This is a genomic window from Streptomyces sp. NPDC088706 (genome assembly GCF_044752765.1).
GTDB lineage: Bacteria > Actinomycetota > Actinomycetes > Streptomycetales > Streptomycetaceae > Streptomyces.
In genome coordinates this window covers 1-56,567 of sequence record NZ_JBIVLW010000004.1, presented here as the reverse complement: position 1 = coordinate 56,567, position 56,567 = coordinate 1, and the positions used below count along the sequence as shown (strand labels likewise).

The following is a 56,567-nucleotide window of genomic DNA, read 5'->3' as shown; positions in this document are numbered from 1 at the left end:
CTCGTCAGCTCCTCGCCCAGCTCCGGCCGTTCCGGGTTGCCCATGATGACCGGGGCCATCGCACCCGACCAGCCCAGGTAGTTGGCGTCGAGCGATTCGAGCAGCTCCTCGATGTCCTCGGCACTGAACCCGCCCCGGTAACCGGTCCGCGGGTCGTCGACGAAGCACGGCGAGGGCGCCAGCAGAACCAGCCCGGCGAACGCCTCGGGCTCCCGCACGGCGGCCAGCACCCCCATCATCGCGCTCACCGAGTGCCCCACGAACGTCACCGGGCCGAGCTCCAGCTCCCGGCAGAGCTCCAGCACATCCTCGACGTACCCGTCCAGGGTCGAGTACCGCTCCCGGTTCCACGCCGACAGGTCCGAGTTCCCCGCGCCCACGTGATCGAAGACGACGACGGTGAAGTGGCGCTCCAGCGCCGGCATCACCAGACGCCACATGTTCTGGTCGCACCCGAAGCCGTGCGCCAGCATCACCACCGGCCCACCGGACCGACCGCTCACCCTCACCTGATTCCTACGGCGCACGTCCATGCCGCCCATCGTCGCAGACCGCGCCGCCGGCGTCCGGGCAGCTCCCGGCCTTCTCCTACCCGTCCCGCCCCACAGCGCTCCCGTCAGGGCCTCCACCACCGTGTCCATCGTCACGTCGCAGGCCGCAGGCATGATCGGCCATGATGACGCCATGCGTTTTCTCCCGGTCGGCGATTCCATGACCATCGGCGCCACCGGCGACTTCACCTGGCGCTACCGGATGTGGCAGCACCTCAAGGCGGTCTGCCCGACCCCGTACGAGATCGTCGGGCCACGCACGACGCTGTACGACCCCGAGGCCGGCGCCCCGCTCTCCCACGCGTACGCCGATCCGTCCTTCCCGCCCGACGCCCGCCGGCATCTCGCGGGCTGGGGCGAGGGCTGGCTGCACATGGCCCCGGTGATCGCGGACGCGGTGCGCGAGGCGGAGGCGGACGTGCTGCTGGTCTCGCTCGGCCTGATAGACCTCGGGTTCTACACGGACAGCGAGCAGACGGCCGCCAACGCCCGCGCGTTCATCGAGGCGGCCCGCACGGCCAACCCGCACATCCGGATGGTGCTGCTCCCGGTGATACCCAACATCCGGGCCGAGACGGACGCCCCCTTCGCCGCCTCCTGCGCCCGCTTCAACGAACTCCTCGCCAAGGCCGTCGCCGACCTCGACACCGCGTCCTCCCCGCTCCTGCTGGCCTCGCGCCCCCCGGACTACGCCATCGGCACGGACACCTACGACGGCACCCACCCCGGCCCGACCGGCGAACACCTGCTGGCCGCCGCCTACGCCGACGCGATGCACCAGGCATGGGGCCTGGGCGGCCCGTACGCCCACCGGCCCGTACGGCCGCAGCCGGCCTGAGAGGGCGGCGACCGGTGAACGCCTGAGAGGGCGGCGACCGCTGAACGCCTGCGTGGGCGGCGACCGGTGAACGGGCGCGGCGCGCCCGCCCCCGGACGGACCGCGCCGGGGCGAGGCCCCTCATCCCACCGGCTGCGACCCCAGCATCGTCAGCGCCAGTTGCGTCAGTTCGCCGGAGACCTCCTCCGGGCGGGCCCGGCGGCAGCGGCGGGTGTGGTGGGCCATCAGTTCGTGGACCGTGCCGACCATCACCATGACGTCGACCCGGTGGTCCCGGTCCTCCGCCTCGCCCCGCTCCACCGCCCGCTCGGCCTCACCGGTCAGGAACTCCGTCCACAGCGCGCGCCAGAGCTTGCAGTGCTCGTCCACCACCGCGCTGACGCCCAGCACCTCCACGAAGGTCACCCGGGCCTCGCGCGGATCGCGGGTGACGGCCTCCACGTAGGCGTCGAAGAGGCGCCGGACCCTCTCCGCGATCGAGCACGCGTCGATCCCCTCGGAGAGCAGGGCGGCCTCCGCGGCCCGCAGGCCGATGGTGGTGACCCGGTTGTGCAGGGCGATGAGGAGCCCTTCGCGCGTCCCGTACTCCTGGCGGAACACCTCGGGCGTGACCCCGGCCGCCTCGCACAGGTCCGCCTCGGAGGTCTCCCGGTAGCCGACGACCCCGTACAGCTCCCGTGCGGCGTCCAGCAGTTGCTCCCTCGCCTGGGTACGGGCCTGGTCACCGGGCCCCGTCCGTTGAACCGCCCAGCCATCAGCCACCGGTCCTCCTTCAGCGCAAGGTGCGGGAGAGGGCCTCGGCACCTCTGCACGAACCGCCGCCCCATTGTGCTCGCCCAGCGGGCCGCCGGAGTGCCACGCCACACCCGTACGGGCGAATGCCCGCACGCGGAAACGCTTCTTCTCGGCGGGTCCCGGAGTCGGATCGAAACGGCGATCGATGCCGGGCCCGGTGAGGCGGTCGACGCGTAGGGCACAGCGGAGGCCGAGGGGCAGCGGTGAGCCGCCCCGGGCGCCGGCTCTCAGCGCTGCTGGTCCGCGTACGAGAACGCCTCGCGGTGCTCGTCCACGCTCTCCACGCCGTCGCGCGCCCGCAGGGTCAGGTCACTGGCCAGGCGCCGGGCCAGCTCACGCAGGCCGTCGTCCGGCGCGTCCCCCTGGACGTACTCCAGCAGCCCTGCCAGGGCCTCCAGTTCGCCGGTGTGGAGCGCTACGTCGACGATCTCCTGGCCCTCCGCGGTGAGCGCCTCCACGGCACGCCGCCGACAGGCGGTGCTCCGCAAGCGGGCGACGGCGTGGTGGTCCCCGGCCCACGGCTCCCCGCCCTCGCCCGCCGCGCCGAAGGCCTCCAGCCGCCGCAGCAGTGCGTCCGGCCCACTGTGCGGCGCGCGGTAGAAGGGCCTCTCCCCGCTTCCCGCCTCGCGGGCGTCCAGCCGCACCTCGGAGAGGAACGCGGCGACACGTACCGGCTCGGGCGTCAGCCCGCTCCCCATCCAGCGGGCGGAGTCCAGGAGCGAGCGACCGGAACCCTCAGGGATGTGGAAGAAGCACCATCCGGAGACCCCGCACCACAGCAGCCCTGTCTCCCCGCCGTCCCCGAGGAGCCTCCGGCCGAACGCTGGCGTGAACTCCACGCTCCCCTCGACATCCCCCTCGAAGTCGTCCTGGCTCGGGTCGTGCACATCCCCGTACGCCGAGACGGAGACCACCGGAATCTCCTCGGCCAGCAGAACCTCCGCCACGGCCGCCATGTAACCGCCTATGGCCGATTCGAGGGCGCCCAGCAGCTGAGGTGAGTGGTCTGCGGCATCGGTGTACGTCACGGCGGTTCTCCCACGTCGGTCCCGGCGGCGGGTCCGCCCCCTTACCGCCGTTGCCCGCATAACTCCTGTTCACACGGGGTCGGCTCGACCCCGACGCGAGACGCATCGATCAAAACCGCCGCCCCGGGCAAGCGGCTTTCGGTCATGCCTCGCCGTTCGGTGGCTCCACCCGCGCCAGCCACCCCGCCAACAGCCGCTCCAACTGCTCCGCCTCCCGTGGCTCCAGCACATCCAGCAGGCTCCGCTCGTTGCGCATGTGCTCGGTGAACGCCCGGTCGATCAGGGACCGGCCCGCCGGGGTCAGCGCGACCACCCGGCCCCGGCCGTCCACCGCCGAGCGGCGCCGGGTCACCAGGCCGGCGCGCTGGAGGCGGTCGATCCGCTTGGTCATCGCCCCGGTGGTGACCATCGTGTGCGCGGCCAGCTCGCCCGGCGCCCGCTCGAAGGGCGCACCGGCCCGGCGCAACGCGGCCAGCACGTCGAACTCGCCCTCCGACAGGCCGTGGGCCCGGTAGACGACATCGAGGCGGGCGGTCAGGAGGTGGCCCAGGCGGTGCAGCCGGCCGATGACCGCCTGCGGGGACACGTCCACGTCCGGGCGCTCGCGCGCCCATGCGGCCTGGATGCGGGCCACATGGTCGAGACCCGCGCGCTCCGGCACCTCATCCGGGTCATTCGGGTCAGTCGGGTCAGTCGGGTCAGTCGGGTCAGTCGGGTCAGTCGGATCATCCAGACCGTCCGAGAAACTATCTTCCATGGAAGGCATAATAGCTTCCATGGAAGGCAACCTGAGATGGTCGATGGTCACGGCGGTGGCCCCCGTGGCCTGGGGCACGACCTACTTCGTCACGCGGGAGTACCTGCCGGCGAGTCATCCCCTGTACGGCGCCGCCTTCCGGGCGCTCCCCGCCGGGCTGCTCCTCCTGGCTCTCTGCCGGAAGCTGCCGCAGGGGGGCTGGTGGTGGAAGTCCCTGGTGCTCGGCGCCCTGAACATGAGCGGCTTCTTCGCGCTCGTCTACGTGGCGGCGCAGCGCCTCCCCACCAGCCTGGCGTCGATCGTCATGGCCCTCGCACCCCTGTTCATGATGATGCTCGCCTGGCCGCTGATCGGTGAGCGGCCCGGCCGGCAGCACCTCGCCGGGGCCATGACCGGCGTCGGCGGCGTCTGCCTGATGGTGTTCACCGCGAGCGGGTCGGTGGACGCGATCGGCGTGCTCGCCTCCGTCGGGGCCATGGCGATGTCCTCGTACGGGTACGTCCTGGCCAAACGGTGGAGCGGCGAGGTGGATGTACTCGCCGCCACCAGCTGGCAGTTGCTCGGCGGCGGGCTGCTGCTCCTGCCGTGCGCCGCCCTCGTGGAGGGCGCGCCGCCCGCGCTCGACCGCCCCGCGCTCCTCGGTTTCGGCTACCTCACGGTGGTGGCCACGGGTATCGCCTTCGCCGCGTGGTTCCTGGGGCTGAAGCACCTGCCGGCGGGGACGGTCGGCCTGCTGGGACTGCTCAACCCCGTGACGGGCGTGCTGCTGGGGCTCCTGCTCGCCGGCGAGACCCTCTCGGGGCGGCAGGTCCTCGGTCTCGTGCTCACGCTGTGCGGAGTGGTGCTGGGCCAGCGCGCCGCGCGGCCGGCCGCTCCGCCCCCGTCCACCGCGCTCACCCCTTCACCGTGAACTCCGCCCGCAGCAGGGCCTCGTCCCGTGACGACGGCCCCACCAACAGCTCGAAGCGGCCCGGCTCCACCACCCGCCGCCCCCGCGCGTCCACCAATGTGCAGGCGGCCACGGGGAGTTCGATCACCACCTGCCGCGACTCCCCCGGGGCCAGCGCGACCTGCTCGTACGCCTTCAGCTCCTTCTCCGCCCAGGTCACCGACGTCACCGTGTCGCTCACGTACACCTGAAGGGTCTCCAGCGCGGGCCGGGCACCGGCGTTGCTCAGCGTCACCCGGGCCCGTACCGTCTCCGTCGGTTCGACGACCGCCGTCAGCAGCTCCAGGTCCGTGTACTCCACCGTGGTGTAGCTCAGGCCCTCCCCGAACGCGAACGCCGGGCTCTGCGTGAGGTCCGCGTACCGCGAACCGTGCTGGCCGCGCACCTGGTTGTAGTACGTCGGCTGCTGCCCGGCGTGCCGGGCGAAGGAGAGCGGGAGCCGGCCGGTCGGCTCGATCAGGCCGAGGAGCAGCTCCGCCACCGCCGTACCACCGAGCATCCCCGGGTTGGCCGCGTACACGATCGCCGCCGCACCGAGCGCGGACGGCGGCAGCACCAGCGGCTTGGAGCTGATGACCACGACGACCAGCGGCGTGCCCGTCGCCGCCAGTGCGTCGAGCAACGCCACCTGGTCGCCGACGAGTTCGAGGGTGGCCGTCGACTTGCCCTCGCCGATCAGCTCGATCCGGTCACCGACGACGGCGACCACGTGGTCGGCGGCCTCGGCGGCGGCGACCGCCTCGCCGATCAGCGCCGGGTCGGGCGCGGCCGGGACGACGACCTCGGGACGCGGCTGCCCGTCCGGGAGGAACTCCCCCTCCGGGTCGGGCCCGACGTCCAGGATGCGGGCGCCGGGCGCGTACGCCACGGTCCAGTCGGCGGGCACCCGGTCGCGGAACCCGTCGAGGACGGTACGGATCATGGCGCGCGGCTGCCCGTCCGGGAGCCAGTCCGCCTGCCCGGAGGAGCCCGCCCAGTCACCCAACTGGGTCTGCGGATCGTCGGCGTTGGGGCCGACGACGGCGACCGTACGGGGGCCGGAGGCCGTGGCCCGGGCCCGGCCGCCGCCGAACGCGGCGGTGCCGTCCGCCCCGGAACCGTCCGGCCCGCCCGGCTCCTCCGCCTCCAGGCCGCCCGCCAGCGGCAGCGTGCCGTCGTTGGTCAGCAGCACCAGCGAGCGCCGGGCCGCCTCCAGGTTGAGCTCCGCGTGCTCGGCGCTGCCGATGAACTCGGCCTGCCGGGCGGCGTCGGGGTGGCGGGGGTTCTCGAAGAGGCCGAGTTCGAACTTGAGCGTCAGGATGCGTCGTACGGCGGCGTCGATCTCCGCCTCCGTGAGCATGCCCTGCGCCACCGCCTCCTGGGCGCCCGCGAAGAACTTCGACGTCGTCATCACCATGTCGTTGCCCGCGCGGACCGCCGCCGCCGACGCCTGCGCGTAGTCGGCGTAGATCTTCTGCTCCCACACCATGCGGCCGACGTTGTCCCAGTCGGTGACCAGCGTGCCGGTGTAACCCCACTCGCCGCGCAGCACCTCGCCCAGCAGCCAGTCGTTGACGGTGATCGGCACGCCGTCCATGGACTGGTAGCCGAGCATGAACGTCCGGCAGCCCTCCTCGGCGACCCGCTCGAACGGCGGCAGGAACCACGAGCGCAGCTTGCGCCGGGAGATGTCCGCCTCGCTGGCGTCCCGGCCGCCCTGGGTCTCGGAGTACCCGGCGAAGTGCTTGGCGCAGGCCAGGATCGCGGTCGGGTCGGCGAGCCCCTCGCCCTGGTAGCCGCGCACCATCGCGGAGGCCAGCTCCCCGATGAGGTACGGGTCTTCGCCGAAGGTCTCGCTCACCCGCCCCCAGCGCAGGTCCCGGGTGATGCACAGGACCGGTGAGAACGTCCAGTGCACCCCGGTCGCCGCCACCTCCACCGCCGTGGCCCGCGCGATCCGCTCCACCAGGCCGGTGTCCCAGGTGGCCGCCATGCCGAGCTGCGTCGGGTAGATCGTCGCGCCCTCCCAGAAGGAGTGGCCGTGGACGCAGTCCTCCGCGACGAGCAGCGGGATGCGCAGCCGGGTCCGCCCGGTGAGGGCGGCGGCCTCCCGTACCCGCTCGGGCGAGGCGTGCAGGATCGACCCCGCGTGCAGGTCCTCCACGAGGTGCCGCACGCCCTCCTTGGCGTTGAGCTGGAGCATCTGGCCGACCTTCTCGGGCAGCGTCATACGGCTCAGCAGATCGGTGACCCGGTCCGCGACGGGAAGCGCGGGGTCGAGGTACGGCGGCAGGAGGCCCACGGGAGTTCCTTTCACGACGGCACTCCGCAGTACCGTACGCTCAATACCGACCACTTGGTAAGTATTGGAAGGGCAAGGATGCGCCCCTGTGAGAATCTGGGGCGGAGTGTGGGGGCGGAACGAGAAAGGCGTCCGATGACAGCGGGTGAATGCGCGTGACCTCGGGAACCGGGCGCGGCTACGCCAAGGGCCGGGCCAAGCGGATCGAGATCCTCGACCAGGCGATGGCCCTGTTCGGCGAGGCCGGATACCGGGGCGCGTCCCTCCGCGTCATCGCCACCCGGTGCGGGATCTCCCACCCGGGCCTCCTGCACCACTTCCCGACCAAGGAGGCGCTGCTCCTCGCGGTGCTCCAGCGCCGTGACGACGTGGACGACGAGTGGCTGGCGCTCGGCGTCACCCGGGGCGTGGACCACCTGCGCCGGCTGGTGGACCTCGCGGAGCTGAACGCCAAGCGGCGCGGGATCGTCGAGCTGTTCTCGGTGGTCGCGGCGGAGGCCACCTCCCCCGACCACCCGGCCCACGCCTACTTCGAGGCCCGCTACCGCACGTCCGTCGCCAACACCGAACGCGCCTACCGCCAGGCCCGGGAGGCGGGAGAACTGCGGGAGGACGTCGAACCGCCGTCCGCCGCGCAGCAGTTGATCGCCCTGATGGACGGTCTGCAGATCCAGTGGCTGATCAGCGACTGCGCGACGGACATGGCGGGCGTCCTGCGGGCCCACGTCCAAGCGCAGTTGACCGTGGAGTTCTGAGACCGGGCCCGCGTGGGGCTCTGAGACCAGGCCCGCGCTGAGTTCTGAGACCGGGCCCGTGTGGGGTTCTGAGACCAGGCCCGCGTTGAGTTCTGAGACCGGGCCCGCGTAGGGTTCAGGAACTCATCCGCTGCACCCCACGCCGGTCCGCGATCCGTGCCATCACCAGGCAGTACAGCGGCGCGAAGACGAACTCGACGACCATCGCCTGCCACGGCGCGTCGGCCGCGGTCTCGGTGGAAGCGAGTTCACCGAAGCCCGCCGCGAGGCCGAAGGCCAGCAGGTTGTTGGCGACGTGCAGGGTGATCACCGCCTCCAGCCCTCCGGTGCGGATCACCAGCCAGCCCCACCACAGCGCCGAGTAGAACAGCAGGATGAACCCGGAGAGTTCACCGAACCCGTGGGCCAGGGCGAACAGGAGCGACGCGAGCACGACGGCGGGCCAGGGCGACCGGACGGCCCGCCCGATCACCTGGACCAGCCAGCCCCGGAAGACGTACTCCTCCGCCGCCGCCTGGAACGGCACCAGCACCGCCAGCACGGCCAGGCTCACCAGAAAGGCGGTCCAGCCGGGCCAGCCGCCCCCGGAGGGTTCGGCCGACTCCTCCCCCCAGGTCCACGCCAGCAGCACGCCGAACTGGACGATGGTCAGCGGGAAGGCGACGGCGGCGCACAGCCCGAGCCACTTCCACCGCAGCCGGCCGACGACCGAGGAGACCGTGCCGACCGGGCGCCTGTTCAGGTAGCGGGCACCCCACAGGACGATCGGTGTCCCGATCGCGATACCGACGAGCAGGACGGCCGTTTCGGCGACCGGGTCCTCGAAGATCAACTCGCTGTCCGCCGACGCGGGCGCCGCGCCCAGCACCTCGGCGAGGAAGGCCCCGACCACGGTGACGGCCAGCACGCCCATCACGACCAGGAACAGGACGAGCGTCAGCTCCCCGAGCCACGCGAACCTGCCGCCCTGCCCGTTGCGCCCCTGCTGGTCGTAGCGGGCCCCGGACTCCGCCCGTACGGGACCGAGCGGCGGAACAGCGCCGGGCGCGGGCGCCTGCCGGCCCTGCTGCCAGGCGGGGGCAGGGCCCTGCTGCCAGGCGGGTCCGCCGGTCTCCGGCCAGGCGGGTCCGGCGGAGGGGGGCGGGGGCGTGGTCGAGGGCGGGTCCCAGGGCGAAGGAGGTATGTCGGGTTTCACACCAGGATCTTGCTGGCCCCCGGCGCCCGAGGTCAATGCGGCGCCCGGGCGGCCACGCCCGGTACCGTACGCATGCCGACGCGCCGGACGACCAAAGCCCCTGCTCTGCACGCCAGTTGCTGTGGCAGACTCCTGCGACGGAAAGGTCCGCACCACCTGCCCAGGGAGCCCGGCATGACGGCAGAGCTGCCCCACCCCCCGATCGACACCGGCAAGCCCCACTCGGCACGGGTCTACGACTGGCTGCTCGGCGGCAAGGACAACTACCCCGTGGACCAGGTGGTGGCCGAGCACCTGCCCGTCGAGGCCAAGGTCGGCGCCCGTCAGAACCGGGCCTTCATGAACCGGGCGACGGCCTGGCTGGCGGGTGAGGGCGTGACGCAGTTCCTGGACATCGGGACGGGCATCCCCACCGCGCCGAACCTGCACCAGGTCGCTCAGGAGATCCGCCCCTCGTCCCGGGTCGTCTACTGCGACAACGACCCCATCGTCCTGCGGCACGCGGAAGCTCTGCTGATCAGCCGGCCGGAGGGCGCCACCGACTACGTCCACGCCGACGTACGCGAGCCCGCCGCCATCATCGAGGCCGCACGCAAGGTGCTGGACTTCGGCCGTCCGGTGGCCCTCTCCCTCCTCGGCCTCCTCCACTTCCTGCCCGACGACGAGGACCCGCGCGCCATCCTCCGTACGCTCACGAGTGCCCTGGTCCCCGGCAGTTACGTCGTCCTCTCGCAGGGCGCCTCCGATGTGAACCCCGAGGGCGGGCAGCGGGGGACCGACGAGTACAAGAAGGGCGGCATCCGCCTGGCGCTGCGGACGCGTGAGGAGTTCGCGCGGTTCTTCGAGGCCCTGGACCTGGTGGAGCCCGGCCTGGTGACGGCCCCCGAGTGGTTCCACGGCCCGTCGGCGCCCGCGCCGGAGGAGAGCGGACTGTACGTCGCGGTGGCGCGGGTTCCGTAGCCGGACCGGGGCCCTCTCATCAGGGGCTTTCCGGTCAGGGACGCAGGAGGGGAAAGTCGGCCTCGGCCCACAGAGCGCGGGCGGGCGTGGGCCTGTCCTCGGCGGTGGCGTCCTCCGTGGTCCAGCGTTCGGCATGCGCGGTGGAGCCGTCGACCGACGGCCAGCCCGGGTTCCCGGTGGCGGCGAAGTCGGCCCACGCGCGCACCATGCGGCGCTCCAGTGCGCGGTCCGCAGGCGTGGGTGCTCCGCCGATCAGGAACGCCAGGCACTCGGTGTCGAGGTTGCCGAAGGCGAAGGGGATGTCCGCACAGTGCCAGGCCCGCACGACCCCGTCCGCACCGGTACGCCGACGGTCGAAGCGTGCCAGGAAGGCCCGGCCGCCGGCTCGGGCGTGCAGCTCGGCGAGTCGGGCGCTGTACTCGCCGAACAGCAGATCTCCGAAGACGGCGAGGTAGACGTCGAGGACCGGGGCGTCGGGCATCGCGGCGCGATAGCCGGCCACCAGGCCCTCGGGGAGGCGGAAGTCCCGGGCGAAGAGAGCCAGCTGTTCCTCGGTGGTGACCTTCGCGCTGCTGCCGACCGCGTCGAACAGCCAGTACTCCTCCGTGGTGTGGCAGACCAGCAGGTCCACCTCCCGGGTCGCACCGGACGCCATCCCGGTGAGGGGATCGGTGGGCAGGACGTCCCCGTCGAGGACGGGAGCGTAGAGCGAGGGGTCGTAGTGGCGGGACCCGGAGGCGGGGTCGTGCCGGTAGTCGTCGACGACCCGGTCGGAGGCGATGACCAGGGCATGCGGAGTCGCGGAGGTCAGGCCCTCTGCCGTGGCGGGGCAGTTCGCCGCCGCGGCGATCTCGCGGGTGGTCGCCGAAGCCATGTCGAGCGTGTAGCAGGGGCTGGCGACGCTGTGGGCGATGGCGCGGCGGAACAGGCCGCGGGCACGGTCCATCACCATCAGGCAGGCGATCGAAGCGGCCCCGGAGGACTGCCCGGCGACCGTGACGTTTCCCGGATCGCCACCGAAGGCGGCGATGTTCTCACGGACCCAGCGCAGGGCCGCGACCTGGTCGAGCAGACCGCGGTTGTCCGGGTAGGCGGTCGACCCCGTTGCCGGGACATGGCCGAACCCTTCGAAGCCCAGCCGGTAGTTGAGCGTGACCACGACCAGACCGGCACGGGCCAGCGAGGTACCGTCGAAGTCGGGTTGGGCTGACGACCCGATGGTGTAGGCGCCGCCGTGGATCCAGACCAGAACGGGCACACCGCCCCCCTCAGGGGCGGGGGTCCATATGTTCACGGTGAGGATGTCCTCGTCGCCGGGCGACCACGCGGGTGCGCCGGGCAGCTCCGCCGACTGCGGGGCGACGGGGCCGAAGGCCGTGCAGTCCCGCACCCCGGTCCATGCCGGTGCCGGCCGGGGCTCGCGGAAGCGGTGGGGGCCGAACGGCGGGGCCGCGTACGGGATGCCGAGAACGGCGACGACGTCGTCAGCGACTCGAAACCCCTGCACCACACCGTTGTTCGTCCTGAAGGTCTCCATCGGAAAGCTGTTCTCTCCTCACATGCCGGGCGATGTCAAGGGCGTGTTCCCTGAGGAACGCCCCGCGTGGGTTGCCGCGTCCTCCGCGGTCGCGTACCGCGTCCCGTCGGCGACCGTACCGGACACCCCGTCGGCGCCCTCGGCTGTCCAGCCCCGGCCCCGGAAGCGACTGCGAGAGCTCAGCCGTCCCCCCGAGGAGCACGAGCGTGCTTCCGCCCGCGAATCCGCTCCCCACATGCGGTCCGCGGGCAGCCCGGTCTCCCCGGCGCGAATGGCGGAAGCCAGAGGATTCAGGGCGTCGTACAGGGCCTTGGCGAGTTCGACCCGCTCCAGTCACCGAGCCGTGGTCGACTCCTTCCCGGGGGGACAGGTCTCCCCCAGCCACCCGATGGTCTTCGACGGCCTGCGCCTGCGTACGGCGGACTTCCCGCAGTCTCGCCTCCCGAAGTGGCCGCAGGACCCGGCAGTTCACCTTCGCGGTGACCTTCGGGGCCACCGGGCCCATCGCCCTCACCGAGCACGACTCCCCCGTCTGGGCCGACCGGGGTGACCTGTGGCCGTCAGCGACGAGACACGCGCCCTCCTCGTGGGCTGGCTAGGCTTGGCGGCGAGGGGCTCTCGGCAGCCCTGCCGCCGCGCCCCGCTGGAGGCCTTCCGATGATCACCTGGCGCCGCCTCACCGAGGACGACTTCCCGTTGCTGATCACCTGGCTGGAGCAGCCGCACGTGGCCCGGTGGTGGAACCACGACACCTCGATCGAGGCCGTGCGGCGGGACTTCGGGCCCGCGGTCAGGGGCGAGGAGCCCTCGGAAGAGCTGCTCGCCCACCTCGACGGTGCCCCGTTCGGCCTGCTTCAGCGTTGCGGTCTGGCCGACTACCCCGAGTATCTGGTGGAGGTCGCCACGCTGATCGAGGTCCCCTCCGGGGCCATGACCATCGACTATCTGATCGGTGAGCCGCAGCTGGTCGGCCATGGGCTCGGCCCGCGGATGATCCGGTCGGCCGTCCAGGCGATCTGGGAGGACCGTCCCGATGCCCCCTGTGTGATGGTGCCCGTGTCGGCGGCCAACCGGGCGTCCTGGCGGGCGCTGGAGAAGGCCGGGATGCGGCGGGTGGCCGAGGGCGAACTGGAGCCGGACAACCCCATCGACGACCGGGCCCACTACCTCTACCGGATCGATCGCCCCTCAGGCGGGACCCGCGCGGTCAGGCCGGCGCCTGGCCCGTCTCGAAGCGGCTGATGCGGTCGCCGGTGACCGTGAAGATCCAGCGCGTCCGCATCGTGCCCCAGGTGTCGTTCGTGTAGTCGACGACGAGGGCGCGGCCGTCGTCGGAGGCTTCCACGACCTTCATACGGCCGTTCGCCTTCGGGGAGAAGATCTCCTTCTCCGTCCAGGCGGGCAGGTCCCGTTCGCTGCCGTCGTCGGACATCGTGGCGTCCTCGGTGAGGACGGCGGCGAAGGCGGCCTCGTCACCCGCGTTGACGGCGGCGACGAACTTCTCCACCACCGGGTCGCTGATCGATGCGGTCATGGTGCTCCTCCTCGGCCCGGCCGGGAACGGGCGTCCCCGGAGATCCGTACCGAGTCTCTGTCGGCCGGCCCGCCGCCGCATGTCGAGCGGGCGGTACGACCGCGAGGCCGGACCCCGGTGGGGTCCGGCCTCGCGGCGGGCGCTGACCGTTTCGGGCCGGGGCCCCTGTCGGCTCCTAGCCGGCGAGGACGTCACCGAAGTACGACAGGCCCTTGGGGCCGCCCACCGAGGTGGCGCCGAAGGTCGTCGAACCGGTGGCGGTGATGCCGCTCCCGCTCGTGGTCTTGAACAGCCAGACCGCACCGGCGCCGTCGTTCTCGGCGAAGGCGCCGGCCACCAGCTCGGCGCGGCCGTCCTTGTTGCTGTCCGTCAGCCGGACGGAGCCGCCGAACTGGTCCCGCGCCTCCGCGGTGTCGGGCACGCCCGCCGTGTTCTGGGTGAAGCTCTTGGAACCGGTGCCGGTCAGCCCCTTCGCGGAGCCGCGCAGCACGACGACCGCGCCCGCGTCGGTCCGGCCCCCGACGTCCTTGCCCGGGACGCCGACCGCGATGTCCGCGTACTTGTCACCGTTGGTGTCCCCGGCGGACAGGCTCCAGCCGAAGCGGTCGTTCTTCGTCGCGGTGCCCGGGACGCCGGCGGTCGCCTGGGTGATGCGGGCCGGGGTGCGGGTGGAGAGACCGGCGGCGCTGCCGTAGGTGACGGTGACCGCGCCGCCGGGGCCGCCGTTGGGCTCGTCGCCGGCCTTCTCCATGAAGTTGCCGGTGACGATGTCGCCGTAGCCGTCCTTGTCGACGTCGGCGATCACCGCGTCGTAGCCCCCGGCGACCTTGCCGGCCGGCTTGAGGCCGGTCGTTGCGCCCTTGTAGAGGACGCTACGGGTCGCGTACCCCTTGCCCTTCTCCTGCTGGCCCATGACCAGGAGGTCGGTGGCGCCGTCACCGTTGACGTTGCCGGCGAAGATCCGGTCGGCGTTGATGCCGGTCTGGTCGTGGGTGTCGATGCCGACGAGGGCCGCCGCCTTGCCGCCGCGGGAGATCGGCCCCTTGAAGATGTTCAGCTCGGGTGCGGCGATGTTCACGGCGGCCAGGTCGGTGCGCCCGTCGCCGTCGAAGTCGCCGGTGGCGAGGCCCCAGCCCAGCTCGTTGCGGTACTTCGGCAGCGGCGTGGTGAGGTCGACGGCCTTCGTCAGACCCTTCGGACTGCCCCAGACGACGGTGATGACGCCGAACGAGTCGGTCTTGCCGATCCGCTCGGCGTGCACGCCGACCACCAGGTCGGTGTAGCCGTCGCCGTCGAGGTCCCCGGTGGTGAGGCGGTCGCCGAAGTAGTCGCTGCCCTCCGGCGTGCCCGGGATGGCGGCGTCGGCCTGGCTGATGATGGTGCGCTTGGACTTGTCGAGACCGCTCTTGGTGCCGTAGACGACGGCCACGTATCCGGCCCCCGACTTGTTGCCCGCCTTGCCGATGGGCGCGGCGATGGCGAGGTCACGGTAGCCGTCGCCGTTGAAGTCGCCGGACATCCCGGACGGCGCGGCGGCGGCGCTGCCTCCGCCGGCGAGGAGCAGCCCGCTGACGAGGGCGGCCGAGGCGGTGGTCACAAGGGTGGTGCGCAGGTGCTGCTGCATGCGTGTCTTCTTCTCCTACGGCACGCGGGACGCCGGTTACGGCCATCCGGTTCGGTGTTCCGGCCCGACTGCGCACGGGACCCGGCCCCCGGCTCCCGCCAGGGTTTCGGCCCAGCGTACGTAGCGCCCGGTGCAGGTGAGACCACTTATGGGGCCCGAGGGTTGTACGGGGACGAGGGGGCGTTCACTCACCTCGGCGCAACCTCGTTGACGTACGCGTACGGGTCACGAAGGATCGGCCCGTGACGATCGACGAACAGCCCTCGTCCGCCCCGGAGCCGGGCGGGGAGCCGAGCTCACGGTCCTCCGCCCCGGAGCCGGGCGGGGAGCCGAGCGCACGGTCCTCCGCCCCGGAGCCGGGCAAGGGGCACGCCCGCCGGCCGGCCCCGGCTCCCACCCGCCCCGTCGCCCTCAGCACGGGCGTCGGACGCAGCATCGGGATCGGCGCGGGTATCGCCCGCCGGCTCGCGGCCTCCGGCTGGGACGTCGCCTTCACCTACTGGACGCCCTACGACCGGCGCATGGAGTGGGGCGCCGAGGACGGGGCCGCCGCGTCCATCGCGCGGGAGCTGGAGAGCGCCGGAGCCCGTACGGCGGCGATCGAGGCGGATCTGACCGACCCCGACGCCGCCACCCGCATCTTCGACGCGGCGGAGCAGGGTCTCGGCCCGGTCACCGCGCTCGTCCTCTCCCACGCGGAGTCGGTGGACTCGGGGCTGCTGGACACCACCGTGGAGGCGTTCGACCGGCACTTCGCCGTGAACGCGCGGGCCAGTTGGCTGCTGATCCGCGAGTACGGGCTCCGCTTCCGCAGCGGTGTGCCCGGTACGGCGACGGGCCGCATCGTCGCGCTCACCAGCGACCACACCGTCGGCAACCTGCCCTACGGCGCGAGCAAGGGCGCCCTGGACCGCATCACCCTGGCCGCCGCGCACGAGCTGGCCCACCTCGGGGTGACGGCGAACGTCATCAACCCCGGCCCGGTGGACACGGGGTGGATGAACGACGAACTGCGGGAGGCGGTGGCCCGGGCCACCCCGCTCGGCCGCCTCGGCACCCCGCGGGACACCGCGCATCTGGTGGACTTCCTGTGCTCGCCGCAAGGCCAGTGGGTCAACGGGCAGTTGCTGAAGAGCAACGGCGGCGTGGCCCCCTGAGCCGGCTACGGGACACGTTCCCGTTCCGTCCTGTGCGGTCCTGACGGAACGTCTACTGTTGCCTGGTCCATGTAGTGCACAGGGGGTCGCATGCGAGGCGAAGACAGGGCCGCGGACGGCGGGGCCGCCGGTGGCCCCGAGGACCGCTGGGCGGGCGAGGACCTCCAGCGCGCGGACTCCGGGACCGCGCAGGAATGGCCCCGGACACCGCAGCGCGAGGCCTCCTCGGACCGCCGCCGCCCGAACGTGGTGATCGAGGGCCGCTACGAGCTGCTGGAACCGATCGGCAGCGGCGGTATGGGCGAGGTGTGGAGGGCCCACGACCGGCGGCTGCGCCGCTTCGTCGCCGTGAAGGGCCTGCTCGACCGGAACGCGATGACCGCCGGCACCCAGGCCGCCGCGATGCAGCGGGCGCGCCGGGAGGCGGAGGCGATCGCCAAGATCGAGCACCCGAACGTGGTGACGGTCCACGACCAGGTCGAGACCGACAACCAGGTCTGGATCGTGATGAAGCTCCTCGAAGCCAGATCCCTGGCGGACCTGCTGCGCGGTGAGAAGGTGCTCGCCGTACCGAGGGCGGCGGACATCGGCCTCCAGGTCCTCCAGGGCCTGCGGGCGGTGCACGCGGCCTCGGTCGTCCACCGCGATGTGAAGCCGGGCAATGTGCTGGTCCGGGAGGACGGGCCGGCGATCCTGGTGGACTTCGGGATCGCGACGTTCGAGGGCGCCGCCCAGGTGACCCGGTCCGGCAGCGTCATCGGTACGCCCCCGTACCTGGCGCCCGAACTCTTCGCGCCCGGCTCCCGCGGTCCCACCCCCGCCTCCGACCTGTGGGCGCTGGGGATCACGCTGTACGAGATGGTCGAGGGCCGGGTCCCGTTCGCCGGCGGCGAGGTCTGGGAGGTCCAGGAGAACATCCGGCACTCCCCCGACCCGGTCCTGCGGTACGCCGGTCCGCTCGCCCCGGTGATCCAGGGGCTGCTGTTCACGGACCCCGGCGAGCGCCTGGACGCGGCCACGGCGGAGGCGATGCTGCGGGAGGTGCTGGGCGACCCGTTCGGGCCGGACGTGACGGCCACCGGCGCGACCGCGCACCCGCCGACGGCCGTCTCCGAAGCCGAGCCCGGTCCCGTTCCGGAGCCCCTCGGGCCTCCCGCCGCCGCCCCTCGGGCACCGGACGGGCAGCGGGCGCGGGGCGGCCGTCGGAAGCGGCCGTGGCTGAGGACGGCGACGGCGACCCTGTGCGTGGCCCTGCTGGGCACGGCGGGCTGGCTGGTCGCGCAGGGCGTCGGCGAGGGCGACGGGGCCGAAGGCGGCAGCACCACCACCGGCTCCGGCGGCCGGGGTGGCAGCGCCTTGACGCAGAAGTGGAAGGACACGAACCCCACCCTGAAGATCGGCGTCAAGGACGACCAGCCGGGCCTGAGCAAGTACGACGGGAAGACGAAGACGTACGCCGGTTACGACATCGACCTCGCCTACGCGGTCGCCGGACACATGGGGTACCGCCGGGACGAGGTCGCCTTCACCACGGTCCCGACCGACTACCGGAGCACCGCCCTCAGGACGAAGGGGGTGGACCTGGTCATCGCCTCGTACAGCATCACGCCCGAACGGAAGAGCGCGTCGCCCGGCAAGGACAGTGTCGACTTCGCGGGCCCGTACTACGAGGCGAGCCGGAGCTTCCTGGTCCGTGAGAAGTCCGGCAAGTACACGATCGAGGACTCCAGCGACCTGCGCCGGCTGGGCGTCGAGGTGTGCACGGCACGGGATTCGACGTACGAGACGGAGCTGCCCAAGAGGGGCTTCACCATGACGGAGTCCCAGCCCAACACCTACCAGGACTGCCTGGACCAGCTGCTGGACGTGACGTCGGACGTCTACGCGGTGGCCTCGGACGACATCATCCTCGCGGGCTATGTGAAGGCGAATCCGGGCAAGGTGCGGCGGCTGGAGAACATCCAGGGCGCGGAGGGGTACGGCGTGGCGATGCGTCCCGGTTCCCGGGGGCTGAAGACCGAGGTGTGTTCGGCGCTGCGGGAGATCATGCGCGGCAAGGCCTGGGAGGACATGTACACGAAGAACCTGTCGGCCCTGATGGACAACAAGAACCCACCGGGCCGGCCCGACCTGACGGAGTGCGAGGGTCACTGAGCGGGGCGGTACCGGGAGGGGTTCACCGGAGCGGGCTCACCGCTCCGGAAACCGCTGTCCGCACCGGCTGCAGAAGACCGGCGCGGGGTCCGCGGAGAGCCGCCCGCACTCCGGGCAGACCCGGTCCGGCAGGCAGGGCCCTTCGCCCCCCTCGTACGCCCCGCCCGGCGGCTTGATCGTGAGGCCGGGGCGGCGGCGGTGGACGGTGAGGTACGTGAGCCCGTCCGGGCCCGCGGCGAGGGCCCGGCGGGAGGTGCGGGGCAGCCAGATGACGGCGCCCGGGCCCAGCGCCGGCCCCCCGTCCCCCACACGGACTCGTCCCCCGCCCTCCAGCACGACCAGGAGCACATCGAGCACGTCCTCCTGATGCTCGCCGACCTCCGCACCGGCCGGCAGCCGCACCAGGTTCGCGTCCAGCTCCCGCCCCTGCTCGGCCAGTTGCCACAGCGCCCCGCGTTCGCCGGGTGCGGCGGAGGCGAGGATGTCGTTCAAGGCGGCGAGGACTCGGGGAGTGGCGTTCACGGCGCCCAGGTTACGCCGGAGTGATCCCGAACACGGTGCCGCCGGCCGAGCGGGGCGTCCGGGTGGAGGTGGTCGAGGTGGAGGCGGACGGGGCCCGCCTGGCCGAACTGGCGGCCCTGGTGGACCGGGGCGCGCTGACGACTGGACCGGGGCGCGCTGACGACCCGGGTCGCGGCGACGTACCGGCCGGAGGAGGCGGCCCAGGCGCACGCCCGGCTCGCGAAGGGCGGAGTACGGGGACGTCTCGTCCTGACCCCGTGAGGCGGTGGCTGCCGCAGGGCGCGCGGGGGTACGGGTCCGTCGCTCGCTCTGTTGCCGCAGCCGTGCGGCCGCCACTCCGGAGAGCGGCGGCCGCAGGACCCGCTCCGGCTCACCTCACCAGGCGAAGGCCTCCGGCGACGGGCCCGGGCCGGGGAAGATCTCGTCCAGGCCGGTGAGTACGGCCTCGGGGAGTTCCAGCTCCAGCGCGCGCAGGGCGCTGTCCAGCTGTTCGGCGGTGCGCGGGCCGACGATCGGGCCGGTGACGCCGGGGCGGGTCAGCAGCCAGGCCAGGGCCGCCTCGCCGGGCTCCAGGCCGTGCTTCTCCAGCAGGTCCTCGTACGCCTGGACCTGGGCGCGGACCGTGCTGCTGGCCAGCGATTCGGCCGAGCGGCCCGAGGCGCGGCGGCCGTCCTTGGCCTCCTTCTTGATGACCCCGCCCAGCAGACCGCCGTGCAGCGGCGACCAGGGGATGACTCCGAGGCCGTACTCCTGCGCGGCCGGGATGACCTCCATCTCGGCGCGGCGCTCGGCGAGGTTGTAGATGCACTGCTCGCTGACCAGGCCGAGCGAACCGCGCCGGGCCGCCTGCTCGTTGGCCTGGGCGATCTTGTAGCCGGGGAAGTTCGAGGAACCCGCGTACAGGATCTTGCCCTGTTGGACCAGGACGTCGATCGCCTGCCAGATCTCCTCGAACGGGGTGTCCCGGTCGACGTGGTGGAACTGGTAGACGTCGATGTGGTCCGTCTGGAGCCGCTTGAGCGAGGCGTCGACCGCGCGCCGGATGTTCACGGCGGAGAGCTTGTCGTGGTTGGGCCAGGCATCGCCCTCGGGGGCCATGTTCGCGTACATCTTGGTGGCCAGGACCACCTTGTCGCGGCGGCCGCCGCCCTGGGCGAACCAGGTGCCGAGGATCTCCTCGGTGCGCCCCTTGTTCTCACCCCAGCCGTAGACATTGGCGGTGTCGAAGAAGTTCAGGCCCGCGCCGAGCGCGGAGTCCATGATCGCGTGGCTGTCCGACTCGTTGGTCTGCGGGCCGAAGTTCATCGTCCCGAGGACGAGTCGGCTGACCTTGAGTCCGGTGCGTCCGAGCTGTGTGTACTTCATGACGCCCCAGCCAACTCCTTCGAGTCCACTCCAGGCAAGCGCGCGCCCCGGACACGTCGGCCGAGCGCGTCGGCCGAGGGCGTGGGAAGCCGGCCTTCAGCGGCCGCCCTCCAGCGTGACCACCAGCGTGCGCAGCAGCCGGTTCAGCTCCTCGCAGTCCTCCGCGTCCAGCGCGGCGAGCATCCTGCGCTCGTTGCGCACATGGCCCTCGACGGTGCCGTCGACGAGCGTCCGTCCGGCGTCGGTGAGCGTGACATGCAGGCTGCGCCGGTCACCGGGCACGGCTCCCCGGGCCACCAGGCCACGGGCGGCCAGCCGATCGATCCGGTTGGTCAGCGCGGCGGAGCTGACCATGACGTTCGCGGCGAGCTCCTTGGGGGTGAGCGGGCGGTCGCTGCGGCGGAGGGTGGCGAGGACGTCGAACTCCCAGCGCTCCAGGCCGTGTTCGGCGAAGTAGCTGCTGACCTCCTTGCTCACGAGCCGGGTCAGCCGCAGGAGCCTGCCCACCGCGCCCATGGCCTCCAGATCCAGGTCCGACCGCAGGGCGGCCCACTGGTCCAGGAAGTCGTCCACCGAGTCGCGCATGTACGCCCCACCTCGTCCCATCGCCGTTCACCGCCCGGCCTCATCCCCACCGGAGACTTCCCCACCGGATACTTCCACATCGAACTGTTTGACGTCAGCCTACTCCCTGCCCTACTTTTCTGTTCCACGGGAGATAGTTCGACGTCGAATGATTCCCCGCCAACACCTCCAGGAGCCCGCCATGGCCGACCGGCACCGCTCGGTCAGGATCTCCCTCCTCACCGCCCTCGCCCCCGCCGTCTGGGGCTCCACCTACCTGGTCACCACGGAGTTCCTGCCGCCCGACCGGCCGCTGCTCGCCTCCACCGTGCGCGCCCTGCCCGCCGGGCTGATCCTGCTCCTGGTGACCCGCGTCCTGCCCCAGGGCATCTGGTGGGTGCGGGCGACCGTGCTCGGCGTCCTGAACATCGGCGCCTTCTTCTACTTCCTCTTCCTCGCCGCCTACCACCTGCCGGGCGGGGTGGCGGCCCTCGTCATGACCGTCCAGCCGATGATCGTGCTGCTGCTCGGCCCGCTCCTGCTCGGCGCCCGCATACGCCCCCTGCACATCGGCGCCTGCGCACTCGCCGCCACGGGGGTCGCGCTGCTGGTCCTCCAGCCGCAGGCCGGCCTGGACGGCGTCGGTGTCCTCGCCGGACTGCTGGGAGCCGTGTGCATGGCGTCGGGCATCGTGCTCACCAAGCGCTGGGGACGCCCCGAAGGGGTCCCGCTGCTGGCCTTCACCGGGTGGCAGCTCACCGTCGGCGGCCTGGCACTGCTCCCCGTCACCCTGCTCGGCGAACCCCTCCCGGACCGCCTGACCTGGACCAACGTCGGCGGCTTCGCCTACCTGGGCATCATCGGGGCGCTGCTCGCGTACGTCGTGTGGTTCAACGGCATAGCGCGGCTGCCGGCGCTGGCGGCCTCGTTCCTGTCGTTCGCCTCGCCCCTGTGCGCCACGGTCCTGGGCTACCTCTTCATGGGGCAGACCCTGGGACCGCTCCAGCTGCTGGGCGCGGCGGGGGTCGTCGGCGCGGTGGTGCTGGCTCAGCGCGGCGAGGGGGCGCCGCCCACCACGCCGGACACGCCCACCGCACCGGGTAGGCCGCCCGCCTCAGCCGCCGAAGGCGGCCGCCACGGCGACGACGACGAACATGAGCACGAGCACGGCCGCCATGATGCGGTTTCTGGTCTTCGGGTCCACCCTTCGAGCCTAACCGCACCGCCCACCGGCCCCGCGCCCAGGCCCGTACCACCTCCCGGGCCCGGGTCGGCGTAAGCAAGTCCGGGCGTGTCCTGATGCCCAGGCCTATCGTTGTCCTACGCGGCTGCCCGCACGCCCGTGCGGTAGCGGGGAGGAGCGGCACGATGACCGTCGTAGACACCGACAGGATCGACATGGCCGACATCAGCGACGAGCTGACTCTGGACGAGATGTTCGAGTGGCTTGAGCCCACCCCCGAGGGATTCAAGGTCGAGATCGTCGAGGGGACCGTCCATATGTCGCCGCAGCGGGACACGCACTGGCGCATCATTCTGGCCATCATCAAGCAGCTGCTGCCCCGATTCGCCGAGGACCGGCTGCTTTCGGACGTACGCATCGACTTCGGCGAAGGCAACGGCTTCGCCCCCGACATCGTGAAGCTCTTCGACCAGGCGGCCAAGGACAGCCGCGGACGCTGGCTCCCCGAGCACATCGAGTTCGTCGGCGAGGTCATCTCCAAGGGAACGGCCGCGGCCGACTACGGGCCCAAGAAGGACGCCTACGCGACCGCCGGCGTCCCCGCGTTCCTCATCGTCGACCCGTACGTGGGTCGCTGCCTCCTCCACTCGGAGCCGAAGGACGGCGACTACCACAAGAAGCTCGTCGTCGACTTCGGCCTCGACGTCGATCTCACCGGCACCTCGATGGACCTGGTCCTGAAGACCGACGCCTTCCCCCGCGACTGACCCACAACGACGGAAACCGCCCCCTCCCGGACCGGGAGGGGGCGGTTTCCGGGTGTCCTACGCAGCCGTCGCCAGCTGCTCGCGTGGTACGAAGCGCACGCGCGGGCGGCCCGGGCGGAGGTCCACCTTCAGGCGCAGGCCGCCGACGCGGGCGAGGGCGAAGCCGACGGCCAGGGCGGCGATCACGGAGATCGCACCGCCGGACGCGAAGCCGACGCGGGCGCCGTACGTGTCGCTGATCCAGCCGACGATCGGGGCGCCCACCGGCGTACCCCCGGCGAAGACCATCATGTACAGGCTCATCACCCGGCCCCGCATCCCGGGGTCGGCGGCCATCTGCACGCTGGTGTTCGCGGTGATGTTCGTCGTCAGGCCGAGCATGCCGATCGGGACCAGCAGGATCGAGAACAGCCAGACCGACGGGGACAGCGAGGCGGCGATCTCCAGCAGCCCGAACGCCGTGCCCGCCGCCACCAGCATCCGCAGCCGCGTGGAGCGGCGGCGGGCCGAGAGCAGTGCGCCGGCCAGCGAACCGGCGGCCATCAGGATGTTGAAGAACGAGTACATCCCGGCGCCGCCGTCGAAGACCCCGTCGGCGAAGGCGGTGAGCCAGATCGGGAAGTTGAAGCCGAACGTGCCGACGAAGCCGACCAGGACGATCGGCCAGACCAGCTCGGGGCGCCCGCGGACGTACCGCAGCCCTTCCCGCAGCTGCCCCTTGGCGCGGGGCACCCGCACCGAGGCGTGCAGTTCGCTCGTCCGCATCATCAGCAGGCCGACGAGCGGGGCCAGGAAGGAGAGACCGTTGAGCAGGAACGCCCAGCCGCTGCCGACCGTGGTGATCAGGACACCCGCGACGGCGGGGCCGATGAGCCGGGCGGACTGGAAGTTCGCCGAGTTCAGGCTGACCGCGTTGCGGAGCTGCGCGGGGCCGACCATCTCGGAGACGAACGACTGGCGGGCCGGGTTGTCGACGACGGTCACCATGCCGAGGAGGAAGGCGACCAGATAGACGTGCCAGACCTCGATGGCGCCGGACAGGGTCAGGACGGCCAGCGCGATACCGCACAGGCCGAGCATGGCCTGGCTGACGAGCAGGATCCGCCGCTTCGGGAGGCGGTCGGCGATGACACCGCCGTACAGGCCGAAGAGCAGCATGGGAAGGAACTGGAGGGCCGTGGTGATGCCCACGGCCGTCGCGGAACCCGTCAGGCTCAGCACGAGCCAGTCCTGCGTGATGCGGGACATCCAGGTACCGGTGTTGGAGATCACGGCGCCCGTGGCGAACAGGCGGTAGTTACGGATCTTCAGCGACGAGAAGGTCCCGCCGGTCTTGCTCTCGTGGGTGGAAGTCGGTGCGGGGGCGGAGTCTGCTCCGGATCCCGTACTCAAAAGGGTTCATCTCCTCATACGTCTGCGGCGTGCGGTCCGACGAGGACGTGACGACGGGCGCTCCGGCGGTGATCGTCCGGGGCCGGCGGTGTGCCGGTACCGGCTGATCGTCTTCCCCGTACCGGTGGTCCCATCCGGTACGGGTCAGGCATCACGCCGGTGCGCCTGCGGGGTCACAGGTGGGCGAGCTTCTCCAGCACGGGCGCGGCGGCCCGCAGCGTCTCCCACTCGTCCTCGTCCAGGCCCTCGGCGAGGTGGGCCAGCCAGGCGTTCCGCTTGGTGCGGCTCTCCGCGAGCATGGCCTCGGCCTGCTCGGTCTGGCTGACCATCTTCTGCCGACGGTCATCGGGGTGCGGTTCCAGCCTGACGAGTCCCTTCGCTTCCAGCAGCGCGACGATGCGGGTCATCGACGGGGGCTGCACGTGCTCCTTGCGGGCCAGCTCGCCGGGGGTGGCCGAGCCGCAGCGGGCCAGGGTGCCGAGCACCGACATCTCGGTGGGGCTCAGCGATTCGTCGACGCGTTGGTGCTTCAGGCGCCGGCCCAGCAGCATCACGGCTGAGCGGAGGGAGCTCACGGCGGCGGCACTGGCACCGTCGTGGATCAGGTCAGGCATGTTTGTTAGCGTAACTCATTACCCAACCTAAATACCACCCGGTGGTACGCGCGCGAGAAACCGATCACCCGAACGAGTGAGACCGCGGCGGAAAGTGACGCGAAAAGCGCCCCCGGGCGGCGACCCTGCTTGGCATGGGATCGACAGTGCTCAGCCTGCGGATAGACGGTGAGCTGCTCGACCGGCTCCGGCAGCACGCCGCCAAACGCGGAATGAGCGTCCAGGACTACGTGGTCCGGACGCTCATCCGCGACGACTTCGACGAGCGCTTCAAGGCGGCCGTCGACGAGACGGAGAAGTTCTACGGCGACTCCAGGAGGAGCGTGACGCCACCGGTCACGTGAGGCCGAGGGCCGGCATCGCGTAGGAGAAGACGAAGACCGCCGACACCACGTACATCGCGATCGGGACCTCACGGCCCCGGCCCGCCGCCAGCCGCAGCACGGAGAAGGCGATGAAGCCGATGCCGATGCCGTTGGTGATCGAGTACGTGAACGGCATCATCACCATCGCCAGGAACGCCGGGATCGCGAGCGTGTGGTCGCTCCAGTCGATGTCCCGTACCGAGCCCGCGATGATCAGGAAGCCGACCGCCAGCAGGGCGGGCGTGGCCGCCTGCGACGGGACCATGGTCGCCAGCGGTGTGAGGAACAGCGCCACCGAGAAGAGCAGACCGGTCACCACGCTCGCCAGTCCGGTGCGGGCGCCCTCTCCGACGCCCGCGGTGGACTCCACGAAGCAGGTGGTGGCGGAGGAGGAGCTCGCGCCGCCCGCGGCGACCGCGATGCCGTCCACGAGCAGCACCTTGTTGATGCCGGGGAAGTTCCCCTCCTGGTCCATCAGCTTCGCCTCGTCGCCGACGCCGAGGATCGTGCCCATCGCGTCGAAGAAGCAGGACAGCAGCACGGTGAAGACGAAGAGGACGCCGGTCAGCAGACCGACCTTCCCGAAGCCCCCGAAGAGGCTGACCTCACCGAGCAGCCCGAAGTCCGGCGCGGAGACGGGGTTCCCCGGCCACGCGGGCGCCGTCAGACCCCAGGAACCCTCCGGCAGACCCGCCACCGCGTCGATGATCACGGCGACGACCGTCATGGTGATGATCGAGATGAGGATCGCGCCGGGCACCTTGCGCACGATCAGCGCCAGCGTGAGCAGCGCCCCCAGCACGAAGACGAGGACCGGCCAGCCGGTGAGGTGGCCGTCGCCGCCGAGCTGGAGCGGCACGGTGGTGAGGGCGGCGTCCGGGATGCGCGAGACGAAGCCGGAGTCGACCAGGCCGATCAGGAGGATGAAGAAGCCGATGCCGATGGCGATGCCCTTGCGCAGGGAGCGCGGTACGGCGTTCATCACGCGCTCCCGCAGCCCGGTCGCCACCAGCAGCATGACCACGACGCCCGCGAGGACGACCATGCCCATCGCGTCGGGCCAGCTCATCCGGGGGGCGAGCTGGAGCGCGACGACGGTGTTGACGCCGAGGCCGGCCGCGAGCGCGATCGGCACGTTGCCGATGACACCCATGAGCAGCGTGGAGAAGGCGGCGGAGAGCACGGTGGCGGTGACCAGCTGACCGTTGTCGAGCTGGTGGCCGTACATGTCCTTCGCGCTGCCCAGGATGATCGGGTTGAGCACGATGATGTACGCCATGGCGAAGAACGTGGCGAATCCGCCGCGGAACTCGCGCGCGACCGTCGACCCCCGCTCGGAGATCTTGAAGAACCGGTCCAGGCTGCCCTGGGGCTGCGGAGCCGTGGGCTGCGGGGGGTCGACCGGAGCGGTGGCCGAGGGGGACATGGGTGACCTCAGTCGTACGTAGGGGTAAGGAGGGCGGCGTTACCGACGATCGACATTGGATGTTCGCACGAACAATTCGAGCCAGCCCACAGCAGATTCAGTATGAATACATAAGGCGAAGATCGCTATCTCCGCGCGTAGACCCCCGGGGCCGACCGGCCCCCGGCCCGCCGCACCGGGGCCCCATAGACTGAACGCATGGAGAAGTGGACAGCGAAGCACGAGGCGCCCGAGCCCCTGGAGGGGCCCGTCGTCTCCACCGTCGTCGGCGGCACGATCCTCTGGTTCGTCCTCTTCCTCGCCCAGCTCCCCTTCTACGGCTGGTTCGCCGACCGCGGGCACACCTGGTGGGCGTGGACCCCGCTGGCCGGCGCCGGGCTCGGACTGATCGGCATCTGGTACGTCCGCGGGCGCGACGCCGCCCTCAAGCGGCACGCGGCCCGGGCCGAGGCCAAGGACGCCGCCGGGGCCGAGGCGGCGAACGGCGCGCTGGGCACGGGGACCGGCACCGGGACCGACCGTACGGCCTGAGCCCCAGGGGCGAGGTCACCCGTACGACCACGGGATCGCCCCGTTCATCCCCTGGTCGGATCTTCGGCCCCCCGGCGGGTGATCCGTGCCGCACGCCCGTACCGTCTAATCCATGACGCAGCGGGCACTCGACTCCTCCGGGGAGCAGACCCCCCGACCCTCCCGGCCGGGCATGATCGACGCGGGGGCGGAGCTCGATCCCGTGCACCCCGTGGACCTGCCGCCATCGGATCACCACGCCACCGGCCTGACCACCGCCGAGGTCGCCGAGCGGGTGGCGCGGGGCGAGGTCAACGACGTACCCGTGCGGTCCTCCCGGTCGGTCACCGAGATCGTCCGCGCCAACGTCCTCACCCGGTTCAACCTGATCATCGGCGTGCTCTGGGTGATCATGCTGTTCGTCGCGCCGATCCAGGACAGCCTCTTCGGCTTCGTGATCGTCGCCAACACCGGCATCGGGATCGTCCAGGAGTGGCGGGCCAAGAAGACCCTGGACAGCCTCGCGGTGATCGGCGAGGCGAGGCCGACCGTGCGGCGCGACGGGCGGGCCGCCGAGATCCCCACCCACGAGATCGTCCTCGGCGACGTGGTGGAGCTCGGCCCCGGCGACAAGGTGGTCGTGGACGGCACGGTCGCCGAGGCCGACAGCCTGGAGATCGACGAGTCGCTGCTGACCGGTGAGGCCGACCCGGTCATCAAGCGGGCCGGCGACCCGGTGATGTCCGGCAGCTTCGTCGTCGCGGGCGGCGGCGCCTTCACCGCGACCAAGGTGGGGCGCGAGGCGTACGCCGCCCAGCTCGCCGAGGAGGCGTCGCGCTTCACGCTCGTCCACTCCGAGCTGCGCAGCGGCATCAGCACGATTCTGAAGTACGTCACCTGGATGATGGTCCCGACGGCGATCGGGCTGATCATCAGCCAGCTCGTCGTGAAGGACACCAACTTCAAGGACTCGGTCGCCCGGACCGTCGGCGGCATCGTCCCGATGATCCCCGAGGGGCTGGTCCTGCTGACCTCGGTGGCCTTCGCCATCGGCGTCGTACGCCTGGGCCGCAAGCAGTGCCTGGTGCAGGAGCTGCCCGCCATCGAAGGGCTCGCCCGGGTCGACGTGGTCTGCCTGGACAAGACCGGCACCCTCACCGAGGGCGGCATGGACATCACCGAGGTCCGGCCGCTGGGCGGGAGCGACGAGGCGTACGTGCACCAGGTGCTGCGCTCCCTCGGCTCCTCCGACCCCCGCCCCAACGCCAGCCTCCAGGCCATCATCGACGCGTACCCGGCGGGCGAGGGGGCCGGCTGGACGGTCACCGGCGCGATGCCGTTCTCCTCCGCCCGCAAGTACAGCGGCGCCGCGTTCCAGGAGGGCGACGGGACCCCCTCCGCCTGGCTGCTCGGCGCCCCCGACGTGCTGCTCCCGGACGACGACGAGACGCTCACCGAGATCGAGCACCTCAACGAGCAGGGCCTGCGGGTGCTGCTGCTGGCGCGGGTACAGGGCGAGCTCGACGCGCCCGGTGCGGCCGACGGGGCCGTGCCCACCGCCCTGGTCGTCCTGGAGCAGCGGCTGCGGCCGGACGCCGAGGAGACGCTCGCCTACTTCGCCGACCAGAACGTGGCCGCCAAGGTCATCTCCGGCGACAACGCGGTGTCGGTCGGCGCGGTGGCCGGGAAGCTGGGCCTGGCGGGCGCGGAGAACACCCTCGACGCCCGCCAGATGCCCACCGCCCCGGACGAGATGGCCACGGCCATGGAACGACACGCCGTCTTCGGCCGGGTCACCCCGCAGCAGAAGCGGGACATGGTGGCCGCCCTCCAGTCGCGCGGCCACACGGTGGCGATGACGGGCGACGGCGTCAACGACGTGCTGGCCCTCAAGGACTCCGACATCGGGGTCTCGATGGGCTCCGGCTCCGAGGCGACGCGGGCCGTGGCGCAGATCGTGCTGCTGAACAACAGCTTCGCGACGCTTCCCTCGGTGGTCGCCGAGGGCCGCCGGGTGATCGGCAACATCACCCGGGTCGCCACGCTCTTCCTGACCAAGACCGTGTACTCGGTGCTGCTGGCTATCCTGGTGGTCTGCTTCCAGGTGGAGTACCCGTTCCTGCCCAGGCACCTGACGCTGCTGTCCACGCTGACCATCGGCGTCCCGGCGTTCTTCCTGGCCCTCGCGCCGAACAAGGAGCGCGCCCGGCCCCACTTCGTACGCCGGGTCATGCGGTACGCGATCCCCTCGGGCGCCATCGCGGCGGCGGCCACCTTCACCACGTACCTGGTGGCCCGCCACCACTACGCCGGCGCGGGCGCGCTGGAGGCCGAGACGAGCGCGGCGACGCTGACGCTGTTCCTGGTCTCCATGTGGGTCCTGGCGATCATCGCCCGCCCGTACACCTGGTGGCGCGTCGGCCTGGTGGCGGCGATGGGGCTCGGCTTCCTCATCGTGCTCGTGGTGCCGTGGCTCCAGGACTTCTTCGCCCTGAAGCTGGTCGGGACGACCATGCCGTGGACGGCGGTCGGCATCGCGGTGGCGGCGGCCGCCCTGCTGGAGTTCAGCTGGCGGTGGGTGGGCCGGCGCTTCGGAGCGTAGGACGACGGCAGGCGAAGGGCCCCCGGGAGGCGATCCTCCCGGGGGCCCTTCGATGAACGAGGGCAGCTACCGCGACTGCACGGACTGCTTCCCGTACCGCTTGGCGTGCTACTTCACGTCGAGGAAGTCACCGGCGGCCGAGACGGCCGGGGTGGTCGACGTGCCGGCGAAGTTGTAGCGCCAGTAGCCGTCCGTGGAGGCCTTCACCGTGGTCTTGAGGGTACCGGTGGAGCTGGTCTTGACGGTCTTGACCGTCGTGTAGCTCTTGGCGCCCTTCTTCTTGAACTGGAGCTTCACGGGCTGGGCCGCGTAGCCCTTGTACGTGCCGGTGTCCCAGTTGGCGCGCGTGAGCTTGCCGGTGACCGTGATGGTCTTGCCCTTCTTCACGGGCTCCGGGGAGGCGTTCACCGTCAGCTTGGAGAGGCGCTGGACGCGGGTCTTGGCGGCCTTGTCGTTCCAGATGAAGTCGTCCTCGCTGCCGGTGGCGGCGAGCGCCCCGGCGGCGACGTTCCAGGAGCCCGCCTGGCTGGTGTAGAGCGCCTCGGTCCTGGGGTCGACCGTGATCGAGACCGTGCAGGTGGAGGTGGTCGCGCTGGCCGACACCTTGCAGTCGCCGGTCTCCTGCGTGGGCACGATCATGCCGTCGACCTCGTCGATGTGGCCGTGCCACAGGAAGGCGTACGCGTCGGCGATGCCGGACGGCGACGAGGCGGTGACCGAGATGGTGAACTTCTTCTTGGACGTCGCACCCACCACGACGTCCTTGCCGCCGTTGACGACGACCTTCTTGATGACGGGCCGCTCAGCCGCCCGGGCGGTACGGGCCTTGGCCGCCGGCGCTCCGGCGGCCTCCGCGCCGAACACCTCGGCGCCGGACGGCAGGTTGATACCGGCGCTCGGCTTCTCATCGGCCTGAACGGCCGGCACTGCCAGAGCGGAGAGGGCCAGGGCGCCGGAAACGGCAGCCACGGTGGCACGAATACGCATGTGTTTTCCCCAAGTGGAGAAGGGGTCCCGGGGCATGTCGTCCGCCCGGCGGGACCCATCTGGTCCAGAGCCTGTTGGCTCGCAAGATCAGACGGACGATGCGCGTGAATGGTTGTACGACTTTATGACTTTCCTGTGTGCGGAGTGACCTGGTGCCGACACCAAGTGCCGGTCCAGTCGTTGCGGTACATCGGGTCGCCCCTCCCGGTCCGCTTCCCGTTCAGTCGAACCAGCGGTTCCGCGCCAGCTCCTCCGTGCGCGACGGGTCCTCCAGCAGGGCCGCGACCTCGAAGCGGCGCGGCCACTGGCCCGCCGCCCAGGCCAGGCCGGCCGCGACGCCCTCCAGGGTGGCGGCGTGCACGACGCCGTCCCGGGTCCGGCGCCAGTCCAGCTCGACGCCGCCCGCGCGGAGTTCGGGGTGCTCGACGTACGTGTCCGGGGTGGCGGGGCCGAGCAGGACGCGGACCGCGTCCGGTACGCGGTGCTCCTCGCCCTCACTGGTGACGCCCGCCTCGATCGTCTCGCCGAGCCGCCGCACCTGGAGGAGGTCGGCCAGTTCGGCGGCCCGGGCGGGGGCGACCGGGAGCAGGGGCAGCCCCTCCGTCAGCGGCAGCACGTCCGGGGCGTCCGCGATCACGGCGTCCGCCGCGTCGACCACCGCCACCTCCCCGTCCACCACCGCCCGCAGCTCGTCCGGCAACGTCACCTGGTCCGGGTCGAGTTCGGCGAGGGCCGTGTAGAGGGCGTGCAGCTGTACGGGGGTGACGGGGCGGTCCTCGTCGGCGAGCCGGCCCAGCAGCTCGGCCGCGCCGCCCGGCTCGTCCAGCAGAGCCGCGACCGAGGTGCGCACCCCGAGGGCCCGCAGCACCTGGGCGTCGTCGAACCCGGTGGCGTCCACCGCGTCGTACAGCCCGGCCAGCCGCGGGTCCCCGCCCGCCGCGCGCAGTCCGGCGGGGCGGCGGCCGTCCAGTACCGGGTGGTCGCGCAGCCACCACGCGGTGTACGGGCGCACCGACCGCGTCGTCCCGTCCGGCAGCAGCACCCGCACCGGCTGCGTCAGCGCGTCGCGCAGCGGGGGCCGGGCCAGCATCGCTAGCACCTGCGGCCAGGCGTCGTCGTCCACCAGGTCCAGATCACGTACGGCGACGATCTCGGTGGCGACCGGCGGCACCGGGGTCTCGGGCAGCTGGTCGAGCAGGTCCTCGCACCACACGTCGACGGCGTCCAGCAGCCCGGCGTCGTCCGGTTCGGCGAAGTCGCCGTCGCGGGGCTCCAGTTCGTCCGGGTCCAGGACGACGTCGGTGGCGCGGACCAGGGCGAAGGTGGCGAGCACCCCGCAGGCGGTCAGCGGCGCCTCACCCCAGCGGTCGGCCAGCTCCTCGTCCACGAGCGCCAGTTCCCCCTCACGCATGATCTGGGCGAACGGGCTTCCCGGGAGGACGAGTTCACCGGCCGGAGCCGGTTCGCCGTCCTCGTCGGGGAGGGCCAGCGCCCCGAGCCAGGGTTCGTCGCCGGGGGCCAGTTCGGCGTCCCGGACGAGGGTGAGGACGGTCTCGGCCAGCTCGTCGCCGTCGAGCGCCTCCTCGTCCCAGATCTCCCCCGCGTCCAGCGATCCGGCGACCGCCGCCCGCACTTGAGGGGTCGTCAGCACGGCGCGGGGCGTGGCGGGCAGGGCGCCGAGCTTCTCCAGCAGCGGGTGGGTGGCGTCCGGGTGGGCGACCTTGAGGCCGAGCCGGGAGAGCCGGCCGAGCACCGGTCCGGTGAGGGCGTCCGGGAGGGGCAGCAGCACCTGGCGGGGGCCGATGGTGGTGCGCGGCGGGCGGCCCGCCCGTTCGTCCTCCGGGTCACCGGCGAGCGGGACGGGGAGGCCGGTGAGCCGGTCGGGATCGATGCCGGCGAGGCTGTCGTAGAGCCGGTGCCACCAGGCGGGGTCGCGCTCCAGACCGGCGAGGCGGTCGATGGCCTCGGTCAGGGGGACGCGGGCGACGCCGAGGGTCCGCAGCTCGGGGCGGCGCTCCAGGCCCGCGGGCAGCAGACAGGGCAGCACCTCGGCGAGGACCCGTACGGTCTCGGCCCCCACCCCCTCGACCACCTCGGCCTCCACGGGCCGCAGGGCGGTGGAGGCGGTGTCCGGCGCGCCGGAGTCCCCCGTACGGTCCCGGTCCCAGTCCTGCCAGCGGTCGTCGGCCTCGGCGGAGACGTCCCGGGGCGCGGCGGGCTCCAGGAACGCGACCCGGGGCAGCCGGGCCAGGATCGCACCGCGCAGGGCCCCGTCCAGGCCGCCCTTGCCGAGCGGCCCGGGCACCAGGCCGATGGTGCCGGTTGACACCGGCTGCCAGGCGCCCAGCAGCTCCGCGTACGCCTCGGCCGCCCGCTCCACCAGGAAGTCGGTGAGCGGCCCCGGCGCGGGGTGCCTGCGGGCGGTGTCCAGCGGCAGCGAGGCGATGAGCAGGGCGGGGACGCCGAGGGGTTCGTCGGTGGGCGTCGGGGCGTGGACGACCGGGGCCGTACGGGGGTGGAGCGGGGCGCCCGCCTCGTCGACCGGGACCGCCCAGGTCACCGACCAGTGCGGGCGCAGCCGCTCCTCGACCGGGCGGTCGGCGAGCAGGGCGGGCTCGATGGGCCCCTGGCGGAGAACGGCGCGCCAGCGGCCCAGGCCGTGCGCGGAGTCGTCGATGTGCGTGTACGGGCCGTGCTGCGAGCGGCCCAGGGTGCGCACCCCGTCCGGGGTCTCGATGACGACCTCGTCCAGGCCGGACAGGGTGAGCAGCAGCGCGTCGTCCACGGCGGCCAGCAGCCGGGCCGCCAGGTCCTCGGCGGTGCCGTCGCGCAGGGGCAGCACGACGACGGTGTCGTACCCGTCGGGTGCGGAGCCCTCGGCGGGCAGCGGGAGGCGCAGCAGCGGTACGTGGCCGTCGCGGCGGCGCAGCTCGTCGCCGAGGCCGGGAGAGCCGACGGCCGCGTTGTGGGCCAGCTCGCGCGCTTCCGCCAGGGACCAGCGCACGCCTCCGTGGCGGCCGAGCACGGCGGGCTCATCGCTGACCGCGAGGACGGCGGCGAACCCGACGCCGAACCGGCCCACGGCGGACTCGTGGCCCTCGCGCTTGGCGGAGGCCCGCAGGGTGGAGAGGGACTCGACGCCGGTGGCGTCCAGGGGGGCGCCGGTGTTGGCGGCGGCCAGCACGCAGCGTCCGTCCGGATCACCGGGGGCAGCGGGGTGCAGGGTGAGCCGGAGCTTGCCGGGGACGCCCGCGCGGGCGGCGGCGTCGGCGGCGTTCTGGGCCAGCTCGACGACGAGGCGGTCGCGGTAGCCGCCGAGCGCGAGGTCCTCCTCGGCGTTGGCGTCCTCCCGGAAGCGGGCGGGGCCCGCGCCCCAGGCGTCGAGCACGCCGCGCCGCAGCCGTGCCGTCCCGAACGGGTCGGCCCCCTCGGTCGCATTCATGCTCACGCTGTCGACTCCGTCCGCCGTGGGTGGGTGGCTGTGCCTGTGCCTGTGCCTGTGCCTGCCGCCCAGTGTGCGCCCGAAGGTACCGCGCGTGCGGCGACCGCCCCCACCCAGCCCGTCCGGCGCTTGAGGACGGAACCCTTGCCTGGTGGGCGGCAGAAGAACGGGGCCCTGGGGCGCAGCACCCCCCGCAGAGGCATCCGACACCACACCGACGGTTCCGTCCTCAAACGCCGGACGGGCTGAATGGTGACCGCCCTACGAGTGGCCCAGGTCCTCCGAGTCGCCGTCCGGCTCCGACGGCACGCAGCCGCCGCGCTCGGGGTGCAGCGCGTACTCGTCCACCCGCATCGTGTCCAGCGCATGCGCCGCCGGCTTCGGCGGCTTCGGCATCACCGCCGCCTCCGAGTGCCCCCCGCACCCGTACGCCAGCGACACCACATGCCCGTCCGCCGGGCCGAACTCGTTCGCGCACACCCCGAAGGCCTGCTTCAGCGAGCCCGCCATCGGGATCAGGAACGCGCAGCTGACACACGTCGCCGGCGCCGCCTGCGCCATCGGGGTCTTCGGGCCGAAGGCCTCGTCCCAGCGGTCCGCCGCCTCGTACAGCCCGTACCGCGACAGCACCCGCGCCCGCCGCGTACCCAGCTCCTCGGCGACCGCCGCGATGGAGCCCCGGCTGATCGCCACCGGCCGGTCCGTCAGCTCCGCGTCCTCCGCGTCGACGAGCTCGGCCAGCTCCTCGGAGACGATCGAGTTCGGCGGCGGCTCGTCCTCGCCGGTCCAGCCGGGCTCCAGGCGCAGGTCCTCCGCCTCGGTCGGCAGCAGGTCGCCCGGGCCCATGTCACCGGGGCGCAGCCGCTCGCTCCACGGCACCCACTCCGGCGCCAGGAGCGCGTCGGCCCCCGGCAGCAGCACCGTCTCGTCCAGGGTGACGTTCTTCGCGCGGGAGGCCCGCGCCACGGTCACGGCCCAGCGCCAGCCCCGGTAGCCGGGCTCCTTGGACTCGAAGTAGTGCGTGACGACGCGGTCCCCCTCGGAGACCACACCGACATGCTCACCGACCACGCCGGGCGCGGCGGCTTCCTCCGCCGCCGCGCGCGCGAGGTCTACCGCCTCGGCGCACAGGCGGTCGGGAACGGGGGTACGGGCCGTACGGCTTCGCGTCGTCGCAGCACTCACAGGTCTCGCTTCTCTCCATACGCCAGTCTCACGAGCGCGCCAGCTGCTGCACGATTGCCGTTTTCGGCCAGACAGTTGCGGGCGGAGCGGACCTGGGGGCCGCGTCGACGTCCACACCCGTTGTGCCTGCCTCGGGCGCGCCTTCTGCCACCCATTCTGCGGGATCGCGGAGAGGCGCGCGGCCAAGAACAACCGCCGGTGGCGCGTTACGCACGCTACCCTCTCCGCCGCTCCGCGCCCACCTGCCCGTCCCAAACGTGCCGTATCCGTCGCTCCGGCACCCGCCCCGGAGGCGCGCGCGGCCCCGCCCGGCCCCACTGGTCCGACAGGGCGCCACGCGCGAGTCCCCGGCCGATCACCGTTCATACCGGCCAGGGTTGGGGCACTATGACGGGGTGACTGCCGCCAGGTCGCACGACGGTCCCGGCCCGCTCCGCAGGGCGGGACGGGCGGCGGGCCGTGCCCTGCACACCCCGTTCACCGGCACGGCACGCGGTATCCGCAAGGCGACGCACGCCCACGGAGCCGGGGAATCGGGCCTCGGAAAACTCATCGAGCTGCACGCGGTGAACGGCGCGGGGGACGTCATGATCACCGTCGCCCTCGCCTCCACGGTCTTCTTCTCCGTACCGACGGACGAGGCGCGCGGGCGGGTCGCGCTCTACCTCGCCATCACCATGGCCCCCTTCACCCTGCTCGCCCCGGTGATCGGCCCGCTGCTGGACCGGCTGCCGCACGGCCGCCGGGCCGCGATGGCGGGCGCGATGCTGGCCCGCGCCCTGCTCGCGCTCACCATGTCGGGGGCGGTGGCCACCGGCGGCCTGGAGCTGTATCCGGCCGCGCTGGGCGTCCTGGTCTCGTCGAAGGCGTACGGGGTGGTGCGCAGCGCGGTCGTGCCACGGCTGCTGCCACCCAAGTTCTCCCTGGTCAAAGCCAACTCACGGGTCACCCTCGCGGGGCTGCTGGCCACGGGGGTGGCGGCCCCGATCGGGGCCGGCCTCCAGACGATCGGCTCCGCCTGGCCGCTCTACGGCGCCTGCGCGATCTTCATCGCGGGCACCTTCCTCGCCTTCACGCTGCCTCACAAGGTCGACTCCGCCAAGGGCGAGCGCCGGGCCCGCCTGATCGACCCGCAGGACCACCCCCACCTCCCCCACCGGGAGGAGCCCGTACGGCGCCCCGCCCCGAAGGCGATGCGCGGCAGGAACAACGGCGGGAACAACGGGGAGAAACCGGCCAGGGAGCGTCCGCCGGGCCTCCGCTCGGTGGGCGGATCGGTGCTCCACGGCCTCCAGGCCAACGCGGCGCACCGGGCCCTGTCGGGCTTCCTGATCTTCTTCCTGGCGTTCCTGCTGCGCGAGCACCCGATGGCGGGCCAGAGCGCGGCCGTCTCCCTCGCCATCGTCGGCGTGTCGGCGGGGACCGGCAACGCCTGCGGTACGGCGGTGGGCGCCTGGCTCCGGGCCCGCGGGCCCGAGGTGATCATCGCCACGGTGCTGGGGCTCGCCCTGGGCGCGGCGGTCCTCGCCGCGGTCTTCTTCTCCACCGCCGCGGTCGCCGTGCTCGGCGCGGTCGCCGGGTTCACCCAGGCCCTCTCCAAGCTGTCGCTGGACGCGATGATCCAGCGGGACGTCCCCGAGGAGGTCCGCACCTCCGCCTTCGCCCGGTCCGAGACCTTGCTCCAGATGGCGTGGGTGGTCGGCGGCGGCATCGGGATCGCGCTGCCGCTCAACGCGGTGCTCGGGATGTCGGTCGCCGCCGGGATTCTCACCCTCGGCGCGGCCACGTCCGTACGGGGTCTCCTGGGGGCCGCACGGCGCGGCACGCCGCACCCCCGCGTGGCGTGAACGAAGGCGACCGATAGCCTTCCGCCCATGACCGTTGCGTTCTTCTCCGGTAAGGGCCGTCGAATCGGCGTCGCTCTTGGTGCCGTGTCCGCGGGACTCCTTGTCCTGTCCGCCTGCGACAAGCCGACGCCGCTCGCCACCGTGACGGTCGGCAGCGACTCGGTGAACTCCGAGGCGGCCTGCTACAACGACGGTGAGGCGATCAAGGAGTCGCTGATCCAGGGCTGCCTCAACAAGAAGCCCGAGAAGACCCTTGAGGTGGCGATGGACGACAAGGTCCGCTTCGGCGTCGACCCCGAGATCGCCGAGAAGGGCTGGACGCTCTTCATCAACGGCCAGCAGGCCGAGCAGGAGCCGTTCAAGAAGACCTACCGGACGATCCCCGGCAGCGCCTTCTTCGCCAGCCAGACGGGCGCGCCCGCCAGCAAGACGAACGTCTCCATCGTGGAGACCAGCGGCAAGAAGCTCACCGGCATCTGGCAGTTCGAGCTCAAGAAGACGTCCTGACCCTCCGTACCCTTCCCCGCCGAGGCCCTGAGGCTCTCCCTGTGCGTGTGCTCGTCGTGACCGCTGTCCCGGTGGAACGGGACGCGGTCACGCGTGCGTTCGGGGGCGCTGACCGAACCCTCGCCGTGCCCGGGGCCGAGCTGCACCGCAGCGGCGCGTTCGACGTCCTGGCGGGCGGTGCGGGCCCGGCCGCCGCCGCGGCGGCCGCGGCCTTCGCGCTGGCGTCCGCGCCCCAGCCGTACGGGCTCGTCGTCTCGGCCGGGATCGGCGGCGGGTTCGCCCCGGCGGCCCCGCTCGGCTCGCTGGTCGTGGCGAGCGACATCGTCGCGGCGGACCTGGGCGCCGAGACCCCGGAGGGCTTCCTGCCCGTCACCGCGCTCGGTTTCGGCCGGGACCGCTTCGTCACCCCGCCCGCGCTGGTACGGGAGGTGGCGGCGGCCACCGGCGCCGCTCCCGGCCCCGTCCTCACCGTCTCCACCGTGACCGGCACCGCCGCCCGCACCGCCGCCCTGCTCGCCGCGCACCCGGGTGCGCTGGCCGAGGCGATGGAGGGGTTCGGGGTCGCGGAGGCGGCGGAGCGGGCCGGGGTACCCGTACTGGAGCTGCGGGCGGTCTCCAACACCGTCGGCCCCCGCGACCGGGAAACCTGGCGCATCGGCGACGCGCTGGCGGCGCTCACGGAGGCGTTCGGGAAGACGGCACCCGTACTGGAAGGTTGGCACCGCCATGACCACTGACGCGCACCCGGGCCCGGCCGAGAAGGCGATCGAGATCGCCTTCTCGCCCTGCCCCAACGACACGTTCGTCTTCGACGCCTGGGCCCACGGCAGGGTCCCCGGGGCGCCCGCGCTGGACGTGACCTTCGCGGACATCGACCTCACCAACGGCATGGCCGAGCGCGGCGAGCTGGACGTCCTGAAGGTGTCGTACGCGGTCCTGCCGTGGGTCCTGGACGAGTACGCGCTCCTGCCTTGCGGCGGCGCGCTGGGCCGGGGCTGCGGCCCGCTGGTCCTCACCAAGGAGCTGGGCCTCGACCTCACCGGCCGCACGGTCGCGGTGCCGAGCGAGCGCTCGACGGCGTACCTGCTGTTCCGGCTCTGGGCGGCGGAGCGGGTCCCGGGCGGGGTCGGCGAGGTCGTCGTCATGCCGTTCGACGAGATCATGCCGGCCGTGCGGGACGGCAAGGTGGACGCCGGTCTCGTCATCCACGAGGCCCGCTTCACGTACCGGAACTTCGGGCTCCACAACCTCGCCGACATGGGACGCCACTGGGAGGACACCACCGGCCTGCCGATCCCGCTCGGCGCGATCATCGCCAGGCGCTCCCTCGGCGAGGAGACGCTGCGCCGCCTGGCCGACGCGATCCGCAGCTCGGTCCGGATGGCCTGGGACGACCCGCAGGCCTCGCGCCCGTACGTCCAGGAGCACGCCCAGGAGATGGACCCGGCCGTCGCGGACCAGCACATCGGCCTCTACGTGAACGAGTTCACCGCCGACCTCGGCGAGGACGGCTACGCGGCGGTCCGCGGCCTGCTCACCCGCGCCGCGGCCGAGGGACTCGTACCGCCCCTGGCCCCGGACGCGCTGGCGTTCCCTTGAGCGACCGACATCGTGGTAGGCGGCTCGTCCCGACGACACCGAAATGATCAAGGAAGATCCGGCGCCAGGGCACCCTGAGCCACGGGCTGGTCATCGGGCAGGACCACGTCGTCGTGCACCGATCCTGGCCCAGGGGAGCGGGAGGCCGAGTACACGCCGGCCGAGCCGCGGATGCTGGTCGGGACCCTTGCGGAGGTGCTGAGGATCTCGCCCTTCGAACACAGTCCTCAGCACCCCGGCGACGCGTCTACACGTCCAGCTGGTCCGCGACGGCTCGCAGCAGGCCCGCGATCTTGGCGCCGGCGGCCTTGTCCGGGTAGCGGCCACGTTCCAGCTGGGGCGTGATGTTCTCCAGGACCGTCGTCAGGTCCTGCACGATCGACGCCAGCTCGTCCGGCTTGCGGCGCTGGGCGGCCGCGACGGACGGGGTGGGGTCGAGGACCACGACGGACAGGGCCTGGTCGCCGCGCTGGCCCGCGACCACGCCGAATTCCACACGCTGGCCGGGCTTGAGTGCGTCGACCCCGGCAGGGAGTACCGACGAGTGCACGAAGACGTCGCCGCCGTCGTCGCGGGAGAGAAAGCCGAAGCCCTTCTCGCTGTTGAACCACTTGACCTTGCCAGTCGGCAAAGCACACACTCCCTCGATCCGTCCTGGCATGCCAAGACGCCCTGACCTTCCGACGAAACACCTTACCGGGGGTCTCTCCAACCCAACACGCCTTAAAACAAGGCTGAGCCCCCGCCTGTGTCGGCAGAGGCTCAAAGTGGTGGGGGAAGTGTGAGGGGCTACCCAATGTGCCGGTAGAGAGTCGCGCGGGACACTCCGAGAGCCTTGGCAATGGCGGAGACGCTTTCACCCTTGGCCTTACGAGCCTTGGCCACCGTGAGCACGTCCTCAGTGATGACGGTGGGACGCCCACCCGTGCGCCCCTGAGCCTTGGCAGCGTCCAGACCAGCACGGGTGCGCTCAACAACCATGTCTCGTTCCAGCTCAGCAAAGGCGACCATCATCGTAAAGAAGAACTTGCCTTCACCCTTGGGCGAGTAGTTACCGGCGAGAGTCCCAGTGAGGATGCGGAGCGCGATTCCACGGGCGTGCAAGTCCTCAGCAATCGTCAGTACGTCCTTAGTTGAACGGCCCAACCGGTCAAGCTTCCAGACGCAGAGGGTGTCACCTTCCCTCATGTACTCCAGCGCCGAGAGGAGACCAGGGCGCTCCGTGTTCTTCCCAGAAGCCTTGTCCTCATAGGCCTTGGAGCAACCGGCCGCACTCAGTGCGTCCTGCTGAAGCTGAGCATCTTGAGCACTGGTGCTGACTCGCTTGTATCCGATGACCGCCATTGCCGTTCCCCTCCTGGTGACCCTTGCCGACACCAGAAATGTCTCATAACTCGTCTCAAAACATCAAGGCATCGAGAGGGGTCATGAGACGGGTTTTGAACACCCCAACGGGGTCCGGGAGCCGTCCGGCCGAGCCGTCTCACAAGCCATCGTTTCCGAGACGCTACAAAGCTCGCTACAGAACTGGGACAATAGAAGACAGAGGAGAGGAGTCGGACAGATGAGACAGAGCGGAGGAGAGAGACATGGGAATGACACCCGTAAACATGCCAGCCGTTGACCGCATGGGCGACGAGACGGCCGCTCAGAGCGAGCAGGGGGCAGAGAACATCGGAGACGCCGTCCGTAAGAACCTCCACGCCCCGGAGAGCCGCTCAGCAATCTTCGGGCGACCTAACGAATTCCCTACCTGGCGTAGCCAGGGAGGGAAGAGAAGTCAGAGACAGTAATTCAGTAGACCAGGGGAAAGCCCTGACTGACACCAATACCGCCTTCGGCGGAATGGGTATCCCTGGCGTACGGCTCTGCTGCCGCATCCCCAAGCCAAGCAAGGGTTGTAGCCGTATAGGAGAGAGCCTTTGCAGGGTCGTACCGGTAATGGTGCTCTGGAGTGTCAGGGGTACCCCTGGAAGCCGACAGAGTCTGTACCCGCTCAATGGCTGAGTAGGTCTCTGCGCCGTTCCCTGGCCGTGCGTGTGCTCTTCCCTCTTGGGCAGTTGCTTGAATGAGTCCAGAGGAACCAGCGGGAGCTATCCCCTGAGCCGCACGGGAGAGGTCAACAGCCTGGACGTAATCCCCATCGGTGAGCAGTCGCCAAGCCTCAGTCTCGAAGCACCATGCCTCAATCTCAGGATGCCCGGCTTCCCTTGCAAGCGTTGCTGCTGTCTCCCCAGTCGAGCCGTAGCGGCATCGTCTTGCATGAGGTCGATATGGACCGTGGCACCCAGGAGTGAAAGCCAGCCCCCGACAACCAACAAGCGTCGGTGCTCAGACAGGGTCTTCTTACCGTCGAGCAACTTCCCCACATAGGCAGAGTGCTTACGGACCTGGCGCAAGAGGTCTTCCGGCTTGGCTTTGGGATAGGCCATGGCCAGACCGTCAGAGGCACGCTCTAGACGTTCATGGGTGGCTTTCCCTACGCCGCTTGCCTGGACGCGTCGAGCAAGCTCCCATGCGTCCATCTCATCGTCATGGGGCGCGGCGTCTTCTAGTTCGAGCGACAGGCCAAGGAACTCATTGACGGCTTGAATCAACTCGGGTGAAGGAGCCTGTTTCCCATTGAGTACGCGGCTCAGATACGCAACGTCGTAATGGAGTTCCTTTGCCGCACCTCTGAGGCTCTTCCCCTGCGCCTTGAGTGCCGTCCATACCTCAGACCCGAAGTCGACCATGGTGCAGCTCCCGTTGACTGTTGACTCTCATCCTCGTCAACGCTGGTCAACTGCCCTATGGCATCGGTGAATCGGCTGGGTGGACAGACGCGAAACCGCCCGACCCCAGGAGCCGACATGGCGCACCGTACCGCCGACCGTGGCACCGACAGCAAGCCCGAAGATTCCGCACAGCTCCTGGATCACGGTTCGTCGTGTCCAGGGTGCGCGGCAGGAATGTGCGAGGTTGCCCGGGGACTGTGGCGACAGGTGAAGCGTCGCCCTGAGAGCCCCTGAGAGAGCCACAAGACCGAGAGTCCCCGGATTCCCCCACCGGGGGCTCTCTTGTGTCAGCAGACAGCCGTACAGAGCCTCTGAGAGCCGTTCCGGCTACTGCCCAACCCCCAGGAAGCTCAAGGCACCCGAAAGACCGGGGCACCCTCAATTGTTATCGAAGCGTTAATGGTAGGGGGGCGAGTTAATAAACAATTGAGGAAAAGAATAAGGCCCCACTATTCAGCGGATCCTTATCTTTATGCATTCCTTTATCGAGCGAATGCCAATGCTTTCCATCGGTATTCTTCGGGCACGTTATGACTAATCACCATTCTCGCCATCCTCCCTTTTCCGGGGCGTGAGAGCGCTAGCTCATTTGCCATGGTCTGAATATCTCCCAGATCCATGACCATTCCTCGGTCGTTCTCTTCTGTTCCTTTATCCCAAGCCCAGACCTTTACCTGATAAGTGCGAAGGAACTCCCTACGGTCTTCCTGGTCTTTGGCTTCCCAGACTTCCCCATACTTCTTACCCGTTGCCTTGAGAGTCGGATTAGCCCTTTCGGCTTCCTGCTTAGCCAGTAGAGCGACCTTTGCCGACAGACCCTTGTGCATACGCATGTACGACTCTTCCTGTCCCTCTCCGTCGTACTCACCTGCAATATATTTGGCTTCCAGGTTTTCCAGGCGTGCCCTGGTTTCCTGGAGTTCCCTTACCTGAGAGGGTCCCGTACCGGCTCGCTCATACATGTCCCACTTGCCTACGCTTCCCCGAACCTCCTGGTCAACCCACGTGTCCAGGAGATCAGCACGGACGTAGAGCCCAGTCGAGCAATCGCCCCCCTTGAACTTGTTGGAGCATCGGTAATACCTGTGTCCGGGAACTTTCGTCCCGTCTTTCTTGGTGTGCCCGGAACCCAATAGCGAAGTAACAGGGGAATTGCATTCACCGCAGCGAGCAATACCAGCAAGCAGACTCTTAGCGCCGTTACGGCTCTCTCCTGTAGATGCCCCCTCAGCCTTGGGAGCGGGTTTGATCCGGTCGACCAGATCTGTCCATTCATCCAGGGTGACCAATGGCTTCTCAGGAAGAATCACAGGCTCTCCCTGGTCATCCAATACAGCCTCACCCTTATAGGTGTAGATACCGGGAACCCAAGAGGAGCGGAGAAACTTATTGATGATGGTTGACTGCCACTGAGTCCCCTTGGTTTCCTCACCCTTCAACTTCCTGAGATGGTCTCCCCATGTGAGTACGCCACGGCCGTTGAAGTCTCGGGCAATCCTGTGTGTGGACTGACCCTCACGGACACGAGAGAAGATCTCTTCCACGTAGGGGTGGAAGTCCTGGTCAATCTCCAGAACCTTCCTCTTGCCTCCCTCTACGGCTTTGATGCGGTAGCCGGTAGGCGGCGCACCTGTGAGCCATGAACGGTTCTCCAGACGGCTCTGTACGCCGTTCATGATGCGTGCCTGGATCGTGTCCCACTCAGCCTCAGCAAAGACGGCCGTCATGCGCGCCATCATCTTGCCTTGGGGAATCGAGAGGTCGAACCCTTCCTCTACACAGACGATGAACTTCCCGTTCTCCTGTGCCCACTCCAACAGTTCGTTGAAGTGCATCGAGCGACGGGTGAGCCTGTCCATCTTGGCCGCAATGATCACGTCGAACTCATCGGCTCGGGACGTCAGCCACTTACCGAGTCTCGGACGCTTGAAGGGAGAGATGGAGCCTGAGACGTCCGTGTCCTCTGCCTCGCCCACCAGGACGCCGGACAGGAGCGGAGAGCTGACGTGGTGTCGGATCACGCCACGCTGCCACTCGATGGACGTCGAGCCGTCCGAGTCGGCGGAGAGGCGGAGACAGGCGAGGTAGCGCAGACCAGGTGTCATGGCAGGAGCGTAGCGCTCTCTGTGTGCCTAGGTAATCGGCTTGACCTTGTCGGTGGGCACGCCTGTCCCCGTCCTCATACTCGTCAATGTGCGGAAGAGCCGTGCTCGAAGAGAACAACGGCTCCGGATAGCAGTACAGCGGGTCACCGTGACCCGCCTGGTCCAAGGCTAATCGCCCTGCGGCCGGTGACAAGACGTCGCCGGAGTGTTCCTCCGGGCTGGGAACTACCCTGGTGGGGTGAGTACTACTCCTTCAGGCGCCGGAGACCGGCTGGTTCAGGTCGGCGCGATCGTCTTTTTCGTCGGCGCACTGGCCACCATGGTCACCGTGGCTCCGCTCTTCCTCGGCACGGAGCCGTTCCCTCCGATCGCGTACGGGGTCTGCATGTTCATGGGGGTCGGCTTCCTGATCGCCGGGGCGGGCGTCGTGCGTTCGGTCTGGCTCAGCTCCCCGAAACGGGCCGGGAGCCGCACCTAGGATCTTTCGTCCGGATCACCCCGGTCTTCCGAAGTGGTTAGGCTCATTCATGTGAAGCACGCAGGGCACGCCTTTCCGGTCCACCCCGCCGCCGGGACCGACGACGGCCGAGGTGCGGCCTGCACCGTTCCGGGCCGGGCGACGGCGCACGTCGACGACCTCCTCGTACAGATCGCGTACGGCAGCCGGGACGCGCTCGGTCAGCTCTACGACCTGCTCGCCCCACTCCTGCTGGAGCTGCTGCGGTCCCGGCTGCCGGAGGACGCGGACGCCCGTTCCGCCCTCGTCGACGGCTTCAGCAGCGTCTGGCGGCAGGCGCCGTCGTACGAGCCGGGGGCGCACGGCCTGGACTGGGTGATCGACCGGGTGACCGAGCGGGAGCGCTAGCGTAGGTTCCAGCGGTCTCAGGCCGCCGCGCGCTCCTTCTCGAACGTCCGCAGCCAGGCCGGGAACTCCGTCAGGTCCTCCAGCACCACGTCCGCGCCCGCGGCCCGCAGCTCCTGCGCGTCGCACGGGCCCGTCGTGACCGCGACCGACAGCGCACCGGCCGCGCGTGCCCCGCGGACGTCGCCGGTGTGGTCTCCGACGTACACCTGCGCCCCGTATTCCAGCAGCGCCTCGCCCTTGGCCTCCGCCCACAGCCAGCCGACCACCGTGTCCGGCTCGATGCCCAGGTGAGCCAGGTGCAGCTTGGCGTTCGGCTCGTACTTCGCCGTCACGACGATCGCCCGGCCGCCGAGCGCCCGCACCTCGGCCACCGACTCCCGCGCCCCGGCGAGGGCCGTGGTCGGGGCTATCGCGTGGTCGGGGTAGATCTCCCGGTAGCGGTCACCGGCGGCGGCCACCCCGTCGGCCGGGAACCAGTGCGCCAGCTCCGTCTCCAGCGGCGGGCCGATCCGGCTCACCACCAGGGCGTCGTCGATGTACACCCCCGTCTCCGCGGACAGGGCCCGGTAGGTGGCGGCGATACCGGGCCGGGAGTCGATGAGGGTCATGTCGAGGTCGAACCCGACCGTGAGGGGGAACGTCGGGGGGCGCGAAGCCGTGGAAGCCATGCGGACCATTGTGCCCAGGCGAGGGCGCTCGGCGGCAAGGACGATCCGGCCGGCCGGATCGCCGAGGAGTCAGGCCCGCGCGACGGGGCTCGCGGCCCCGGCCCTCAGCTCCGCCGCCGCGCCCGCCACAGCAGGTAGAGCGCGGAGGCGACGGCGGCCACGCGGACGACCACGGGCCAGGCGCCGGCCAGCACCTCGCGCAGCGCACCCTCCGCGACGGGCTCGCCCCAGCGCCCGTCCATCCGCCCCCACACCCACACGAGCGCCCCGGCGGCGACGACGCCCGGCAGCCCCAGGGCCGCCCACTTGGCCTCCGTACGGGAGAGGGTGCGCGAGCCGTACGCGATGAGCCAGCCGCCCGCCAGCGGGATCCAGGAGCCGGTGACCACGCCGGCGAGCAGCAGCACGGCGGCCAGGAGCAGCAGGGGGTGGGCGAAGCCGCCGCGGGGGGCCGGGGCGGCGGCGACCACGGGTGCGGTGACGACGACGGGGTCGCGGCGCGGCCGGGGGATGCGGAGGACGCGGCGGCGTGGGGTGGCCTGCCGGGTGCCGCCGTCCTCCTCGGTGCCGGGCTCGTCGTCCTCGGCGTCCTTCTGCGCCTCCGGGGTGACGGGCCCGGGCTCGGGCCGCCTGCCCAGGAGCTCCGGGGCCTCGATGCCGCCGAAGAACCCGGGGACGGCGGTCCCGGCGTCGAAGGGCCCGGGCTCCAGCCGCCACCAGTCGCCCTCGCCGGTGCCCTGCCGGTCGGGGCCGAGGACGTGGGGGGCGGAGGGGTCGGGCCAGTCGGAGACGGGGGCGTCCTGGGGGGCCGGGGTGTCGTCGGGGTTCGTACGGGACCGTCCGGTGGCGGCCGTGCCGGGCCGCTCGGCGCCCCGCTTACCGAACAGCCGGCCCGCCACGCCCCACCGGGACCCATCGGCCTCGCCCGTACGGGAGTCGGGGCCGGTGGTCTTCGTGAGGTCTGCGCGCGGGCGGCCGGCGGCGGGCCGCGACGCGCCCCGTCCGGAACCGGCTTTCGGGCCGGGTCCCGGGGTGGAGGCCGGAGCCGGGCCCGGGTCGGGGTCCGGCCCCCCGGGGCTCTTGCGGAGGAGCCCGTCCCGGGGCCGGGGGACGGGGCGCCGCCGCCCCTCCACCCCCGGCCCGGCCGTCCGCGCCGATGGCCGCGACACCGCCCCGTCACCCGACTCCGCCGCCGCGCCGACCAGTTCGTCCGGGGTGCCGAGCCTGCCGATGATGCGCCGCACCGCCGCCGGGGAATCCGCGCCCTCCGCGGCGCGCTGCCGGTCGATCTCGCCCCGGAGCGTCGAGACGAGCCGCATCCGGGCGCCCGACGACAGCTGCTGCCGCTGGGCCAGGTCGCCGACCCGGCTCAGGTAGTCGTAGACGAGCTGGTCGCTCTCGATCCCCACGCGGTGCGTCCCCTCTCCCGGCCCTGCCCCGACGGTAGCGTTTCAGCGGCTAACGTGGGACGGATGGGGACGACCACACCACCGCGCACGCTCGCCGAAGCCCTGCGCGCCCGGGGCGACGAATCGCTGGCCGGGCTGCTGCGTGCCCGCCCCGACCTCCTCAACCCGGTGCCGAACGACATCACCCAGCTCGCCACCAGGGCCGGCACCCGGGCCTCCGTGGTGCGGGCCCTGGAGCACCTGGACCGGTTCGCGCTACAGACCGCCGAGGCGCTGGCGGTGGCCCCGGACCCGGCCCCGTACGGCACCCTGCTCTCCCTGCTCACCGGCGACGGACTCGACGACGGCGACCAGCGCGACGACGCGGGTGCCGCGGTCACCGCCGCGCTGCCGGGCGCGCTGGCGACCCTGCGTGCACAGGCCCTGGTCTGGGGCGAGGACGAACGGCTGCGGCTGGTGCGCACCGCGCGCGAACTGCTGGCCCCGTCGCCGCAGCACCCCTCCCCCACCGGCCTCGGCCCCACGGTCGCCGAGGCGACGGCCGGGATGTCGCCGGGCCGGCTCCAGGAGATCCTGACCACGGCGGGGCTGCCCGCCACGCACGACCCGGTCTCGGCGGTGGCCGCGCTCTCGGCCCTGTTCACGGACCGGACGAGGATGGCGGAGCTGCTGGACACCGCCCCGGTGGAGGCGTTGTCCGTCCTGGACCGGCTGGTGTGGGGGCCGCCGTACGGGGAGGTCACCCCGAACCCCACCCCGCCCGTGAAGTGGCTGCGCGACCGGGGCCTGCTGCTGCCGGTGTCGACGCGCACGGTGGTCCTGCCGCGTGAGGCGGCCCTCCACCTGCGCGCCGGCCGCGCCCACCACGTACCGGAACCGGTCCCGCCGGTCGTGGTGGCGGCCGCCGAACGCGATCCACAGGCTGTGGACAGAGCGGCGGCCGGCCAGGCGTTCACGGCGCTGTCCACGGTCGAGGAGCTGCTGAAGCTCTGGAACGGCGGCGGCCCGGCGATCCTGCGCGCGGGCGGGCTGAGCGTACGGGAGCTGAAACGGGTGGCGACCGCGCTGGAGGTGACCGAGCCGGTCGCCGCGTTCTGGGTCGAACTCACCTATGCGGCGGGACTGTTGGCCTCCGACGGGGAGACGGACGAGCGGTACGCGCCGACGCCCGCGTACGACGAGTGGCTCGACCTGTCCGCCCAGGACCGCTGGACCCACCTGATCACCGCCTGGCTCCCGGCCACCCGGGTCCCCGGCCTGGTCGGCGGCCAGGACGCCAAGGGCCGGGCCCTCTCCGCGCTCGGCCCCGAGCTGGACCGTTCGGCCGCCCCCGACGTACGCCACCGGGTCCTGGCCCTCTTCGCCGAACTGCCGCCGGGCACCGCGCCCGACCCGGAGACGCTGCTGCGACGGCTGCGCTGGGAGCGCCCGTTGCGGGGTTCTTCGCCCTCCGGAGACGGCACGGATCTCCGCTCCCGCCTCGCCCTGTGGACGCTGAACGAGTCGGAGCTGCTGGGGATCACGGGCCGGGGCGCGCTCTCCGCACAGGCCCGCGCCCTGCTGGACGAGGGCGAGGAGGCGGCGGCGGCCCTCCTCGCCCCGCTCCTGCCCGAGCCCCTGGACCACGTCCTGCTCCAGGCGGACCTGACGGCGGTGGCACCGGGTCCGCTGGAACGCCCGCTGGCGGAAACCCTCTCCGTCCTGGCCGACGTCGAATCCAAGGGCGGGGCGACGGTGTACCGCTTCACGCCCGGCTCGGTGCGCCGCGCGCTGGACGCCGGGCAGGCGGCGGCCGACCTGCACGCGTTCCTGGCCGCGCACAGCCGTACGCCGGTGCCGCAGCCGCTGAGCTACCTGATCGACGACGTGGCCCGCCGCCACGGCCACCTGCGGATCGGGGCGGCGTCCGCGTACGTGCGCTGCGACGACGAAGCGGTGCTCAACGAGATCCTGGCCGACCGCCGCTCCACCGGCCTGCGCCTGCGCCGCCTCGCCCCCACGGTGCTGGCCTCCCAGGCCGACCCCGGCTCGCTCCTGGAGGCGCTGCGCGAGATGGGCTACGCCCCCGCCGCCGAGTCCGCCGACGGCGACGTCCTGATCAGCCGGGCCGGCGCCCGCCGCACCCCGCCCCGCACCCCTCCGGTCCCGGTCCCCGAGGGCCCGCCGGTCCCGGACGCCACCCTGCTGGGCGCGGCGGTGCGGGCCATCCGCGCAGGTGACACGGCCGCCACGGTCGTCCGCAAGGAACCGGCGGAGGGCGGCCCGTCGTCCGCCACGGCCTCCGGCGCCCTGCCCCGCACCACCTCCGCGGAGACCCTGGCCACGGTCCAGGCGGCCGCGATGACGGGCTCCGCGGTCTGGATCGGCTACGTCAACGCGGAGGGCGCGGCCAGCCAGCGCGTGATCGCCCCGGTGCGCGTGGAGGGCGGCTTCGTCACGGCGTACGACCACACGGCCGACGAGGTCCGTACCTACCCGCTGCACCGGATCACGGGGGTGGCGGAACTGGCGGAGGACGGGACGGAGTAGGCGGACGGAGCAACCGAGCGGGGGCGGACGCTCAAGGGACGCTCCGGAGTTCACCCGGCCGCCCGTCCCCGGTGACGCGGTCTGCGATGCTGCGGGCATGTCCTTCGCCGACCGAGGCCCCGAGCCGGAGCGTGTGGCGCCCGAACCGGTGACGCCCGACCCGCCCGGCGCGCCGATGCGGCCGCTGCTCACGCAGTCCTGGCTGGACCTGGCGTTCCTGCACTGGGCGGTCGACCCGGCCGATGTGGCACCCCTGTTGCCGCCGGGGACCGTGCCGGACACCTTCGAGGGGGCGACCTATGTGGGGCTCGTGGCGTTCCGGATGTACCGGGTGGGGTGGTTCGGGCTGCCGGGCATCCCCTACCTGGGGACGTTCCCCGAGACCAATGTGCGGCTGTACTCCGTGGACTCCCAGGGCAGGCGCGGCGTCGTCTTCCGCTCGCTCGACGCCTCGCGGCTGATCCCGGTCGCCGTGGCGCGGGCCGCGTTCCGGCTGCCGTACATGTGGTCCCGGATGGACATCACGCGCTCCGGCGACACCCTCACGTACACCAGCGACCGGCGCCTGCCCGGCCCCTGGGGCGCGCGGAGCGGGATCGTGCTGCGGGCGGGGGAGGCGATCGACGAACCCACGGCCCTGGAGCACTTCCTGACCGCGCGCTGGGCCCTGCACAGTTCGTTCTTCGGGCGGACCGTGTACCTGCCCAACGCCCACCCCCGGTGGCCGCTGCACCGGGCGGAGCTCCTGGAGTGCGACGAGGACCTGGTGACGGCCGGAGGGCTGCCCGCGCCGGCCGGTGATCCGGTGAGCGTGCTGTACTCGCCGGGCGTCCATGTGCGCTTCGGTCCGCAGCGCAGGCCCCGCGCCGGAGCCTGACCGCGCACCCGCCCCGGCCCGGCCCGGCCCCCGAAGCGCGCACCCACCCCGCCCCGACCCCCGATGAGGCACACTGGACGTTTGGCCGCAGCCGTGGCCGCACCCCGCAGAAAGGGCCGAAGCGCGTGACCGGACCCCTCATCGTCCAGAGCGACAAGACGCTGCTCCTCGAAGTCGACCACGAGCTGGCGGACGCCTGCCGCCGGGTCATCGCCCCCTTCGCGGAGCTGGAGCGTGCGCCCGAGCACATCCACACGTACCGGGTCACCCCGCTCGGGCTGTGGAACGCCCGTGCCGCCGGGCACGACGCCGAGCAGGTCGTCGACGCCCTGGTGGAGTACTCCCGCTACCCCGTGCCGCACGCGCTCCTGGTCGACATCGCCGAGACGATGGCGCGGTACGGGCGGCTCACCCTCTCCAAGCACCCGGTGCACGGGCTGGTGCTCACCAGCACCGACCGGCCCGTGCTGGAGGAGATCCTGCGGTCGAAGAAGGTGCAGCCGCTGGTCGGCGCCCGCATCGACCCGGACACCGTGGCCGTGCACCCCTCCGAGCGCGGGCAGATCAAGCAGACGCTGCTGAAGCTGGGGTGGCCCGCCGAGGACCTCGCGGGGTACGTGGACGGTGAGGCCCATCCGATCGAGCTGGCCGAGGACGGCTGGGCGCTGCGGCCGTACCAGAAGCAGGCCGTCGAGGGGTTCTGGCACGGCGGGTCGGGCGTGGTGGTGCTGCCCTGCGGGGCCGGGAAGACGCTCGTGGGCGCCGGTGCCATGGCCGAGGCCAAGGCGACCACCCTGATCCTGGTCACCAACACCGTCTCCGCCCGGCAGTGGAAGCACGAGCTGGTGAAGCGGACCTCGCTGACCGAGGACGAGATCGGTGAGTACAGCGGTACGAAGAAGGAGATCCGGCCGGTCACCATCGCCACCTACCAGGTGCTGACCACCCGGCGCAAGGGCATCTACCCGCACCTGGAGCTCTTCGACTCCCGCGACTGGGGCCTGGTCGTCTACGACGAGGTCCACCTGCTGCCCGCACCCGTCTTCAAGTTCACCGCCGACCTCCAGGCCCGGCGGCGGCTGGGGCTCACCGCGACCCTGGTGCGGGAGGACGGGCGGGAGTCCGACGTGTTCTCGCTCATCGGGCCCAAGCGCTTCGACGCCCCCTGGAAGGAGATCGAGGCGCAGGGCTACATCGCGCCCGCCGACTGCGTGGAGGTACGGGTCAACCTCACCGACTCCGAGCGGCTCGCGTACGCGACCGCCGAGGCGGAGGAGAAGTACCGGTTCTGCGCCACCACCGCGACCAAGCGGAAGGTGACCGAGGCGCTGGTACGCAAGCACCAGGGCGAGCAGACCCTCGTCATCGGGCAGTACATCGACCAGCTCGACGAGCTCGGCGAGCACCTGGACGCCCCCGTCATCAAGGGCGAGACCAGCAACGCCCAGCGCGAGAAGCTGTTCGGCGCCTTCCGGAACGGGGAGATCAGCGTCCTCGTCGTGTCCAAGGTCGCCAACTTCTCCATCGACCTGCCGGAGGCCACCGTCGCCATCCAGGTCTCCGGGACCTTCGGGTCGCGGCAGGAGGAGGCCCAGCGGCTGGGGCGCGTCCTGCGGCCGAAGGCCGACGGGCACGAGGCGCGGTTCTACTCGGTCGTCGCCCGCGACACCATCGACCAGGACTTCGCGGCGCACCGCCAGCGGTTCCTGGCCGAGCAGGGGTACGCGTACCGGATCGTCGACGCGGACGAGCTGCTCGCCGGTAACTGACAGTGGAAGCCGAGGGAGGCGGGGGTACGGCGGTGCCTCAGCGGGCCCGCCGTACCCCCGCCTCCTCCGCGTACTCCCCCAGGACGACGACTCCGAAGGCCGTCGTCACGAAGACCTTCACGGCGCGCACCGCGTCTCCGACGCGGTGGGGTCGGTGGTGACCGGTGACCGCGGTCGCGCCGTGCGCGGGGCCGGTGCTGCGTGGGTTCAGGGTGGCTGTGCTCATGTATCCATGGTGCTCCCATCACCCGTTCGGGCGCGTCGGCCCGCAGGCGGAACCCGCACTCCGGGCGGGTAGCTCTCCAGTACCGCTCGGGCCGAGCGCATCCCCTACGGGTACCCCTGGTCCCCTCCGCCCCGGGGAAGCCGTATTCCGTTTCGCCGCCGCCCCGCCCTGTGGCTACAATCGCCGGTCTGCCCGCCTCCCGCGCCGAGTCGACGGCCCCGGGAGCGCCGCCGACCGGACGGAAACCGGCCGACACCTACGCGATCGAACCTTCCCCGCGGACCACCCGACGGCTCCGGCGCCACCGGAACCGCGCGGTCCGCCGCCCCGCGTCGAAGAGCCGTCGGGTATCCGTTGAAGAGCCGGAGGCAACACCGTGCCCGCGCACGTAGCAGAAAGCGATTCCACCACCGATCCCCTGGCGCACGAACGCGCCCACCTCGCCGCGTCCCGCGCCGCCCTGCGCGCGATGCGCGAGGACGTCCAGGCCCTCGACATCCGCGATGTCACCGCGAACTGGGTCAACGCCGCCGTGCTCCAGTCCCAGATCGACGACCGCGTCAAGGCGCTCGCCGACCTCTCCCACACCCCCCTGTTCTTCGGCCGCCTCGACTACCTCCACGCCGTCGGCGGCGAGTTGGCCGAGGGCGCGGAGGGCGAGCGGTTCTACATCGGGCGCCGGCACGTCCACGACGCCGCCGGGGACCCGATGGTCATCGACTGGCGGGCCCCGGTCTCCCAGCCGTACTACCAGGCGTCCCCGAAGAACCCCCAGGACGTCGGGCTCCGCCGCCGCTTCGGCTACACCGCCGGCGAGCTCACCGCGTACGAGGACGAGCACCTCACCGACCCCGCCGAGGTGGCGCACACCAGCCGCCTCCTCCAGGCGGAGATCGAACGGCCGCGCGTCGGCCCGATGCGCGACATCGTGGCCACCATCCAGCCCGAGCAGGACGAGATCGTCCGGAGCGGGCTCGGCGGCACGGTCTGCGTCCAGGGCGGTCCCGGCACCGGGAAGACCGCCGTCGGCCTGCACCGTGTCGCGTTCCTGCTGTACGCGCACCGGGACCGGCTCGCCCGCACCGGGACCCTCGTCATCGGGCCGAACCGGTCCTTCCTCCACTACATCGAGCAGGTCCTGCCCGCCCTCGGCGAGCTGGAGGTCAAGCAGGCCACCGTCGACGACCTGGTCACCGCGGACGTGGAGGTCCGGGGCGCGGACGACGCGGCCGGCGCCGTCGTCAAGGGCGACGCCCGGATGGCCGAGGTGCTGCGCCGGGCGATCCGCTCCCATGTGACGACGCCGACCGAGCCCGTGGTCGTGGTGCGCGGGTCGCGGCGCTGGCGCGTGCCCGCCTACGAGATCGCGGAGATGGTCGGCGAGCTGCTGGCCCGGGACATGCGGTACGGCTCCGCCCACGAGGCCCTGCCGCAGCGGATCGCGCACGCCGTCCTCGTACGGATGGAGGAGGCCGGTGAGGCCCCCGACGACCGGGTGCAGAACACCGTGGCCCGCAACCCCGCGGTGAAGGCGGCCGTGAAGGCGATCTGGCCCGGCGTCGACCCGCGGAAGCTGGTGCTGCGGCTGCTGGCCGACCCGGAGTTCCTGGCCGTCCACGCGGAGGGGCTGCTCAGCGAGGACGAGCAGAAGCTGATCCTGTGGGCGAAGCCCGCCCGGAGCGTGAAGTCGGCCAGGTGGTCGGCGGCGGACGCGGTGCTCATCGACGAGGCCCGTGACCTGGTGGCCCGTACGCACTCGCTCGGCCATGTCGTGCTCGACGAGGCGCAGGACCTCTCCCCGATGCAGTACCGGGCGGTGGGGCGGCGCTGCTCCACCGGCTCGGCCACCGTCCTCGGCGACCTCGCGCAGGGGACGACGCCGTGGTCCACGGAGAGCTGGGACGAGGCGCTGTTCCACCTCGGGAAGGCGGACGCGGTGGTGGAGGAGCTGACGGCCGGCTTCCGCGTGCCGCGCGAGGTGATCGCGTACGCCTCCCGGCTGCTGCCCGCGATCTCGCCGGGTCTCGCGGCGGTGGAGTCGGTGCGTGAGTCGCCCGGTTCGCTGGTCGTACGCGAGGTCGCCGACGGTGCGGAGGCCCTGGACGCGGCTGTCGTCACCGCCTGCGAGGAGTCGCTGCGCCATGCGGGGTCGATCGGGCTGATCGCCGCCGACGCCCGGATTGCGGCGCTGGGCGCCGCGTTGGCGGCCGCGGATCACGCGTACCTGTCCCCCGGTGAGGAGACCACCGCCGAGTCCCGGCTGACGCTGGTGCCCGCGTCTCTCGCCAAGGGGCTGGAGTACGACTACGTGGTGCTCGACGAACCGGCGGCCGTGGTGGGCGGCGAGCCGGACGAGCGGACCGGGCTGCGGCGGCTGTACGTGGCGCTGACCCGTGCGGTGTCGGGGCTGACGGTGGTGCACGCGGCGGCGTTGCCGGAGGCGCTGGGATAGGCCGGGGCGGGGGGCGGGGGCCTTGGCGGCTCCCGCCCCCGCCTTCCGGAGCCTCAGGTGTCGAGCGCCTCGCGCCACTGCCGTACCGCCGTCGCGTCCACCGGCGCCGACCAGCCGGCGGGGCGGGCCGCGCCGCCGATGTGGAAGGCGTCGATGCCCGCCGCCCGGAGCTGCGGCAGGTGGTGGAGCTGGAGGCCGCCGCCGACCAGGATCTGCGCCTCGTACCCCGGCTCGCGGGTGCGGGCGGCCTCGGCCAGGAGCGTCGGGACGCCCTCGTCGACCCCGGCCGGTGAACCCGCCGTGAGGTACGTGTCCAGGCCCGGCAGGTCCGCGAGCTGCTTGCGCAGGGCATCGCGGTCGGCGGCCCGGTCGATCGCGCGGTGGAACGTCCACCGGCAGCCGTCCAGCTCGGCGACGAGCCGCTCGACGGCGACGCGGTCGGCGTGGCCGTCCTCGTCGAGGAAGCCGAGGACGAACTCGTCGGCGCCCGCCTCCCGCATCTCGCGGACCTTGTCGACCAGCACGTCGATGTCACCGGCGGCGAAGCCGTCCGCCATCCTGAGCATGACGCGCAGCGGGATGTCCACGGCGGACCGGATCGCCGCGAAGGTCCCCCGTGACGGCGTCAGGCCGTCCGCGGCCATGTCGGTGACCAGTTCGAGGCGGTCTGCACCACCCGCCTGGGCGGCGACCGCGTCCTCCGCGTCGAGAGCGATCACCTCCAGGACTGCACGGTTGCTCATGGGTCCCCATTCCTCCGATACGCGGCTATAGGTCTAGTCCAATGGCCAGCCTACGGGGCGGCCCGGCGGCCGCACAGCCCTCCATCTGAACGCATGATCGCGGACAGGCGCGACCCCGCCCGGCAGGAGCACTCCGGCGCGCCTTGCGGTTCATAGGGGAGGGGGGTATACATGGGAAGAGAAGTAGATACCCCCCAGGGGTATCCGAGACCCCGAGGAGGCCCTCGTGTCCGCACACTCCGCCACCACCCCCCGCACGGCATCCGCCCCCGGCTCCGGCACCGCCACCGGCACCGTCGAGCTCGCCATCGGCGGGATGACCTGCGCCTCCTGCGCGGCCCGCATCGAGAAGAAGCTCAACCGGATGGACGGCGTGGAGGCGACCGTCAACTACGCCACCGAGAAGGCGAAGGTGACGTACCGGGGCGAGGACGTCTCCGTACAGGACCTGATCTCCACCGTCGAAGCCACCGGCTACACCGCCCAGGAACCGCCACCCCCGGAGACGAGGGAGACCGGGACAGCGGAGACCGGACAAGCCGACGACGAGCTCACCACTCTGCGGCAGCGCCTGATCACCTCGCTCGTCCTCGCCGTCCCGGTCATCGCGATGGCGATGATCCCGGCCCTCCAGTTCGACAACTGGCAGTGGCTCTCCCTGACCCTGGCCGCCCCCGTCGTCACCTACGCCGGCTGGCCTTTCCACCGCGCCGCCTGGACCAACCTCCGGCACGGCGCGGCGACGATGGACACGCTGATCTCGGTCGGTACATCGGCCGCGTTCCTGTGGTCGGTGTGGGCGCTGTTCTTCGGCACGGCGGGCATGACCGGGATGACCCACCCGTTCGAGCTGACCATCGCGCGCGGCGACGGCGCCGGGAACATCTACCTCGAAGCCGCCGCCGGGGTGACCGCCTTCATCCTCGCCGGGCGCTACTTCGAGGCCCGCTCCAAGCGGAAGGCCGGAGCCGCGCTCCGGGCGCTCATGGAGCTGGGCGCCAAGGAGGTCACCGTCCTGCGCGACGGCCGCGAGGTGACCGTGCCGACCGCCGAACTCCAGGTCGGGGACCGTTTCGTGGTCCGGCCCGGGGAGAAGATCGCCACCGACGGCACGGTCGTGGAGGGCAGCTCCGCCGTGGACGCCTCGATGCTCAC

At 71.7% G+C, this 56,567-nt stretch carries 50 protein-coding genes (1 of these 50 running past the window's edge); 24 read left to right on the top strand and 26 right to left on the bottom strand.

All coding sequences use genetic code 11. The annotated features are described in order from the left end of the window. Positions 1-533, bottom strand: partial view of an alpha/beta hydrolase gene (locus ACIQAK_RS13210; RefSeq protein WP_366390418.1) — the 5' portion only. Its footprint begins 277 nt before the window's first position; the window shows 533 of its 810 coding nt (coding positions 1-533); the start codon lies at positions 531-533; its stop codon lies off the left edge, out of view. 151 nt (positions 534-684) lie between these two features. Here ACIQAK_RS13210 and ACIQAK_RS13205 point away from each other — a divergent pair, with 151 nt between their 5' ends. Beyond that, the gene (locus ACIQAK_RS13205) at positions 685-1,389 is read left to right on the top strand and encodes a GDSL-type esterase/lipase family protein (protein ID WP_366390417.1); all 705 of its coding nucleotides are present in this window, start codon (positions 685-687) and stop codon (positions 1,387-1,389) included. 120 nt (positions 1,390-1,509) lie between these two features. On the opposite strand, the gene ACIQAK_RS13200 is transcribed toward ACIQAK_RS13205, so the two are convergent. The 3 genes from ACIQAK_RS13200 to ACIQAK_RS13190 form a co-directional block, all read right to left on the bottom strand. Next, positions 1,510-2,151 carry a TetR/AcrR family transcriptional regulator gene (locus tag ACIQAK_RS13200; protein WP_366390416.1) on the bottom strand — a complete coding sequence of 214 codons (642 nt, stop codon included), beginning with the start codon at positions 2,149-2,151 and terminating at the stop codon, positions 1,510-1,512. A 260-nt stretch (positions 2,152-2,411) separates the two neighbouring features. Beyond that, positions 2,412-3,212, bottom strand: coding sequence for a hypothetical protein (locus tag ACIQAK_RS13195; RefSeq protein ID WP_366390415.1), 801 nt, complete (start codon positions 3,210-3,212; stop codon positions 2,412-2,414). A 142-nt stretch (positions 3,213-3,354) separates the two neighbouring features. Then, positions 3,355-3,846, bottom strand: a complete 492-nt coding sequence (locus ACIQAK_RS13190; RefSeq protein WP_366390579.1) for a MarR family transcriptional regulator — start codon at positions 3,844-3,846, stop codon at positions 3,355-3,357. Between the two features lie 142 nt (positions 3,847-3,988). Between ACIQAK_RS13190 and ACIQAK_RS13185 the strand changes: the two genes are divergently transcribed. Continuing rightward, positions 3,989-4,879 carry an EamA family transporter gene (locus tag ACIQAK_RS13185; protein WP_366390414.1) on the top strand — a complete coding sequence of 297 codons (891 nt, stop codon included), beginning with the start codon at positions 3,989-3,991 and terminating at the stop codon, positions 4,877-4,879. Here the strand turns inward: ACIQAK_RS13185 and ACIQAK_RS13180 are convergent. Beyond that, positions 4,863-7,199 carry a glycoside hydrolase family 3 N-terminal domain-containing protein gene (locus ACIQAK_RS13180; protein WP_366390413.1) on the bottom strand — a complete coding sequence of 779 codons (2,337 nt, stop codon included), beginning with the start codon at positions 7,197-7,199 and terminating at the stop codon, positions 4,863-4,865. The genes ACIQAK_RS13185 and ACIQAK_RS13180 overlap by 17 nt on opposite strands. Positions 7,200-7,354: 155 nt before the next feature. On the opposite strand from ACIQAK_RS13180, the gene ACIQAK_RS13175 reads away from it, so the two are divergent. Next, entirely contained in the window at positions 7,355-7,954 is a 600-nt protein-coding gene (locus tag ACIQAK_RS13175; RefSeq protein WP_366390412.1) for a TetR/AcrR family transcriptional regulator, read from the top strand. A gap of 115 nt (positions 7,955-8,069) precedes the next feature. Here the strand turns inward: ACIQAK_RS13175 and ACIQAK_RS13170 are convergent, their stop codons facing one another. Continuing rightward, on the bottom strand, positions 8,070-9,149 hold the full coding sequence (locus ACIQAK_RS13170) for a type II CAAX endopeptidase family protein (protein WP_366390411.1): 1,080 nt from the start codon (positions 9,147-9,149) through the stop codon (positions 8,070-8,072). Positions 9,150-9,323: 174 nt separating this feature from the next. On the opposite strand from ACIQAK_RS13170, the gene ACIQAK_RS13165 reads away from it, so the two are divergent. After that, complete coding sequence (locus ACIQAK_RS13165) at positions 9,324-10,109, top strand: SAM-dependent methyltransferase (protein WP_366390410.1); 786 nt, start codon at positions 9,324-9,326, stop codon at positions 10,107-10,109. Positions 10,110-10,143: 34 nt separating this feature from the next. On the opposite strand, the gene ACIQAK_RS13160 is transcribed toward ACIQAK_RS13165, so the two are convergent. After that, positions 10,144-11,646, bottom strand: coding sequence for a carboxylesterase family protein (locus ACIQAK_RS13160; protein ID WP_366390409.1), 1,503 nt, complete (start codon positions 11,644-11,646; stop codon positions 10,144-10,146). A 657-nt stretch (positions 11,647-12,303) separates the two neighbouring features. On the opposite strand from ACIQAK_RS13160, the gene ACIQAK_RS13155 reads away from it, so the two are divergent. Continuing rightward, positions 12,304-12,888: a GNAT family N-acetyltransferase gene (locus ACIQAK_RS13155; RefSeq protein ID WP_366390408.1), complete on the top strand. Its 585-nt coding sequence runs from the start codon at positions 12,304-12,306 to the stop codon at positions 12,886-12,888. Here ACIQAK_RS13155 and ACIQAK_RS13150 read toward each other — a convergent pair. Together ACIQAK_RS13150 and ACIQAK_RS13145 are read right to left on the bottom strand one after the other, a co-directional pair. Beyond that, positions 12,854-13,180, bottom strand: coding sequence for a nuclear transport factor 2 family protein (locus ACIQAK_RS13150; RefSeq protein ID WP_366390407.1), 327 nt, complete (start codon positions 13,178-13,180; stop codon positions 12,854-12,856). The genes ACIQAK_RS13155 and ACIQAK_RS13150 overlap by 35 nt on opposite strands. Before the next feature lie 175 nt (positions 13,181-13,355). Continuing rightward, a complete protein-coding gene (locus tag ACIQAK_RS13145; protein WP_366390406.1) occupies positions 13,356-14,804 on the bottom strand; it encodes an FG-GAP-like repeat-containing protein in 1,449 nt (482 codons plus the stop codon). Positions 14,805-15,046: 242 nt separating this feature from the next. On the opposite strand from ACIQAK_RS13145, the gene ACIQAK_RS13140 reads away from it, so the two are divergent. Next, complete coding sequence (locus ACIQAK_RS13140; protein WP_366390405.1) at positions 15,047-15,961, top strand: SDR family oxidoreductase; 915 nt, start codon at positions 15,047-15,049, stop codon at positions 15,959-15,961. Between the two features lie 90 nt (positions 15,962-16,051). Beyond that, positions 16,052-18,115, top strand: coding sequence for a serine/threonine-protein kinase (locus ACIQAK_RS13135; protein ID WP_366390404.1), 2,064 nt, complete (start codon positions 16,052-16,054; stop codon positions 18,113-18,115). Positions 18,116-18,151: 36 nt separating this feature from the next. Here the strand turns inward: ACIQAK_RS13135 and ACIQAK_RS13130 are convergent, their stop codons facing one another. Next, on the bottom strand, positions 18,152-18,637 hold the full coding sequence (locus ACIQAK_RS13130) for a hypothetical protein (RefSeq protein ID WP_366390403.1): 486 nt from the start codon (positions 18,635-18,637) through the stop codon (positions 18,152-18,154). Between the two features lie 141 nt (positions 18,638-18,778). Between ACIQAK_RS13130 and ACIQAK_RS13125 the strand changes: the two genes are divergently transcribed. Beyond that, positions 18,779-18,898: a zinc-binding dehydrogenase gene (locus ACIQAK_RS13125; protein ID WP_401848083.1), complete on the top strand. Its 120-nt coding sequence runs from the start codon at positions 18,779-18,781 to the stop codon at positions 18,896-18,898. Positions 18,899-19,012: 114 nt separating this feature from the next. Here ACIQAK_RS13125 and ACIQAK_RS13120 read toward each other — a convergent pair whose 3' ends face one another. Together ACIQAK_RS13120 and ACIQAK_RS13115 are read right to left on the bottom strand one after the other, a co-directional pair. Next, a complete protein-coding gene (locus tag ACIQAK_RS13120; protein ID WP_366390402.1) occupies positions 19,013-20,002 on the bottom strand; it encodes an aldo/keto reductase in 990 nt (329 codons plus the stop codon). A 96-nt stretch (positions 20,003-20,098) separates the two neighbouring features. Further along, a complete protein-coding gene (locus ACIQAK_RS13115; protein ID WP_366390401.1) occupies positions 20,099-20,587 on the bottom strand; it encodes a MarR family transcriptional regulator in 489 nt (162 codons plus the stop codon). Positions 20,588-20,768: 181 nt separating this feature from the next. Between ACIQAK_RS13115 and ACIQAK_RS13110 the strand changes: the two genes are divergently transcribed. Together ACIQAK_RS13110 and ACIQAK_RS13105 are read left to right on the top strand one after the other, a co-directional pair. Further along, positions 20,769-21,845: an EamA family transporter gene (locus ACIQAK_RS13110; protein ID WP_366390400.1), complete on the top strand. Its 1,077-nt coding sequence runs from the start codon at positions 20,769-20,771 to the stop codon at positions 21,843-21,845. Positions 21,846-21,934: 89 nt separating this feature from the next. Beyond that, positions 21,935-22,516 carry a Uma2 family endonuclease gene (locus tag ACIQAK_RS13105; protein ID WP_366390399.1) on the top strand — a complete coding sequence of 194 codons (582 nt, stop codon included), beginning with the start codon at positions 21,935-21,937 and terminating at the stop codon, positions 22,514-22,516. A gap of 57 nt (positions 22,517-22,573) precedes the next feature. On the opposite strand, the gene ACIQAK_RS13100 is transcribed toward ACIQAK_RS13105, so the two are convergent. Continuing rightward, on the bottom strand, positions 22,574-23,908 hold the full coding sequence (locus ACIQAK_RS13100; protein ID WP_366390398.1) for an MFS transporter: 1,335 nt from the start codon (positions 23,906-23,908) through the stop codon (positions 22,574-22,576). Between the two features lie 173 nt (positions 23,909-24,081). Beyond that, entirely contained in the window at positions 24,082-24,522 is a 441-nt protein-coding gene (locus tag ACIQAK_RS13095; RefSeq protein WP_366390397.1) for a MarR family transcriptional regulator, read from the bottom strand. Positions 24,523-24,656: 134 nt separating this feature from the next. Here ACIQAK_RS13095 and ACIQAK_RS13090 point away from each other — a divergent pair, with 134 nt between their 5' ends. Then, positions 24,657-24,866, top strand: coding sequence for a hypothetical protein (locus ACIQAK_RS13090; RefSeq protein ID WP_366390396.1), 210 nt, complete (start codon positions 24,657-24,659; stop codon positions 24,864-24,866). On the opposite strand, the gene ACIQAK_RS13085 is transcribed toward ACIQAK_RS13090, so the two are convergent. Continuing rightward, positions 24,859-26,313: an NCS2 family permease gene (locus ACIQAK_RS13085; RefSeq protein WP_366390395.1), complete on the bottom strand. Its 1,455-nt coding sequence runs from the start codon at positions 26,311-26,313 to the stop codon at positions 24,859-24,861. The two genes, ACIQAK_RS13090 and ACIQAK_RS13085, sit on opposite strands and share 8 nt — an antisense overlap. A gap of 198 nt (positions 26,314-26,511) precedes the next feature. Between ACIQAK_RS13085 and ACIQAK_RS13080 the strand changes: the two genes are divergently transcribed. Together ACIQAK_RS13080 and ACIQAK_RS13075 are read left to right on the top strand one after the other, a co-directional pair. Then, positions 26,512-26,844: a DUF2530 domain-containing protein gene (locus ACIQAK_RS13080; RefSeq protein WP_366390394.1), complete on the top strand. Its 333-nt coding sequence runs from the start codon at positions 26,512-26,514 to the stop codon at positions 26,842-26,844. Positions 26,845-26,956: 112 nt separating this feature from the next. Then, positions 26,957-29,425, top strand: a complete 2,469-nt coding sequence (locus tag ACIQAK_RS13075; protein WP_366390393.1) for an HAD-IC family P-type ATPase — start codon at positions 26,957-26,959, stop codon at positions 29,423-29,425. 108 nt (positions 29,426-29,533) lie between these two features. On the opposite strand, the gene ACIQAK_RS13070 is transcribed toward ACIQAK_RS13075, so the two are convergent. The 3 genes from ACIQAK_RS13070 to ACIQAK_RS13060 form a co-directional block, all read right to left on the bottom strand. Beyond that, complete coding sequence (locus ACIQAK_RS13070) at positions 29,534-30,412, bottom strand: calcium-binding protein (protein WP_366390392.1); 879 nt, start codon at positions 30,410-30,412, stop codon at positions 29,534-29,536. Positions 30,413-30,632: 220 nt separating this feature from the next. Continuing rightward, entirely contained in the window at positions 30,633-33,854 is a 3,222-nt protein-coding gene (locus ACIQAK_RS13065; RefSeq protein ID WP_366390578.1) for a sacsin N-terminal ATP-binding-like domain-containing protein, read from the bottom strand. A 261-nt stretch (positions 33,855-34,115) separates the two neighbouring features. Continuing rightward, the gene (locus ACIQAK_RS13060) at positions 34,116-35,039 is read right to left on the bottom strand and encodes a DUF3027 domain-containing protein (protein ID WP_366390391.1); all 924 of its coding nucleotides are present in this window, start codon (positions 35,037-35,039) and stop codon (positions 34,116-34,118) included. A gap of 395 nt (positions 35,040-35,434) precedes the next feature. Here ACIQAK_RS13060 and ACIQAK_RS13055 point away from each other — a divergent pair, with 395 nt between their 5' ends. Genes ACIQAK_RS13055 through ACIQAK_RS13040 form a run of 4 tightly spaced genes read left to right on the top strand, consistent with a single transcriptional unit; the run spans position 35,435 to position 38,992 of the window. After that, on the top strand, positions 35,435-36,886 hold the full coding sequence (locus ACIQAK_RS13055; protein WP_366390390.1) for an MFS transporter: 1,452 nt from the start codon (positions 35,435-35,437) through the stop codon (positions 36,884-36,886). A 27-nt stretch (positions 36,887-36,913) separates the two neighbouring features. Beyond that, positions 36,914-37,393, top strand: a complete 480-nt coding sequence (locus tag ACIQAK_RS13050) for a DUF2771 domain-containing protein (protein ID WP_366390389.1) — start codon at positions 36,914-36,916, stop codon at positions 37,391-37,393. A gap of 41 nt (positions 37,394-37,434) precedes the next feature. Next, positions 37,435-38,130 carry a futalosine hydrolase gene (locus tag ACIQAK_RS13045; protein WP_366390388.1) on the top strand — a complete coding sequence of 232 codons (696 nt, stop codon included), beginning with the start codon at positions 37,435-37,437 and terminating at the stop codon, positions 38,128-38,130. Beyond that, complete coding sequence (locus ACIQAK_RS13040) at positions 38,120-38,992, top strand: 1,4-dihydroxy-6-naphthoate synthase (RefSeq protein WP_366390387.1); 873 nt, start codon at positions 38,120-38,122, stop codon at positions 38,990-38,992. The genes ACIQAK_RS13045 and ACIQAK_RS13040 overlap by 11 nt, the downstream gene beginning before the upstream one ends. Positions 38,993-39,239: 247 nt before the next feature. Here ACIQAK_RS13040 and ACIQAK_RS13035 read toward each other — a convergent pair whose 3' ends face one another. The 4 genes from ACIQAK_RS13035 to ACIQAK_RS13020 all read right to left on the bottom strand — a co-directional run bounded on the left by ACIQAK_RS13035 (position 39,240) and on the right by ACIQAK_RS13020 (position 43,874). Continuing rightward, positions 39,240-39,623, bottom strand: a complete 384-nt coding sequence (locus ACIQAK_RS13035; protein ID WP_006126557.1) for a cold-shock protein — start codon at positions 39,621-39,623, stop codon at positions 39,240-39,242. Positions 39,624-39,781: 158 nt separating this feature from the next. Continuing rightward, positions 39,782-40,336, bottom strand: coding sequence for a recombinase family protein (locus tag ACIQAK_RS13030; RefSeq protein WP_366390386.1), 555 nt, complete (start codon positions 40,334-40,336; stop codon positions 39,782-39,784). A gap of 749 nt (positions 40,337-41,085) precedes the next feature. Beyond that, positions 41,086-41,727 carry a helix-turn-helix transcriptional regulator gene (locus ACIQAK_RS13025; RefSeq protein ID WP_366390385.1) on the bottom strand — a complete coding sequence of 214 codons (642 nt, stop codon included), beginning with the start codon at positions 41,725-41,727 and terminating at the stop codon, positions 41,086-41,088. Positions 41,728-42,251: 524 nt separating this feature from the next. After that, positions 42,252-43,874 (bottom strand): recombinase family protein, encoded by a 1,623-nt coding sequence (locus ACIQAK_RS13020; RefSeq protein ID WP_366390384.1) that lies wholly within the window; start codon positions 43,872-43,874, stop codon positions 42,252-42,254. 238 nt (positions 43,875-44,112) lie between these two features. Between ACIQAK_RS13020 and ACIQAK_RS13015 the strand changes: the two genes are divergently transcribed. Both ACIQAK_RS13015 and ACIQAK_RS13010 read left to right on the top strand, forming a co-directional pair. Next, positions 44,113-44,352, top strand: coding sequence for a hypothetical protein (locus ACIQAK_RS13015; RefSeq protein ID WP_366390383.1), 240 nt, complete (start codon positions 44,113-44,115; stop codon positions 44,350-44,352). A 51-nt stretch (positions 44,353-44,403) separates the two neighbouring features. Continuing rightward, positions 44,404-44,739, top strand: a complete 336-nt coding sequence (locus ACIQAK_RS13010; protein ID WP_366390382.1) for a hypothetical protein — start codon at positions 44,404-44,406, stop codon at positions 44,737-44,739. Positions 44,740-44,756: 17 nt separating this feature from the next. Here ACIQAK_RS13010 and ACIQAK_RS13005 read toward each other — a convergent pair whose 3' ends face one another. Together ACIQAK_RS13005 and ACIQAK_RS13000 are read right to left on the bottom strand one after the other, a co-directional pair. Next, on the bottom strand, positions 44,757-45,407 hold the full coding sequence (locus ACIQAK_RS13005) for an HAD family hydrolase (protein ID WP_366390381.1): 651 nt from the start codon (positions 45,405-45,407) through the stop codon (positions 44,757-44,759). Between the two features lie 104 nt (positions 45,408-45,511). Further along, entirely contained in the window at positions 45,512-46,816 is a 1,305-nt protein-coding gene (locus ACIQAK_RS13000) for a hypothetical protein (RefSeq protein WP_366390380.1), read from the bottom strand. Positions 46,817-46,879: 63 nt separating this feature from the next. Between ACIQAK_RS13000 and ACIQAK_RS12995 the strand changes: the two genes are divergently transcribed. The 3 genes from ACIQAK_RS12995 (at position 46,880) to ACIQAK_RS12985 (ending at position 51,991) form a co-directional block, all read left to right on the top strand. Then, on the top strand, positions 46,880-49,345 hold the full coding sequence (locus ACIQAK_RS12995; RefSeq protein ID WP_366390379.1) for a helicase C-terminal domain-containing protein: 2,466 nt from the start codon (positions 46,880-46,882) through the stop codon (positions 49,343-49,345). A 97-nt stretch (positions 49,346-49,442) separates the two neighbouring features. Next, entirely contained in the window at positions 49,443-50,222 is a 780-nt protein-coding gene (locus tag ACIQAK_RS12990; protein ID WP_366390378.1) for a DUF2071 domain-containing protein, read from the top strand. A 125-nt stretch (positions 50,223-50,347) separates the two neighbouring features. Continuing rightward, entirely contained in the window at positions 50,348-51,991 is a 1,644-nt protein-coding gene (locus tag ACIQAK_RS12985; RefSeq protein ID WP_366390377.1) for a DNA repair helicase XPB, read from the top strand. 37 nt (positions 51,992-52,028) lie between these two features. Here ACIQAK_RS12985 and ACIQAK_RS12980 read toward each other — a convergent pair whose 3' ends face one another. Continuing rightward, positions 52,029-52,217: a hypothetical protein gene (locus ACIQAK_RS12980; RefSeq protein ID WP_366390376.1), complete on the bottom strand. Its 189-nt coding sequence runs from the start codon at positions 52,215-52,217 to the stop codon at positions 52,029-52,031. Between the two features lie 376 nt (positions 52,218-52,593). Here ACIQAK_RS12980 and ACIQAK_RS12975 point away from each other — a divergent pair, with 376 nt between their 5' ends. Further along, positions 52,594-54,669 carry an ATP-binding domain-containing protein gene (locus ACIQAK_RS12975; RefSeq protein ID WP_366390375.1) on the top strand — a complete coding sequence of 692 codons (2,076 nt, stop codon included), beginning with the start codon at positions 52,594-52,596 and terminating at the stop codon, positions 54,667-54,669. Positions 54,670-54,722: 53 nt separating this feature from the next. Here the strand turns inward: ACIQAK_RS12975 and ACIQAK_RS12970 are convergent, their stop codons facing one another. After that, a complete protein-coding gene (locus ACIQAK_RS12970; RefSeq protein ID WP_366390374.1) occupies positions 54,723-55,412 on the bottom strand; it encodes a copper homeostasis protein CutC in 690 nt (229 codons plus the stop codon). A 226-nt stretch (positions 55,413-55,638) separates the two neighbouring features. On the opposite strand from ACIQAK_RS12970, the gene ACIQAK_RS12965 reads away from it, so the two are divergent. Continuing rightward, the coding region (locus tag ACIQAK_RS12965) for a cation transporter (RefSeq protein WP_366390373.1) at positions 55,639-56,567 on the top strand (929 nt) is incomplete at its 3' end.

Excerpts from the sequence above, each read along its gene's own strand:
- ACIQAK_RS13145 (WP_366390406.1), bottom strand. The coding sequence starts at position 14,804 with ATGCAGCAGCACCTGCGCACCACCCTTGTGACCACCGCCTCGGCCGCC.
- ACIQAK_RS13020 (WP_366390384.1), bottom strand. The coding sequence starts at position 43,874 with ATGACACCTGGTCTGCGCTACCTCGCCTGTCTCCGCCTCTCCGCCGAC.
- ACIQAK_RS13150 (WP_366390407.1), bottom strand. The coding sequence starts at position 13,180 with ATGACCGCATCGATCAGCGACCCGGTGGTGGAGAAGTTCGTCGCCGCC.
- ACIQAK_RS13110 (WP_366390400.1), top strand. The coding sequence starts at position 20,769 with ATGGCCGACCGGCACCGCTCGGTCAGGATCTCCCTCCTCACCGCCCTC.
- ACIQAK_RS13115 (WP_366390401.1), bottom strand. The coding sequence starts at position 20,587 with ATGCGCGACTCGGTGGACGACTTCCTGGACCAGTGGGCCGCCCTGCGG.
- ACIQAK_RS13165 (WP_366390410.1), top strand. The coding sequence starts at position 9,324 with ATGACGGCAGAGCTGCCCCACCCCCCGATCGACACCGGCAAGCCCCAC.
- ACIQAK_RS13030 (WP_366390386.1), bottom strand. The coding sequence starts at position 40,336 with ATGGCGGTCATCGGATACAAGCGAGTCAGCACCAGTGCTCAAGATGCT.
- ACIQAK_RS13155 (WP_366390408.1), top strand. The coding sequence starts at position 12,304 with ATGATCACCTGGCGCCGCCTCACCGAGGACGACTTCCCGTTGCTGATC.
- ACIQAK_RS13085 (WP_366390395.1), bottom strand. The coding sequence starts at position 26,313 with ATGTCCCCCTCGGCCACCGCTCCGGTCGACCCCCCGCAGCCCACGGCT.
- ACIQAK_RS13070 (WP_366390392.1), bottom strand. The coding sequence starts at position 30,412 with ATGCGTATTCGTGCCACCGTGGCTGCCGTTTCCGGCGCCCTGGCCCTC.
- ACIQAK_RS12990 (WP_366390378.1), top strand. The coding sequence starts at position 49,443 with ATGTCCTTCGCCGACCGAGGCCCCGAGCCGGAGCGTGTGGCGCCCGAA.
- ACIQAK_RS13160 (WP_366390409.1), bottom strand. The coding sequence starts at position 11,646 with ATGGAGACCTTCAGGACGAACAACGGTGTGGTGCAGGGGTTTCGAGTC.
- ACIQAK_RS12970 (WP_366390374.1), bottom strand. The coding sequence starts at position 55,412 with ATGAGCAACCGTGCAGTCCTGGAGGTGATCGCTCTCGACGCGGAGGAC.
- ACIQAK_RS13105 (WP_366390399.1), top strand. The coding sequence starts at position 21,935 with ATGACCGTCGTAGACACCGACAGGATCGACATGGCCGACATCAGCGAC.
- ACIQAK_RS13205 (WP_366390417.1), top strand. The coding sequence starts at position 685 with ATGCGTTTTCTCCCGGTCGGCGATTCCATGACCATCGGCGCCACCGGC.
- ACIQAK_RS13120 (WP_366390402.1), bottom strand. The coding sequence starts at position 20,002 with ATGAAGTACACACAGCTCGGACGCACCGGACTCAAGGTCAGCCGACTC.
- ACIQAK_RS12995 (WP_366390379.1), top strand. The coding sequence starts at position 46,880 with ATGGGGACGACCACACCACCGCGCACGCTCGCCGAAGCCCTGCGCGCC.
- ACIQAK_RS13075 (WP_366390393.1), top strand. The coding sequence starts at position 26,957 with ATGACGCAGCGGGCACTCGACTCCTCCGGGGAGCAGACCCCCCGACCC.
- ACIQAK_RS13025 (WP_366390385.1), bottom strand. The coding sequence starts at position 41,727 with ATGGTCGACTTCGGGTCTGAGGTATGGACGGCACTCAAGGCGCAGGGG.
- ACIQAK_RS13185 (WP_366390414.1), top strand. The coding sequence starts at position 3,989 with ATGGAAGGCAACCTGAGATGGTCGATGGTCACGGCGGTGGCCCCCGTG.
- ACIQAK_RS12980 (WP_366390376.1), bottom strand. The coding sequence starts at position 52,217 with ATGAGCACAGCCACCCTGAACCCACGCAGCACCGGCCCCGCGCACGGC.
- ACIQAK_RS13065 (WP_366390578.1), bottom strand. The coding sequence starts at position 33,854 with ATGAATGCGACCGAGGGGGCCGACCCGTTCGGGACGGCACGGCTGCGG.
- ACIQAK_RS13080 (WP_366390394.1), top strand. The coding sequence starts at position 26,512 with ATGGAGAAGTGGACAGCGAAGCACGAGGCGCCCGAGCCCCTGGAGGGG.
- ACIQAK_RS13095 (WP_366390397.1), bottom strand. The coding sequence starts at position 24,522 with ATGCCTGACCTGATCCACGACGGTGCCAGTGCCGCCGCCGTGAGCTCC.
- ACIQAK_RS13090 (WP_366390396.1), top strand. The coding sequence starts at position 24,657 with ATGGGATCGACAGTGCTCAGCCTGCGGATAGACGGTGAGCTGCTCGAC.
- ACIQAK_RS13005 (WP_366390381.1), bottom strand. The coding sequence starts at position 45,407 with ATGGCTTCCACGGCTTCGCGCCCCCCGACGTTCCCCCTCACGGTCGGG.
- ACIQAK_RS13040 (WP_366390387.1), top strand. The coding sequence starts at position 38,120 with ATGACCACTGACGCGCACCCGGGCCCGGCCGAGAAGGCGATCGAGATC.
- ACIQAK_RS13050 (WP_366390389.1), top strand. The coding sequence starts at position 36,914 with ATGACCGTTGCGTTCTTCTCCGGTAAGGGCCGTCGAATCGGCGTCGCT.
- ACIQAK_RS13135 (WP_366390404.1), top strand. The coding sequence starts at position 16,052 with ATGCGAGGCGAAGACAGGGCCGCGGACGGCGGGGCCGCCGGTGGCCCC.